General features: G+C 47.0%; 54 protein-coding genes (2 of these 54 running past the window's edge). 36 read left to right on the plus strand and 18 right to left on the minus strand.

Annotated features, from left to right (window positions below):
- A protein-coding gene (locus BK126_RS19695; RefSeq protein WP_076314262.1) for a rhodanese-like domain-containing protein crosses the window boundary here: on the plus strand, positions 1-252 show its 3' portion. 144 nt of this gene lie to the left of the window's left edge; only the last 252 of its 396 coding nucleotides appear in the window; the start codon falls outside the window, past its left edge; its stop codon occupies positions 250-252.
- Positions 253-351: 99 nt separating this feature from the next.
- Here the strand turns inward: BK126_RS19695 and BK126_RS19700 are convergent, their stop codons facing one another.
- Positions 352-732: a winged helix-turn-helix transcriptional regulator gene (locus BK126_RS19700; protein WP_076314263.1), complete on the minus strand. Its 381-nt coding sequence runs from the start codon at positions 730-732 to the stop codon at positions 352-354.
- A 133-nt stretch (positions 733-865) separates the two neighbouring features.
- On the opposite strand from BK126_RS19700, the gene BK126_RS19705 reads away from it, so the two are divergent.
- The 3 genes from BK126_RS19705 to rlmN all read left to right on the plus strand — a co-directional run bounded on the left by BK126_RS19705 (position 866) and on the right by rlmN (position 4,325).
- Positions 866-2,071 (plus strand): MFS transporter, encoded by a 1,206-nt coding sequence (locus BK126_RS19705; RefSeq protein ID WP_076314264.1) that lies wholly within the window; start codon positions 866-868, stop codon positions 2,069-2,071.
- A gap of 29 nt (positions 2,072-2,100) precedes the next feature.
- Positions 2,101-2,949 carry an aldo/keto reductase gene (locus BK126_RS19710; RefSeq protein WP_076314265.1) on the plus strand — a complete coding sequence of 283 codons (849 nt, stop codon included), beginning with the start codon at positions 2,101-2,103 and terminating at the stop codon, positions 2,947-2,949.
- Between the two features lie 287 nt (positions 2,950-3,236).
- Positions 3,237-4,325, plus strand: coding sequence for a dual-specificity RNA methyltransferase RlmN (gene rlmN, locus BK126_RS19715; RefSeq protein ID WP_076314266.1), 1,089 nt, complete (start codon positions 3,237-3,239; stop codon positions 4,323-4,325).
- Between the two features lie 113 nt (positions 4,326-4,438).
- On the opposite strand, the gene BK126_RS19720 is transcribed toward rlmN, so the two are convergent.
- Positions 4,439-4,645 carry a hypothetical protein gene (locus BK126_RS19720; protein ID WP_076314267.1) on the minus strand — a complete coding sequence of 69 codons (207 nt, stop codon included), beginning with the start codon at positions 4,643-4,645 and terminating at the stop codon, positions 4,439-4,441.
- Between the two features lie 248 nt (positions 4,646-4,893).
- Positions 4,894-6,384 carry a peptide MFS transporter gene (locus tag BK126_RS19725; protein WP_076314268.1) on the minus strand — a complete coding sequence of 497 codons (1,491 nt, stop codon included), beginning with the start codon at positions 6,382-6,384 and terminating at the stop codon, positions 4,894-4,896.
- Between the two features lie 479 nt (positions 6,385-6,863).
- Here BK126_RS19725 and BK126_RS19730 point away from each other — a divergent pair, with 479 nt between their 5' ends.
- Positions 6,864-7,772 carry a helix-turn-helix transcriptional regulator gene (locus BK126_RS19730; protein WP_076314269.1) on the plus strand — a complete coding sequence of 303 codons (909 nt, stop codon included), beginning with the start codon at positions 6,864-6,866 and terminating at the stop codon, positions 7,770-7,772.
- Positions 7,773-7,871: 99 nt separating this feature from the next.
- Here BK126_RS19730 and BK126_RS19735 read toward each other — a convergent pair whose 3' ends face one another.
- The 3 genes from BK126_RS19735 to BK126_RS19745 all read right to left on the minus strand — a co-directional run bounded on the left by BK126_RS19735 (position 7,872) and on the right by BK126_RS19745 (position 11,288).
- A complete protein-coding gene (locus tag BK126_RS19735; RefSeq protein WP_076314270.1) occupies positions 7,872-9,068 on the minus strand; it encodes a M20 family metallopeptidase in 1,197 nt (398 codons plus the stop codon).
- Between the two features lie 132 nt (positions 9,069-9,200).
- Positions 9,201-10,247, minus strand: a complete 1,047-nt coding sequence (locus BK126_RS19740) for a FecCD family ABC transporter permease (protein WP_076314271.1) — start codon at positions 10,245-10,247, stop codon at positions 9,201-9,203.
- Positions 10,248-11,288, minus strand: a complete 1,041-nt coding sequence (locus BK126_RS19745; RefSeq protein ID WP_076314272.1) for a FecCD family ABC transporter permease — start codon at positions 11,286-11,288, stop codon at positions 10,248-10,250.
- Between the two features lie 190 nt (positions 11,289-11,478).
- Between BK126_RS19745 and BK126_RS19750 the strand changes: the two genes are divergently transcribed.
- Positions 11,479-12,276 (plus strand): hypothetical protein, encoded by a 798-nt coding sequence (locus tag BK126_RS19750; protein WP_076314273.1) that lies wholly within the window; start codon positions 11,479-11,481, stop codon positions 12,274-12,276.
- 15 nt (positions 12,277-12,291) lie between these two features.
- Here the strand turns inward: BK126_RS19750 and BK126_RS19755 are convergent, their stop codons facing one another.
- Positions 12,292-13,152, minus strand: a complete 861-nt coding sequence (locus tag BK126_RS19755) for an AraC family transcriptional regulator (protein WP_076314274.1) — start codon at positions 13,150-13,152, stop codon at positions 12,292-12,294.
- A gap of 206 nt (positions 13,153-13,358) precedes the next feature.
- Here BK126_RS19755 and BK126_RS19760 point away from each other — a divergent pair, with 206 nt between their 5' ends.
- The 14 genes from BK126_RS19760 (at position 13,359) to BK126_RS19835 (ending at position 32,871) form a co-directional block, all read left to right on the plus strand.
- Positions 13,359-14,240, plus strand: a complete 882-nt coding sequence (locus BK126_RS19760; protein WP_076314275.1) for a sugar phosphate isomerase/epimerase family protein — start codon at positions 13,359-13,361, stop codon at positions 14,238-14,240.
- Between the two features lie 15 nt (positions 14,241-14,255).
- Positions 14,256-15,290 (plus strand): Gfo/Idh/MocA family protein, encoded by a 1,035-nt coding sequence (locus BK126_RS19765; RefSeq protein ID WP_076314276.1) that lies wholly within the window; start codon positions 14,256-14,258, stop codon positions 15,288-15,290.
- A gap of 462 nt (positions 15,291-15,752) precedes the next feature.
- Positions 15,753-16,673: a macrolide 2'-phosphotransferase gene (locus BK126_RS19770; protein WP_076314277.1), complete on the plus strand. Its 921-nt coding sequence runs from the start codon at positions 15,753-15,755 to the stop codon at positions 16,671-16,673.
- Positions 16,674-16,880: 207 nt separating this feature from the next.
- Positions 16,881-22,091, plus strand: a complete 5,211-nt coding sequence (locus tag BK126_RS30145; protein WP_076314278.1) for a rhamnogalacturonan lyase family protein — start codon at positions 16,881-16,883, stop codon at positions 22,089-22,091.
- Positions 22,092-22,540: 449 nt separating this feature from the next.
- Positions 22,541-23,176, plus strand: coding sequence for a response regulator (locus BK126_RS19780; RefSeq protein WP_256702979.1), 636 nt, complete (start codon positions 22,541-22,543; stop codon positions 23,174-23,176).
- A gap of 81 nt (positions 23,177-23,257) precedes the next feature.
- Positions 23,258-23,578 carry a hypothetical protein gene (locus BK126_RS19785; protein WP_076314280.1) on the plus strand — a complete coding sequence of 107 codons (321 nt, stop codon included), beginning with the start codon at positions 23,258-23,260 and terminating at the stop codon, positions 23,576-23,578.
- An 81-nt stretch (positions 23,579-23,659) separates the two neighbouring features.
- The gene (locus BK126_RS19790) at positions 23,660-24,346 is read left to right on the plus strand and encodes a DUF5819 family protein (protein WP_076314281.1); all 687 of its coding nucleotides are present in this window, start codon (positions 23,660-23,662) and stop codon (positions 24,344-24,346) included.
- Positions 24,347-24,741: 395 nt separating this feature from the next.
- Entirely contained in the window at positions 24,742-25,524 is a 783-nt protein-coding gene (locus BK126_RS30360; RefSeq protein ID WP_143757772.1) for a DCC1-like thiol-disulfide oxidoreductase family protein, read from the plus strand.
- A 35-nt stretch (positions 25,525-25,559) separates the two neighbouring features.
- Positions 25,560-26,699: a serine hydrolase gene (locus tag BK126_RS19805; protein ID WP_076314284.1), complete on the plus strand. Its 1,140-nt coding sequence runs from the start codon at positions 25,560-25,562 to the stop codon at positions 26,697-26,699.
- Between the two features lie 154 nt (positions 26,700-26,853).
- Complete coding sequence (locus BK126_RS19810) at positions 26,854-27,621, plus strand: M23 family metallopeptidase (protein ID WP_179085572.1); 768 nt, start codon at positions 26,854-26,856, stop codon at positions 27,619-27,621.
- A gap of 16 nt (positions 27,622-27,637) precedes the next feature.
- Complete coding sequence (gene sppA, locus BK126_RS19815) at positions 27,638-28,561, plus strand: signal peptide peptidase SppA (protein WP_179085573.1); 924 nt, start codon at positions 27,638-27,640, stop codon at positions 28,559-28,561.
- 19 nt (positions 28,562-28,580) lie between these two features.
- On the plus strand, positions 28,581-29,000 hold the full coding sequence (locus tag BK126_RS19820; RefSeq protein ID WP_076314286.1) for an RDD family protein: 420 nt from the start codon (positions 28,581-28,583) through the stop codon (positions 28,998-29,000).
- A gap of 446 nt (positions 29,001-29,446) precedes the next feature.
- Positions 29,447-31,540: a catalase gene (locus tag BK126_RS19830; RefSeq protein WP_076314288.1), complete on the plus strand. Its 2,094-nt coding sequence runs from the start codon at positions 29,447-29,449 to the stop codon at positions 31,538-31,540.
- Between the two features lie 218 nt (positions 31,541-31,758).
- On the plus strand, positions 31,759-32,871 hold the full coding sequence (locus tag BK126_RS19835; RefSeq protein WP_076314289.1) for a mechanosensitive ion channel family protein: 1,113 nt from the start codon (positions 31,759-31,761) through the stop codon (positions 32,869-32,871).
- A 95-nt stretch (positions 32,872-32,966) separates the two neighbouring features.
- Here BK126_RS19835 and pepT read toward each other — a convergent pair whose 3' ends face one another.
- Positions 32,967-34,202 carry a peptidase T gene (gene pepT, locus BK126_RS19840; RefSeq protein ID WP_076314290.1) on the minus strand — a complete coding sequence of 412 codons (1,236 nt, stop codon included), beginning with the start codon at positions 34,200-34,202 and terminating at the stop codon, positions 32,967-32,969.
- 214 nt (positions 34,203-34,416) lie between these two features.
- Between pepT and BK126_RS19845 the strand changes: the two genes are divergently transcribed.
- Both BK126_RS19845 and BK126_RS19850 read left to right on the plus strand, forming a co-directional pair.
- On the plus strand, positions 34,417-34,830 hold the full coding sequence (locus BK126_RS19845) for an SRPBCC family protein (protein ID WP_076314291.1): 414 nt from the start codon (positions 34,417-34,419) through the stop codon (positions 34,828-34,830).
- A gap of 5 nt (positions 34,831-34,835) precedes the next feature.
- Positions 34,836-35,171 carry an ArsR/SmtB family transcription factor gene (locus BK126_RS19850; protein ID WP_076314292.1) on the plus strand — a complete coding sequence of 112 codons (336 nt, stop codon included), beginning with the start codon at positions 34,836-34,838 and terminating at the stop codon, positions 35,169-35,171.
- Positions 35,172-35,201: 30 nt separating this feature from the next.
- Here BK126_RS19850 and BK126_RS19855 read toward each other — a convergent pair whose 3' ends face one another.
- Genes BK126_RS19855 through BK126_RS19865 form a run of 3 tightly spaced genes read right to left on the minus strand, consistent with a single transcriptional unit; the run spans position 35,202 to position 37,266 of the window.
- On the minus strand, positions 35,202-36,158 hold the full coding sequence (locus BK126_RS19855; protein ID WP_256702948.1) for a DNA-3-methyladenine glycosylase family protein: 957 nt from the start codon (positions 36,156-36,158) through the stop codon (positions 35,202-35,204).
- Complete coding sequence (locus BK126_RS19860; protein WP_076314293.1) at positions 36,118-36,666, minus strand: methylated-DNA--[protein]-cysteine S-methyltransferase; 549 nt, start codon at positions 36,664-36,666, stop codon at positions 36,118-36,120. The genes BK126_RS19855 and BK126_RS19860 overlap by 41 nt, the downstream gene beginning before the upstream one ends.
- A gap of 36 nt (positions 36,667-36,702) precedes the next feature.
- Positions 36,703-37,266: a bifunctional transcriptional activator/DNA repair enzyme AdaA gene (locus tag BK126_RS19865; RefSeq protein ID WP_076314294.1), complete on the minus strand. Its 564-nt coding sequence runs from the start codon at positions 37,264-37,266 to the stop codon at positions 36,703-36,705.
- 305 nt (positions 37,267-37,571) lie between these two features.
- On the opposite strand from BK126_RS19865, the gene BK126_RS19870 reads away from it, so the two are divergent.
- Positions 37,572-38,633: an LCP family protein gene (locus BK126_RS19870; RefSeq protein ID WP_083655996.1), complete on the plus strand. Its 1,062-nt coding sequence runs from the start codon at positions 37,572-37,574 to the stop codon at positions 38,631-38,633.
- 71 nt (positions 38,634-38,704) lie between these two features.
- Here BK126_RS19870 and BK126_RS19875 read toward each other — a convergent pair whose 3' ends face one another.
- Positions 38,705-39,535: an AraC family transcriptional regulator gene (locus BK126_RS19875; protein WP_076314295.1), complete on the minus strand. Its 831-nt coding sequence runs from the start codon at positions 39,533-39,535 to the stop codon at positions 38,705-38,707.
- A gap of 206 nt (positions 39,536-39,741) precedes the next feature.
- Between BK126_RS19875 and melA the strand changes: the two genes are divergently transcribed.
- Positions 39,742-41,040, plus strand: coding sequence for an alpha-glucosidase/alpha-galactosidase (gene melA, locus BK126_RS19880; protein WP_076314296.1), 1,299 nt, complete (start codon positions 39,742-39,744; stop codon positions 41,038-41,040).
- A 110-nt stretch (positions 41,041-41,150) separates the two neighbouring features.
- Here the strand turns inward: melA and BK126_RS19885 are convergent, their stop codons facing one another.
- Positions 41,151-42,611, minus strand: a complete 1,461-nt coding sequence (locus BK126_RS19885) for an alpha-amylase (RefSeq protein WP_076314297.1) — start codon at positions 42,609-42,611, stop codon at positions 41,151-41,153.
- Between the two features lie 272 nt (positions 42,612-42,883).
- Here BK126_RS19885 and BK126_RS19890 point away from each other — a divergent pair, with 272 nt between their 5' ends.
- Together BK126_RS19890 and BK126_RS19895 are read left to right on the plus strand one after the other, a co-directional pair.
- The gene (locus BK126_RS19890; protein WP_076314298.1) at positions 42,884-44,290 is read left to right on the plus strand and encodes an MATE family efflux transporter; all 1,407 of its coding nucleotides are present in this window, start codon (positions 42,884-42,886) and stop codon (positions 44,288-44,290) included.
- A gap of 304 nt (positions 44,291-44,594) precedes the next feature.
- Positions 44,595-45,779 (plus strand): acyltransferase, encoded by a 1,185-nt coding sequence (locus tag BK126_RS19895; protein WP_076314299.1) that lies wholly within the window; start codon positions 44,595-44,597, stop codon positions 45,777-45,779.
- 287 nt (positions 45,780-46,066) lie between these two features.
- Here BK126_RS19895 and BK126_RS19900 read toward each other — a convergent pair whose 3' ends face one another.
- From BK126_RS19900 to BK126_RS19910, 3 genes are read right to left on the minus strand one after another with little or no spacing between them, the layout of a single operon-like run.
- A complete protein-coding gene (locus BK126_RS19900; protein ID WP_076314300.1) occupies positions 46,067-46,741 on the minus strand; it encodes a hypothetical protein in 675 nt (224 codons plus the stop codon).
- Positions 46,741-47,634, minus strand: coding sequence for an ABC transporter ATP-binding protein (locus BK126_RS19905; RefSeq protein ID WP_083655997.1), 894 nt, complete (start codon positions 47,632-47,634; stop codon positions 46,741-46,743). Before BK126_RS19905 ends, BK126_RS19900 begins: the two co-directional genes overlap by 1 nt.
- A complete protein-coding gene (locus tag BK126_RS19910) occupies positions 47,634-48,002 on the minus strand; it encodes a GntR family transcriptional regulator (protein ID WP_047912709.1) in 369 nt (122 codons plus the stop codon). Before BK126_RS19910 ends, BK126_RS19905 begins: the two co-directional genes overlap by 1 nt.
- Before the next feature lie 333 nt (positions 48,003-48,335).
- Here BK126_RS19910 and BK126_RS19915 point away from each other — a divergent pair, with 333 nt between their 5' ends.
- From BK126_RS19915 to BK126_RS19930, 5 genes are all read left to right on the plus strand, one after another.
- Positions 48,336-49,793, plus strand: coding sequence for a circularly permuted type 2 ATP-grasp protein (locus BK126_RS19915; protein ID WP_076314302.1), 1,458 nt, complete (start codon positions 48,336-48,338; stop codon positions 49,791-49,793).
- Positions 49,794-50,795: an alpha-E domain-containing protein gene (locus BK126_RS19920; RefSeq protein ID WP_076314303.1), complete on the plus strand. Its 1,002-nt coding sequence runs from the start codon at positions 49,794-49,796 to the stop codon at positions 50,793-50,795.
- Positions 50,796-50,802: 7 nt separating this feature from the next.
- On the plus strand, positions 50,803-51,669 hold the full coding sequence (locus tag BK126_RS19925; RefSeq protein WP_076314304.1) for a transglutaminase family protein: 867 nt from the start codon (positions 50,803-50,805) through the stop codon (positions 51,667-51,669).
- Positions 51,670-51,766: 97 nt separating this feature from the next.
- On the plus strand, positions 51,767-51,919 hold the full coding sequence (locus BK126_RS29495; RefSeq protein WP_179085575.1) for a hypothetical protein: 153 nt from the start codon (positions 51,767-51,769) through the stop codon (positions 51,917-51,919).
- A gap of 107 nt (positions 51,920-52,026) precedes the next feature.
- The gene (locus BK126_RS19930) at positions 52,027-52,635 is read left to right on the plus strand and encodes a TVP38/TMEM64 family protein (RefSeq protein ID WP_076314305.1); all 609 of its coding nucleotides are present in this window, start codon (positions 52,027-52,029) and stop codon (positions 52,633-52,635) included.
- On the opposite strand, the gene BK126_RS19935 is transcribed toward BK126_RS19930, so the two are convergent.
- Together BK126_RS19935 and BK126_RS29500 are read right to left on the minus strand one after the other, a co-directional pair.
- Complete coding sequence (locus BK126_RS19935) at positions 52,611-53,132, minus strand: cupin domain-containing protein (RefSeq protein ID WP_076314306.1); 522 nt, start codon at positions 53,130-53,132, stop codon at positions 52,611-52,613. The two genes, BK126_RS19930 and BK126_RS19935, sit on opposite strands and share 25 nt — an antisense overlap.
- A 138-nt stretch (positions 53,133-53,270) precedes the next feature.
- The gene (locus tag BK126_RS29500) at positions 53,271-53,423 is read right to left on the minus strand and encodes a hypothetical protein (RefSeq protein ID WP_179085576.1); all 153 of its coding nucleotides are present in this window, start codon (positions 53,421-53,423) and stop codon (positions 53,271-53,273) included.
- 813 nt (positions 53,424-54,236) lie between these two features.
- On the opposite strand from BK126_RS29500, the gene BK126_RS19940 reads away from it, so the two are divergent.
- The 5 genes from BK126_RS19940 to BK126_RS19960 form a co-directional block, all read left to right on the plus strand.
- Entirely contained in the window at positions 54,237-54,671 is a 435-nt protein-coding gene (locus BK126_RS19940; RefSeq protein ID WP_076314307.1) for a DUF1641 domain-containing protein, read from the plus strand.
- 36 nt (positions 54,672-54,707) lie between these two features.
- Positions 54,708-55,889, plus strand: a complete 1,182-nt coding sequence (locus BK126_RS19945) for an NAD(P)/FAD-dependent oxidoreductase (protein ID WP_076314308.1) — start codon at positions 54,708-54,710, stop codon at positions 55,887-55,889.
- 252 nt (positions 55,890-56,141) lie between these two features.
- Positions 56,142-56,786, plus strand: coding sequence for an SDR family oxidoreductase (locus BK126_RS19950; protein ID WP_076314309.1), 645 nt, complete (start codon positions 56,142-56,144; stop codon positions 56,784-56,786).
- A gap of 50 nt (positions 56,787-56,836) precedes the next feature.
- Positions 56,837-57,553, plus strand: coding sequence for a response regulator transcription factor (locus BK126_RS19955; RefSeq protein ID WP_076314310.1), 717 nt, complete (start codon positions 56,837-56,839; stop codon positions 57,551-57,553).
- Positions 57,550-57,671 carry the beginning of a sensor histidine kinase gene (locus BK126_RS19960; protein WP_076314311.1) on the plus strand. 1,255 nt of this gene lie beyond the right edge of the window, so only the first 122 of its 1,377 coding nucleotides appear in the window; its start codon is at positions 57,550-57,552; its stop codon lies off the right edge, out of view. The genes BK126_RS19955 and BK126_RS19960 overlap by 4 nt, the downstream gene beginning before the upstream one ends.

Below are 57,671 nucleotides of genomic sequence, written 5' to 3' on the forward strand. Positions count from 1 at the left end.
GGACTCATTCCGAGCAGTGTCAACATCTCTCTTGGCATGCTGCCGATTCGTGCAGATCTTGAGCTGCCAGCTGAGCTTCGTGACGAGCGTCTAGCTGATCGCAGCCGTCCTGTTCTTGTTACGTGCGGTGCAGGCGGACAAGCTACTCTAGGTGCTTATATCTTGCATCAGATGGGCTTCACTGACGTTCATTTTATTGACGGCGGTACAGCAGCGTGGAAACAAGCAGGCTTTGACGTAGAAGCACTGTAAGAGACCACAATAATATATTAGATATGCATAAGAACGCCGGGCACCCACTGCATAGTGGTTCCGGCGTTCTTTGTGCGTTCTGTTCTAATTGAGAATATTCTAAGTGACCGAATGCTCTTCCTTCTTGTTCAGAATGCTGTCCTCCAGCATATCGGTCAAACTGCCATGTTCCTTAATAATATGTTGTTCTCCCCAATTGCACATGGAGTCCAGAATCGGTTTGAGGCTCCAGCCATACTCGGTCAGCTCATATTCGACCCGTGGCGGGACCTCATTATAGCTGATTCGGTTTACGATTCCGTCCTCCTCAAGCTCGCGAAGCTGCTGGGTCAGCATTTTTTGCGTAATATTGGGCATGAGCCTGCGAAGATCACTGGTGCGCTTCCTGCCGTGAGTCAGGTGGCACAGAATGACGCTCTTCCACTTTCCACCGATGACCTCAAGTGTTGCTTCCACAGAGATGTTATATTTCTTGTTCATCTGCATCATCCCTTTCCAAAAGGCACTAAAAAGTACCTATAGTACTTTAAAGTACGTACTGTTCATTATAACTCATATGGATCATAATAGCTTTTGCCGGCCGGCGATTCTATCATACAGGAGCGAAAAGTCCATGTCATTCGAAAAAAAACGAAGCACCTTGGCGCTGTTAGCCCTGGCGATCAGTGCCTTTGCCATTGGAACAACCGAGTTTATTAGTGTAGGGTTGCTGCCCATGATTGCTGATGACCTGAATATATCCGTTACCACCGCAGGGCTGACGGTGACACTGTATGCGCTTGGAGTCACCTTCGGGGCACCGATTCTGACGTCACTTACGGCCCGTGTGCCGCGCAAAGCCTTGCTATTATCCATTATGATTCTATTTATTATTGCGAACAGTGTAGCCGCCATGGCGGACGGCATCGCAGTTCTGCTGACTGCCCGTGTTCTGTCTGCATTTACACATGGGGTCTTCATGTCGGTAGGCTCAACGATCGCGGCAGATCTCGTCACGGAAGATAAGCGGGCAAGTGCTATATCCGCCATGTTCACAGGTCTTACGGTAGCGACCGTAACGGGTGTGCCGCTGGGTACATTTATCGGAGGCCAGATCGGCTGGAGAGCGGCTTTTGTCACGATCATCATTATCGGTATTCTCGCATTCATCGCGAATGCCATCCTCGTTCCATCTGAGCTGCAAAAAGGCAAGACCGTGCGCTTTCGGGATCAGGGCAGGCTGCTTACGAACGGAAGACTATTGTTAATTCTAGCTATAACGGCACTCGGATACGGAGGAACGTTTGTTGTTTACACTTATTTATCCCCGTTGCTGCATGATATAACCGGATTTTCAGAAAATACGGTAGCGGCCATCCTGCTGCTATACGGAATCGCCATTGCCGTTGGTAATATCATTGGCGGCAAAGCGGCCGATCGAAACCCGCTCAAGTCGCTGCTCGTTATGTTTATTCTACAAGCTGTAGTGCTGCTCATGCTTGCTTTTACAGCACCGTTTAAGATTGTAGGGCTCATCACCATTTTTATGATGGGATTGTTTGCCTTTATGAACGTTCCCGGATTGCAAGTCTATGTGGTTATTCTGGCAGAGCGGTATGTGCCGGAGGCCAAGGATGTAGCTTCCTCACTGAACATCGCAGCCTTTAATGCAGGAATTGCGATCGGAGCTTATCTCGGCGGCGTGGTCAACGATTCCATCGGATTGATTCATACCCCTTGGGTTGGATCGCTGATGGTTCTGGGGGCAGTATTGCTCACCATATGGAGCTTAATACTGGAAAGAAAACAGATACCGGTTCACACGAGTCCGGCAGCCTGATCGATTAACAATAATGGAGGAATGTACAAATGACTACAGCAATGCATTTACAAGACACGGTTAAGCTGAATAACGGAGTGAACATGCCATGGTTTGGTCTTGGCGTATTTAAAGTGGAGGAGGGCGAGGAGCTCGTTCAAGCTGTGAAAAATGCAATAGCTCACGGCTACCGCAGCATCGATACAGCGAGCGTATATCAGAATGAGGCCGGCGTTGGACAGGCCATTCGTGAAGCTCTGCAGGAGAACGGACTCTCAAGAGAGGAGCTGTTCATCACTTCGAAGGTGTGGAACGCTGATCTGGGATATGAGGAGACGCTGGCTGCCTATGAGGCAAGTCTCAACAAGCTGGGACTGGAGTATCTGGATCTGTATCTTGTGCATTGGCCGGTGCCAGGCAAGTATAAAGAAGCGTGGAGAGCGCTTGAAACGCTGTACAAGGATGGAAGAGTGAGAGCGATTGGAGTGAGCAACTTCCAAATCCATCACCTGGAGGATCTGCTGGCGGATGCAGAAATCACGCCGGTCGTTAACCAAATTGAGCTTCATCCTTATTTGAGCCAAACCGAGCTGCGCGATTATGCGGTCAAGCATCATATTCAGATTGAAGCCTGGTCCCCGCTCATGCAAGGGCAGCTGCTGGATCAGCCGGTGCTGCAAGACATCGCAGAGCGTCATGGCCGTTCAGTGGCCCAAGTCATCTTGCGCTGGGATCTCCAGCATGGAATTGTCACGATTCCCAAATCCACAAAGGAGCACCGGATTATAGAGAACGCCACAGTATTTGACTTCACCCTATCGGATGAAGAGATGGCTAGAATAGATCAATTGAATCAAAATGACCGGGTGGGTCCAGATCCGGATCATATTGATTTTTAAAAATTTCGAGTTAAGGCGGTTCCTCATCTTATAGGGGGCCGTCTTTTTCAAGTTCCATGGATTAAGCCTTGTTTAAACGTGAAAAGTTTGGGACAATAATAGACGGATTACCGCATGATTATAGAGGTCAAATCCCGGTTGTTCGTCACTATGCTGATCGTTGTCTATACGACATTTTCAAATTCATCGTTTTATTGATTGTTTAAATATATTGAAGTATGAGGATTCTGCTCGTTTCATACAGAATGACGCACAATCCTGGTATGTGAAAAGAGGGCAAAAGATTCATGATTAAACCATCCATCTATGGATTAACACTTGATCAAATGGGAGCCTGGCTCGAAGAGAAGGGCCACAAGAAATCCCGGGCCACCCATGTATGGGAATGGCTCTACAGAAGACGGGTTACAGAATTTGACCAAATGGAAGAAGTCAATAAGGACTGCCTTCAGCTGCTGTCGGAACACTTCTCTATTCAAACGCTGACTGAGCATACGCGTCAGGAGTCCATCGACGGGACGATAAAATTTCTGTTCCGCTTGTCCGATGGCAACTTGATTGAAACCGTGCTTATGCGCCACAAATTTGGCTTGTCCGTCTGCGTAACAACGCAGGTTGGCTGTAACATTGGCTGCAGCTTCTGTGCGAGCGGATTGCTCAAGAAGAGCAGGGATCTGAGCAGCGGAGAGATTGTCGAGCAGATCATGAAGGTGCAGCTGCATCTCGATTCGATAGGTACGGGTGAGAGAGTGAGTCACATCGTCGTTATGGGGATCGGAGAACCGTTTGATAATTATAAAAACATGTCTGATTTCATTCGTGTCGTGAAGGATCACAAAGGGCTTGCGATCGGAGGACGCCACATCACCGTCTCAACCAGCGGACTGGCCGGCAAGATCAAGGAGTTCGCGGATTCGGACCTGAACGTTAACCTTGCGGTATCGCTGCATGCACCGAACAATGATCTAAGAACACGTATTATGAAGATTAACAAGGCCATCCCGATCGAGAAGCTGATGGACGCGCTTGAGTATTACTGGGATAAGACCAATCGCCGGATTACGGTGGAGTATATTTTGCTGAAGGATGTAAATGACCAGCCGGAGCATGCATTAGAGCTCGCAGAGCTGCTGAAGCATAGACGGAGCCTCGCGATCGTCAACCTCATCCCATACAACCCTGTAGATGAGCATAGCCAGTATCAGCGTAGCGAGAAGGACTCCATTACTTCCTTCTATGATACGCTCAAGAAGCAAAATATCAGCGTAAGTGTGCGGCTGGAGCACGGAACGGATATTGATGCGGCCTGCGGACAGCTGCGAAGCAAGCAGATCAAGAAGGACGTGGACGGCAGCCGGGAGAAGGTACTATCTTAATATATCAATGGTAAGGATGAGCCAGCCTGGCTCATCCTTTTTTTGACACGGGACAAAAAAAGGAAAGGGATTCCTCCCTTTCCTTCGGCATTTCGTATCTAATTAGGCACGGCCTAGCTTGAACTATATTTTCTGCTCTTGTAGTATGAGGAGCCGTTACGGTTGTGTCTGTGCTTGTAATCGGACGAGGAGCCTCTGCGTGAATAACGATGAGAGCTTGAAGAACGTTTACGGTATTTCCGGTCTGAGCTGCTGTATCGTTTGCGTCCCTGACTGTGCGAAGTGGAGTGAAGAACCTTGTCGATCAGTTTTCTAAGCATATATAAACACCTCTTTATTTCTTAGCGTATTCGCATCCTTATGGGATATGATGATTAATATAACCCACCGTAGCCTTCCCTTAAACAGAGCGAAATTGCTAAATATCATATTATTATAGGGCAGCAAGCTTAATGCATCCTTAAAACAATGTAATCGCAATGTAAAATTTAGTCTGCATCGGTTTGTACAAAAAAAGAGCTGTTTACGGTCCATTATGGATTGTAAACAGCTCTTTCCTGAATCATCGTTATCTAATACCCTTCATGGCACGCTGGATGATCGGAGAAATAGCGAACAGAATAATCGCGAGTACGATGGAGATCGCCCCGATGATACCGAAGTATGCCATTTCAGATTCAGGTGAGTACAGCTTAACGACCTGAGCATTAATCGCCTGAGCAGCCGCATTCGTCAAGAACCACAGACTCATCGTTTGAGCCGAGAAGGCTGCAGGCGCAAGCTTCGTTGTCGCGGACAGACCGACCGGTGACAGACACAGCTCACCGAGCACGACGATGAAGTAGCTGAGTACGAGCCACAGCGGATTAACCAGTGTATCGCTTCCGCCGAAGTAGGCTGGCAGCAGGATGACAAGGAACGATAGCCCTGCGAACAGAAGCCCGAGCGAGAACTTTTGCGGAATGGACGGCTGACGGTCTCCAAGCTTAACCCACAGCCAGGCAAATACCGGTGCCAGGATAATGATAAACAGCGGATTCGCGGATTGGAACCAGGCTGGTGCAATCGTGATGCCTGCGAATTCCAGCTGAGTTCGGTTATCTGCATAAGAAGCGAGAATCGTTGAACCTTGCTCCTGAATAGCCCAGAACATAACAGAGGCGATAAAGAGCGGGATGTACGCGAGTATACGCGAGCGCTCCACCTTGCTTGTTTTCGGACTGTTGTACATGACAACAAAGTAAGCGGCCGGAATCAGAATACCGAGAATCCCGACGATGAAAATAAAGGAGTCGAACGTAAGTAAGCCGGTCTGGGCACCTGCCACAGCGATAACAGCAACGACAATGATTCCGATTACGATCGAAGTGTACAGCTTTTTCTTCTTCTCAGGTGGAATTGGGTTAGCTACCACTGTACCCGCAAGACCGAGGTTCTTCTTCTTGGTCAGCATAAATACAACAAGACCCAGGAACATACCTACAGCTGCGACACCAAAACCAAGGTGATAGTTGTACTCACCCAGCGTACCTACGATCAGCGGAGCAAGGAAGCCCCCCAGGTTAATCCCCATATAAAAGATACTGAAACCGGCATCGCGGCGGTCGTCTTCCGTCGCATAAATATCGCCGACGACACTCGACACGTTGGGCTTCAATAATCCGGTACCGAGTACGATCAGTACCATGGAGCCAAAGAATGTGGCCACACTGCCTGGAATCGCAAGCAAGATATGACCGAACATGATAAGTATACCACCATAGAAGACGGCCTTGGACGTACCAAATACCCGGTCGGCTAACCAGCCGCCGATGATTCCGGACATGTATACGAGTGAACCGTAGATCGACATGATGGACAATGCCGTAGATTCGGCAATGCCGAGTCCACCGTTTGTCACCGTATCGTACATATAGTAGAGAAGGATCGCTCTCATTCCATAATAGGAAAAGCGTTCCCAGAACTCTGTAAAGAATAAGGTGAACAACCCTTTAGGATGTCCAAAAAAACCTTTCTGCGGGACACTGTCGACAATGTCCTTTTTCGTGATGTCTGACATGAAATAACCTCCTGTGCTTCTGCTAATCATACCGTTAGATGTTTTTACCTGTCAAAAACTTTGCAGGAGGTAATATTAAGCATCTGCCTGCCAAATTATCATGAACGAAGTAAAAAGGGCTGTGCACTTCCTGCAATGCCAAGTGTAAATTCAGCTAACGACGGTTTGTCTCCTATGTAAACGGGTAAGGTTTCCCTTCCGTTTATTGATACCCATGTGTAGTAAAAGTTGACAAAGCAATCCATCCCATTTCATATGGCAGTAAATATAGATTGCCTCCGTCAGGACAAAACAATACGGATGTATGAATTACTTGACTACTTTGTAACTGTAATACACAAAAGCTAAAATAGGATAAAAAAAGTCCATGTCATCCACAATCCGTTTATTATCATCAATAATACGGTTTGAGAGCATGAAACTGGGTCTCCTTCAAGGCCTGTTCTCTTCTGAAAATCAACAAAGGTGGAGGTATGCTGATGAATCGCAGAAGACTTGCCATCATGAGACTATTGAATTCTCGCAAGAAATATACGGCCCGTGAGCTTGCACAGCGGTTTGAGGTGTCCATTCGTACAATACAGCGGGATCTGACTGCCTTGCAGGAGTTAGGAATGCCTGTATATACCGAGGTTGGAGCCCATGGCGGGTATCAGGTCTTGCAAAATGGTATTTTACCACCTCTTCAGCTTCGTTTACAGGAAGCATATGGAATCTACTTGATGATGGAATGGCTGGAAAAGATTCAGGATATGCCTTACGGCGGTATCAGGGAGGCATTGTCAGAATATTATGCGAATGACCTTCCCCTTGAGGTTCAGGATCGAATCGACCGTACAAAAGAGCATATTATGTTTATCTCGTCCGTCAAGGCAAGACCAGCTCCATACACGACGGTGGTGCTGAACGCAGCGATAGATCGAAGAAAGCTGCAGTTTACTTACGCAGGAAAATCAGGCATGAAGGTTCATGACGCGTTCCCGCTGGGCCTGTACTACGAGCATGGCTTCTGGTATATGCCGGCACAGAAGGACGACGGGAGAACGCTGCTGTACAGGGTAGATCGGATGGATGCTGCCAAGATGCTGGAAGAGAGTAATGAAACGCTCCCTTCTTTGAAGGAGTGGCTTCATAGAGTGGAGCAGCCTCAAGGACATGCTGCGGTGGTCGTCTTTACGAATATTGGAGAGCGGCTGGCTGAGAATGATCCTATCTTTGCGGACTTGCACGAAGGGATCTGGAGAGGGAGGATTCCGGAATCGGAGCTCGCCTATACTGCGCGGCGATTGTTGTCCTATGGTCCCGAAGTGAAGGTGCTTGAGCCGGATGTACTCAAAGAACATGTTCGATTATTACTGATGCAAAGCTTGAAGCAATATGAAGAATAGCCGCTGATCGAAGCGGCTATTCTTCATTTCATAAATATATGGATAGAGCTTAAGGTGCTTCAATTCGATGGTTCCATGCAGAGAGGTTATCTGATCATATCAAGTCCATTTCAGCAGCTTCTCTGCTGTTCTGACAAAGACTTGAACTCCATAGGCCAGTGCTTCATCGTCTATATTAAAGCGTGCATGGTGGTGAGGATAGACGATGCCCTGCTCTTCATTACGAGAGCCTACTCTGAAGAATACACCAGGGGCTTCCTGCTGATATGCCGAGAAATCTTCTCCACCCATCGCAGGTCGAATCATAGCGATACGATCTTTACCGAACAGCTCTTCAGCTGCTGTGTGCACGACTTGAGTGACCTCCGTCTCATTCACGACAGGATGGTAGCCGTATTCATAGTCGAGTTCATACTCGGCATTATGAGCTTCAGTAATTCCGCGCAGTATGCGATGCATCAGCTCGGGAACCTCACGGCGCACTTCGGGAGTGAAGCTGCGAACTGTGCCAGCCAGTTCAGCAGAGCCGGGAATGACATTATAGGCGGTACCGCTAATAAACTTGGTGACGGAGACGACTAAATGATCGATCGGGTCTATGTTGCGGGATGCGATATGCTGTAGATTGGTCACAACCTGTGCTCCGACGGCAATCGGATCGACCGTCATATGAGGATAGGCAGCATGCCCGCCCTTGCCAGTGATCGTAAGACGGAAACTATCCGGCGAAGCCATGGCCGGGCCATAAATGATGCCAATCTGACCGGTAGGGAGACCTGCATCCAGATGGCTGCCAACGACGTAGTCTACACCTTCCATCACGCCGGCCTTGACCATCTCCTGGGCTCCCCCAGGCAGCAGCTCCTCCGCATGCTGAAACAGAAACCGGATCTCGCCATGCAGGGAATCCTTGCGCTCCGCGAGGATCTTGGCGACCCCGAGCAGCATGGCGGTATGTCCGTCATGTCCGCATGCGTGCATTACACCTTCATGAATCGAAGCAAAGGGGATATCATTCTCCTCCGTAATCGGCAGGGCATCCATATCAGCGCGCAGTGCCAGCACTTTGCCCGGATAAGGCCCCATTAATCTGGCCATGACGCTGGTAGGCGTGGGTCTGCTCAGTTCAAGACCCGGAAATTGGCTGAGTGTATCAAATATGAACTGTGAGGTGGCGAATTCTTCGAAAGACAGCTCCGGGTGCTGGTGCAAATGTCTTCTCCATGTAATAATCTGCTCCTCCAGCTCCCCCGAGAGAGTACTGGACGTACTGTGTGATACCGCATCAGTGGACATCTAAGCTCCTCCTCCATTTATCAAACGATATCTAAATACATTCGCGCTCTCTTCCCGCACACCTTCTTCACTTTAAATGTCAGGGATTTATCCAATCGCAATGTCATGTTTGGAGCTGCCTATAGAGCGAGCTTACATTCTCGAACGTGACAGTAAATATAAGAAATAAGGAGCTCCAATTATGGCTACCATGATCCCTGCATGGATCTCGGAAGGCTGGAGGATGGAGCGCCCAAGTGTATCGGCCACCAGCAGGAGAAGTGCCCCGCCAAGTGCCGAAGCTGGCAGGAGCATGTTATGGCTCGGACCAACAAGCCTGCGGGCGAGATGCGGTGCAATCAGCCCGACAAAGCCGATACCCCCGGTAAAGGCTACACAGGATGCGGCAAGTCCTACAGCGATCAGGATAAGAAACAGTCTTTCCTTGTTCAGTCCAACACCAAGAGACATCGCCACATGCTCATCCATCGTCAGGGCATCCATCATTCTGGAGCGCGCGAAGGCAATGATGATGAGCAAGAGGACCCAAGGCACAAGGACAATGACTTGATTCCAGGTCGAGCCCCAGATGCTCCCCGCAAGCCAGCTCGCGATCATATCATACTTCTCCGGATTCAGCCGGAGCATCAGCACAATCATGAGCCCGTTTACTGCTGCGGTAATGGCAATACCGTTAAGGACCATACGATTAGGATTGAGGCCGTCTTTTTTGCTGTAAGAGAGAGCATAGATGATCGCTGCTATTGAGAGTCCTCCGATGAGTGCAAGGATGGGAAGCAGAAAGGCAGGGGCATCGGAGTTGCTGGAATAGAAGGATATATAGATTACAACAATGAAGCCTGCACCAGTAGTAATGCCGAGAATGCCCGGATCCGCGAGCGCATTGCGGGATACACCCTGCAATATACATCCGGATACGGCAAGACCGGCGCCGACCAGCATCGAAATAATGATCCGCGGCATACGGAACTCAAATAGAATGAGATTCTGCCTAGCCGTCCCGTTCCCCAGCAGTGTATTTAGAACCTCAGCCGGGGTCAATTTTGAAAATCCGGTATTTATGCTGATCAGCGTAAATATGATGATGAGCAGCGAGAAGCTGCTGAGTACGATCCACTGCTTCGTTCTTTTCTTATGCTTACTTGACTGGATTTGCTGTCTAAGTGATTCTTGGGTCATTTATAGTCCCCTCCCTGTTTTGCGAGCGATGTATAAGAAGAAGGGAACGCCGACGAGGGCGAACAGAGCACTGATAGGTGTTTCATAAGGAGGATTGATGGTCCTTGCACCCATATCCGCCAGGAGCATGAGCAGTCCGCCAAGGACAGCCGAGCAAGGAATGATATAGCGGTAATCCACGCCTACAATATAACGTACCATATGAGGCACAACCAGACCGACGAAGCCGATCGGCCCGGCAACAGATACGGCAGCTCCGGCCAGAATGAGCACAATTATTCCACCGAACAGCTTGACGATGCCTGTTTTTTGACCAAGCCCGGAGGCGATGTCGTCCCCTAGACTAATTAGGGTGATGGATCTGGAGATCAGCATCGCACAGATGAGCGCCCCGACAATCCAAGGAAGCACACCGATGAGCTGCGACATCTTGATGCCTGCGACCCCTCCTGCGACCCAGTAAGCAAGGTCCTGACTTAATCTAAAGTGGATCGCAATTCCTTGACTGAGTGCCGTTAATAGCGAGGTAATCGCAGCACCTGCCAGCACGAGACGTACAGGAGTGATTTTGGCCTTGCCGAGATAGCTTGTCCCATAGATCAGCCCGGTCGCCATAGCCGCTCCAACAAAGGAGAAGAGGATCGTTCCTCCATACGACATGCCGGGAAAGAAAGCGAGCGACAGAGCAATCATAAACGTAGCTCCGGCATTGATGCCAAGAATACCGGAGTCCGCGAGTGGATTGCGTGTCATTCCTTGCATGACGGCTCCCGATACAGCGAAGGCAGCGCCGATAAGCACATCTGCCAAGGATCTGGGAATGCGCAGCTCATGAATAATGTTGTGCTGAGTAGAATCGGGATCATATCTGAAGATCGCATCAATGACAGTTTGCAAATGAATATCAGCTGCTCCGACAGCAATAGATACCCCAATGAATAGAATGATGGCAGCCAGGCCGATGACAATCGTCAGCAATGCTCTGACAGGGCGTGCCTGAATTTTGGGTTTTTTCGGAGGTTCAGAGGGTTTTGTGTACACGTTATATACTCCTATGTCATCATCAATAATGAGTATCATTATCAATTAAAGATATTTAGTTCATTCTATATAGTTCTATAGGAAAAAAACAATCGAATTCCATGGACTAATGTAACTATAGCACACCCCACACTTTTTATGGAAACCTACATATAGTATATAGAATACGTGGCAATAAGGAGGGCTTGTAATGCCTGTGGTATCAACAATGAACGTATTAAATCAAGTAGTACAAGGTGTCCGGCCTTATAGCCAAGCACTCATCAAGATCATTAACAATGCCGATTCAGCGGGAACCTGCTACTTGACGGGGGCAGTGAACAGTACGGGAATTCAGGGACTATTTGCAGAAGATCTCTTCCTCATCAACCCAGGCGAGATTGTAAACAGAACGTACCTAGTGACCTACGATTTCTTTCAATTTGATGTTAGATGCTCACTGCAGGGTATGGAAGTTGCCATATACGGAATAAGTCCGGACGGCCTCTATAATCCCCTCTCTCTGCGGGAGCTTAATATAAGCCGAATCACATCGGAGATTCACTCTGATTTCTCGGTAACAGATGCGTACTTCCCGGCCATCAGCTTTCAGCGGATTCCTTCCTTTGCCTTGCCGGCAGGTGTTGCCGCAGCGGTCTATCCGCAGAGCTTCGACATTCTGTCCAAGCAGCCAGTCCGCTACATGCTGGTCGAGGGGGGGACGATTGACGGGACTTTTGTCAATTTCCCTACATCAACAACGAGCATACCGACGAACGATACCGTACTTCAAGTGAACACAACCGCCACGACCATCACTGGCGGAAGAGTGCTGACACAGGGAACCTCGGCAGGCTTGTCGGGCGCGTATGCGAATACGACGGTTTATTTTGCAGCACAGGATCTCACGTATGCACTGAATTCGGGTACAATCCTTACCTTAGTTGTCAGCTCATTGACGGGCAGCGATGACTTGGTCGTCACTTTTCGAATGGAGGAGGAATGGTAGTACGGGCTATCCATGTCATTGAGGTATGGATCTCATTTTGCGGACATCCGATGGAGGGATGTTCTTTATTTTTTTGAAGACCCTCCCAAAGTAAGTTAAATTCGAGAAGCCGACAGCCTCGGCGATCTCACTAATACTATAGCTTGTTGTAAGCAGCAATTGCTCTGCTTCCTGGGTACGAAGCGTATGGATGTACTCCTTCAGTGTCTTTCCCGTCACTTTTTTGAACACACTGCAAAAATAATTGGGGCTTAAGCTCACAAGCCGGGCCGCTTCCATAACAGAAATATCCTCCTGATAACGCTCTCGCAGCATTTCGAGGAGACGGGAGAGATTGTGCGTGTCAGGCTGACGGTAGGTTCGAACCTCGGCTACCTGCTGTGCATGGCGGAAATACTGTCCAAAGATATGGAGCAGCTCACTCTTAACCATAAGCTCATATCCCGGCTGCTTCTTCTCGAACTCCTCTACCAGTCTCAAGAAGGACAAGCTGATCGTCTGCATGCAGGCTTCCCGGCTTCTTACAATTCTGGGCCACTGCTGCTTGAGATGGAGGTAGGGGAGAAAGTAGTGATGCTCTGTAATATCGAGCCCATTGCCTCGGACGAGAGCTTCATTGAAGACGATGCATACAAGCTGTGTATCCGATGCCAGCTGTTCAGCTCGATGGAGCTGCTTCGAGTTAACAAAAGCAAGATCTCCTTGCTCCAGAACATCAAAATCACCATCGATCTGGAGCTTCACTTTTCCTGTCTTTACATACACCCATTCCATATGATCATGCCAGTGCAAATAGATGCCGTTTACGAAAAATACGTTAATCGGAAAAGTTCGATCGGGAATCCATGTATTTTCCTTGTGTGGATGCATCGTCATTGAATAACCCCCTTGTCAGAGTCATGTGTACTCAACCATTTCTATCAATATATTGGAGCAAAAAGCGGAATGTCAACGCTATCATCGATACAAACTGCGTAAGATTGTGCGAATATATCGCTAATTCGGATATAGCAGAGGCAAGGCTCCTTTAAGTACCATAGTACTCAGTTAAAGATCCTACTTTAAATGGAGGTTACCACCAAATGCATCCTATTCGAATTGGAACATTGGTTAATGGAGGCGATGCCGTACGTGTACTGCCTCAGATTATCCCTCATGGGTTCGAGTCCTTTTCGCTCACTTTCTGGCAGACAACTGCCGGGATTGATTTGAAGGAGCTTGCCAAAGGGGTGCGTGAACTACTGGACCCGCATCATATCCCAGTTACGAGCTTATCCATATTTGGCAATCCGCTGACTGGGGAGGGGAAGAATGCGGATACGCTGGGAAGCTGGAAGCGTCTGATTGAGCATGCTTCAGATTTTGGAACAGATCTTGTTACGGGGTTTACGGGTCGTATGCCCGGCTCCATTGATGAATCTATTCCGCGGTATGTAGAGGTGTTCGGTGAACTGGCTCGTTTTGCTGAGAGTAAAGGGGTGCGTCTAGCTTTTGAGAACTGCAGCATGGATGGAGATTGGAAGCGTGGAGACTGGAACATTGCCCATCATCCCGCAGCATGGGAGCTTATGTTTAATGCCCTGCCGATGGAGAACATCGGACTGCAATGGGAGCCCTGCCACCAGATGGTCGGCCTGATTGACCCGATTCCACAGCTTAGAAAATGGGTGAGCAAAGTGTTTAATGTACACGGCAAGGATGCCACCATTGCCTGGGATGTCATCAAGGAGCATGGGATTCATGGTCCGGAGCCTTATGTATGGCATCGCACGCCTGGATTCGGGGATACCAACTGGACCGATGTCATTACGATCTTAAGACAGGCGGGCTATACAGGCAGTATAGATATTGAAGGATGGCATGATCCGGTATACCGGGGAGAGCTGGAAATGACAGGTCAGGTTCATGCACTCCGTTACTTGAAGCAATGCCGCGGCGGTGACTTTGTGCCGAATCCGGTATAGAGGGAGGGGAGTCTTATGTCTAAGCACAAAATCATCGTTGCGGGGTGCGGCGGGATGTCCAATACCTGGCTTGATTATGCTGCAGCCAAAGAGGATGCGGAGATTGTTGGGCTGGTTGACCTATATGAAGAGAGTGCGAAGAAAATGGCGGAGCGCCGGAATTTGCAGGTGCCTACATTTACGGAGCTGTCCGCCGCTCTTCAAGCGACGGATGCCAATCTAGTGTTCGACTGCACCATACCCGCCAGTCATAAGGACATCGTCACTTGTGCGATGAAGGCCGGCTGCAATGTGTTTGGCGAGAAGCCAATGGCAGAGAGCTTTGAAGATGCGAAGGAGATTGTAAGAGTCAGCAGCGAGACGGGAAAACGGTATGTAGTCATGCAAAACCGCCGATATTTAAAACAAATCAGGGCACTCCGTGATTTCTTGCACCGTGGCAGGATAGGCAAAATAGGCGCCGTGCATGCCGATTTTTTTCTGGGACCGAGGTTTGGCGGCTTTCGCGATGTCATGAGCAGTCCACTCATTGTTGATATGGCGATTCATACCTTCGATCAAGCACGGTACATTTCAGGGGCAAACCCAGTATCTGTCTACTGTCATGAATACAATCCAGAAGGCTCATGGTATCAGGGTAATGCATCTGCCATCTGTATATTTGAAATGAGCGACGGCTCCGTATTCAGCTACCGCGGCTCTTGGTCAGCTGTCGGCTTGAATACATCCTGGGAAGCGGATTGGCGTATCATCGGAAGCACTGGAACTGCACGCTGGGACGGGCACCGGATGCCGATTGCGGAATTTATCAAAGATCAGGGAGGTACAGGATTTTTTCATGAGGTAGAGCAGGTGGAGCTTGGAGAGAGCTGGACAGGACGCGAGGGACATTACGGCTGTCTCGACGAGATGTTTCAGGCGCTGGACGAGGGAAGGCTGGCTGAAACCGACTGCAGTGATAACATCTATAGTATGGCCATGGTGTTTGGTGCAATAGAGAGTGCAAGATTGGGCAAGAAAATGGATCTGCAGCCGCTCCTGATGATTTAAATCGTTTATTACCTATTAAAGACGTATCTTCTCATTGTTAAGCCGGTCTAGGGTATGCTAAGCTGATACTAACTCAAATGGGAACGGAGGGTTACGTGTGCTGATTGCTTATATCCGCTTGAGAAATGCTTAGTGCTAAGTTATTCCATTAGCAGCTGAAGAGAAACTCTTGTCATCTGTCTTGTGTATAGATGAAGCGGGATAAGTATGTCCACATGTAGATAACTTCTCAAGAATATGCTTGCCTGAGCTATGAGCAGCTCGGATGCCTGGCATACCTGAGTTGGCATTCTATTTGTCATAAAGCAATGAATGAGAAGAGCTGAGCACGCGGACGCTGGCAAGCTGTGTTCCAGCTCACGCTCTAGGCGCTCATTATGCTTTTTTGCGATCCCGTAAATCGAACACAGGCAGACGATTGCCTGTGTTTTTTTTATTTTGATCAATTAGGAGGAAACAGTAATGACAAATGGATATGAAGAGCAGAAGAATACGAGTGCGGCTAAGGAGCTGCTGGATCTTGCCCGTAAATATGGATTACATTTTGCGTCGAATGAAGCGAAGGTAACCGAGTCGGGGATGGATTTCCAAGTCGCGATGGCGAAGGATGCGTCGGATGTAGACTGGGTCATTCGTAAGCCAAGAAGGTCAGATGTACTCGAGCGTGCTGCGAATGAGAAGAAGGTGCTTGATTATATCCATGGCAGACTGCCCGTGAATGTTCCGGATTGGAAAGTATTCTCGGATGAGCTCATCGCCTATCCTAGACTGGATGGTATTCCTATGGCGGATGTATCGACATCGGGCTATGCCTGGAATACGAACCATGAGGAGCTGAAGGACGAATTTGTGCGATCTTTGGCAGCGGCGCTTGCAGCCCTGCATGCGATTAACGGGACCCAGGCAGCTGGAGCAGGACTGCGGGTGAAGACACCGCAGGAGGTAAGAAGCCATTATGCGTCCCAAGCACAGGAAGTCAGGGAGAAGATCGGGGTAAAGGCGGAGCTGTGGGATAGGTGGCAGGCCTGGCTGTCCGATGAGACATACTGGCCTGATGTATGCGGATTGATCCACGGAGATCTTCATCCGCCTCATATTTTGCTGGATCGTGAGCAGCGAGTGACCGGGCTGATTGATTGGACGGAATCCGAGGTGGCTGATCCGGCTGCCGACTTTACGATCTACTACGCCATCTTTGGGGAGGATGAGCTTCAGCGGTTGCTGACTCATTATGAAGCAGCTGGAGGTAAGGTATGGCCGAGAATGAAGGAGCATATTGTGGAGCGATATGCGGCCTACCCGGTTCTTGTGGGACAATTTGCTCTACTGTCAGGTGATGAAGGAGTTATGGCAATGGCGCGAGGTGCACTCGGTTTAGAATAAAGGCTTTATCGTAGATAATTCTTGATAAAGTGCTTGAGACACTTGAACACCGCAGGTTCTTTCCGGAAGGGGGATCGCGGTGTTTTTTTGCGTAGGTGAAAACACTGATTTTTGTGTAAAAAACACTGTTTTTTAAATGTTAAATGACGAGACGGAACGCTATCATGAAAGGGATTACATTCCATTTTCAAAGGAGGACGCGTTGAAGTGAACAGGAAGAGCAGGCACCAAATCGGTGGACGGCGTTTCTTAATTATTTTTCTAGTCATGATGATGGTGCTCTCCACCATAATTACACCGGGTGAATGGGGGGTTCAAGCCGTGCAGGCGCAGGAGGGGACAGGACCTCTGGAAGGAAATGAAGCTGTAGAAGACAATACTCCGCAGGGAACGGTACCGGATGAAGAAATTCCAGATGAGCAAATACCTGACGTAGATGTACCTAGTGTAGAAGCACCAGGTGAAGAGACAGGAGGAGAAGAAGGCTCTAGCGAAGCGGGCCAGGGAGAAATTGAGACAGAGGAGGGCACATCGCAAGGGGAGGCTGCTAATGAGGAAGGGGCTCCAGCAGCGGAGCAGAATGAAGCAGATCCATCTAATATGCAAACGCTTACTGAAGGACTGTATCGCTTTGACTTTGGGAATGGAGCAGGAGCAGCAGGCTATACCCAAGTTGCAGAGCCGAATGTATATACAACAGAAGCAGGTTACGGATTTACTGATCCTTCACAAGTCACAATGACTGACCGCGGCGGAGACGATGCTGTTCGATCCGATTATGCCCGCATTCAGGACGGCGGCCTATTCCAGATCGATTTACCAAATGGAGATTATACGGTATCGCTCGTAGCGGGTGATGCTGCAGAGGCGTCTGAGATTGCTGTATCTGTAGAGAGCATGCAAAAAGTACAGCTGACCTCAAAAGGGGCTGGAGCGTTTCTCGAGATGAACTTTGACATTGCTCTGGTGGACGGTCAGCTGAATTTTGGATTCAGCGGATCAAGCGCAAAGCTAAATGCCTTGGTGATAACGAGGCTCCCAGACCGCACAGCAAGCGAGCATCCATCGGTTTATATCGCTGGTGATTCTACAGTGCAGACCTACGATCCTTACTGGAAGCCGGAGGCGGGATGGGGACAAATGCTGCCGCGCTATCTCAGTGAAGAGATTACAGTTAAGAATCACGCAATTGGCGGGCGGAGCACGAAGAACTTTATAGCGCAGGGACGGCTTGATGAGATTCTGCGGGTTATTCGCCCGTCAGACGTGCTGCTGATTCAGTTCGGTCATAACGATGCGACAATTTCGATCCCGGATCGTTATGCTTCGCCTGAAGATTATAAAGTGTATCTCAAGACCTATATCGACGGAGCAAGGCAGCGCGGAGCTGAACCGGTTCTGGTGACACCGGTGGGACGCAGGGACTTTAATCCAGACACGGGCAAGTTTAATGTCAGCTTCCCGGAATACGTACAAGCCATGAAGGAAGTATCTGAGGAGCAGAACACCATGCTCATTGATCTAAGTACACTGAGTGTCGCCTATTATGACTCTATTGGGCCTGAAGAGGCCAAGTCCGTGTTCTTGCATGTCGAGCCGGGCGTATATGGAGCCTTTCCAAATGGTGCGGAGGACAATACGCATTTTCAAGAGTACGGGGCTATTCAACTGGCAAGAATGGTCGCCGGCGCGATTCAGGAATTGAATATTCCGTTATCTCAGTATATACAGGAAAAAGCTCCCCCTGATTCAGTGCCAGGGCAGCCGACAGGTCTTGTTGCCGGGAATATCAGCAACAGCGGAGCATTGCTGAAATGGAACGAGGTTGTTGGTGCAGATATTTACCGGATCTATGTGAAGGGAGCAGAGGAAGCAGACACAGCTTACAAGCTGGCCGGCACAGCTACCATACCTAGCTATAATATAGCAGGCCTCAAGGAAGGAGCTGCCTATACGGTAAGAGTTACTGCAGTGAACAGCAGAGGAGCTTCTGAGCCGTCTGAGGAGCTTACAATCGGGACCAAGTCAGCAGCACTGCGATATGACTTCGGACCCGCTGGCTCGCCTGTTGCCGAAGGCTATACGGAAGTCAATCAAACGGTATTGTATACTGCTGATAGAGGATATGGACTCAAGCTGCACGAAGGGGCATTTGCCGATCGGGATCGCGGCGGAGCGACGGATGCGCTGCGCAGGGACTTCATCATCAATTTCGGCGGTCGTTACGAATTTAAGGTGGATCTGCCGAACGGAACATATGCAGTCAAGACGTATACGGGCGACTGGATCGGTTCAGCAAGAACCAACATAAATATTGAAGGCAAAGATTATGGTACAGCCAGCTCAGGTAAGGAGACGATTGCGGAGAAGGTGCACAGCCCGATCACCGTGTCGGACGGCCAGCTGAATGTGATGATCTCGGGTCAGACGGCTCATTTGAATGGCATTGAGATAACCCCACTACTGCTTGCTCCGACCGGTCTTGAGCTGGAGGGGATTGATCTTGAGAGTGATCCTCCATCAGCAGATGTGATATGGCAGAGTGTTGAAGAAGCTGTGTTATATCGCTTATACCGCCAAGCTGATGGGGAGGATAAGGCCTCTTTTATAGCTGAGACGAGTGAGACATCCTATATTGATCAAACAATAGATATCGGAATGAATTATGTATATACCGTAACCGCAGTTGATGCGGCAGGTCTTGAATCCGTGGCATCAGCAGAGCTTGGGGTATCCATGATTGATCCTTCTGTAGAGAAGGCTGGAGTACCGCAAGGGCTTAGCGTAGATTCCATTCATAAGAATGAGGTCACTCTTTCGTGGAACGAGGAGGCCGCGGCGAAATACTACAATGTATATCGCTCTAAGTCGGAGAGTGGGGATTATGTCCTTATCGGCAAAACCAATGAGCCGGTGTACACGGATCAAACCATTCTTAGCACGATACCTTACTATTACAAGGCTGCCTCGGTGAATGCAGGAGGAATTTCAGATCCGTCTGACGTCCTCTCGACTCCGGCCGTAACCACCTTATATCGTCAGATGGAGAATCTCGACCGTGCACCGGTAGCGGTGCAGACGGAGGAAGGTGTGTTTGTCAGCTGGAGAATGCTAGGGCTAGATCCTGACTCCATTGCTTTCAACGTCTACAGGGACGATGTGCTCATTACGAGTAAGCCGCTGACCGATCGCACGAATCTGCTCGATCCTAAGGGTAAGGCGGATTCCGTGTATAGAATCGAACCTGTACTGAATGGAGTGAAGCAGGAGAGCATTGAGACAGCTGAGGTATGGCAGAATGGATACAAGAGCATTCCGCTGGATAAGCCGCAGGATGCTTATACAAAAGACGGACAACCCTATTCCTACTATGCGGGAGATGCAAGTGTAGGTGATCTGGATGGAGACGGCCAGTACGAGATTGTCATGCTGTGGTCACCAACAAACGGTAAGGATAATTCTCAGGCAGGCTATACCGGTGAAGTGCTTATGGATGCTTACAAGCTGGATGGGACCAAGCTGTGGAGAATTCATTTGGGGCATAACATTCGGGCAGGTGCGCATTACACTCAATTTCTGGTCTACGATCTGGACGGTGACGGCAAAGCAGAGATTACCATGAAGACCGCAGACGGAACGACAGACGGTACGGGACAAGTGATTGGAGACGGCTCGCTGGATCACAGAAACAGCTCAGGTTATGTGCTGCTCGGCAATGAATTTTTGACCGTCTTTGAAGGAGCAACGGGAAAAGCGTTGAACACGGTTCCTTACGATCCGCCAAGAGGAGATGTGAACGCTTGGGGTGACGGCTATGGTAACCGGGTAGACCGCTTCCTGGCTACGGTTGCTTACCTGGACGGAGAACATCCAAGTGTTGTCTTCTCGCGAGGGTATTATACGAGAACCGTGCTGGCAGCCTATGATTTTGCCGGTGGAGAGCTGGTAAAGCGCTGGCGCTTCGACACGAACGATGAGGGCCTCAGCAGTTATGCGGGGCAAGGCAACCATAACTTGTCAGTCGGTGATGTGGATCACGATGGCAAGGACGAGATCCTGTTCGGCGCAATAGCGATTGACGATGACGGAACACCGCTGCACAATACCGGACTCGGGCACGGCGATGCTATGCACTTCGGTGACTTGAACCCGAACCGTGACGGCCTTGAGGTCTTTAGCGTTCACGAGAGTGCGGGTGCAGCCTACGGCATGGAGGTTCGGGACGCGCAATCAGGTGAGATTCTGTGGGGCATTCCAATGGGAAGAGATGTTGGCCGAGGGATGTCCGCAGATATCGATCCCAATTACCCAGGTGAAGAGGTATGGGCGGCCACAATTACAAACGAACAGCATATCCCGCTCAGTCCGCTCTACAGTATTACGGGCGAGCAGATATCCAGTGCGATTCCTTCCTCCACGAATTTCGGTATCTGGTGGGATGGTGATTTGCTGAGAGAGCTTCAGGATGATATTCGTATCGACAAATGGGATTACGAGAACCAGACGACGGTGAATCTACTGACGGCAGAAGGAGCAGCGTCGAACAATTCAACCAAGGCAAACCCGAGCCTTCAGGCTGACTTATATGGAGATTGGCGGGAAGAGGTCATCTGGCGCTCCAGCGACAGCTCGGAGCTTCGCATCTATACGACAACAGATGGAAGTGAGCACCGAATTCGTACACTCATGCATGATCCAATCTATCGTCTAGGCGTTGCCTGGCAAAATGTTGCTTATAATCAGCCCCCTCACACCGGCTTCTATCTGGGGACAGGGATGGAGAAGCCTGCTGCTCCAAACATCCGTTATGCAGGAGCGGAGGAAGAAGGGCTTGCCAAGAGCAAACCGGGAGTTCCCGTATTGTCAGATAACAATGGACACGACCATGGACTCCTGGACGGAGAGTACACAGTTACGATGAATATGTGGTGGGGGGATAACGGCACTCGTTATAAGCTGTATGAAAATGGCGAGCTCATCTATACCGAGCTTCTGTCCGACCGTACACCTGGCGCTCAGAGCGTTCAAGTACCGTTATCCGGAAGAGGAAACGGAACCTACACCTATACCGCGGAGCTGGCTAACCAGCACGGGGTAACGAAGTCGGCGCCGCACACCGTGACGGTCCGAGATGCTGCGCCCGGTAAGCCAAGCATTTCAAGTGATAATTGGGACGGCGATGGCAGCTATGCTGTTACGATGAATATGTGGTGGGGCGTGAACGGAACGACTTACCGTCTCTATGAAAATGGAGAATTGATCGATACTCAGGAGCTGGCTGCCCATACACCAAATGCACAGACAGCCTCCACCGAGATATCAGATCAGGCGGCGGGAACCTATGAATATTACATTGAGCTCGTCAACGCGCATGGCAGCACAAGAAGTGAGATCATCCGTGTAGAAGTAGAAGAGTAGAAAGGACAGTATTTAGTTCATCATTGATGATTAACTGGTTAATGGGAGGTATTGCTCCGCTAAAGCGCATGTTCATAATTTAGGCTAGACTTTTGAGTGACATAGGGAAGCACGGTCCATTGGACCGTGCTTATTTAAATTATTGTACCAAATAATCGCTAGGCATAATACATAAATTTTTAAAGTATGGAAATTATATACTTTTGCTTGTTATAATTACTTACTAATAACCAAAAGGTTAGTTTATTTCTAGTTTTAACCCCTTGGATGAAGGTTTTGTTCCTTTTACCTGAGGGGTGTTTCAACATAGTTATTACAGCCTGGAAAAAATATTAGCTTAAGAAGGGTGAGTGAATTAGGATTTATGTTGAAGATTAACCTGCTTATATGTCATAACGATTCACGATATAACGATTTGTTACGTACTTTCCAAACCACAAACTATTGATATCGTAGGCTACGTCACGGATAGTAGCGATCTGCTTTACTACATACGTCATTTAAAAGTTGATATTTTATTGTTAGATCTTCATATAACAGGGAGTTGTCACGAAGGTTTAGAGCTAATGGTTGAAGCAAGAAGGATAGCAAAAGGTATTAAAACAATTGTGTTCTCAAACCTGGAAAGTGAGGAAATGATAATTGACGCAATTGTTTACGGGGGGGCTATAAATTATATCACTAAGGACTTTTATAAGGATTTGCCGGAAGCCATAACAAATGCAGCTGCTAACATTTCGAGCATTCACCATTCCGTAGCTGGAAAGATTTTAACAAAAGTACATCAGTTCAGACAAAATGATCTCTATGAAAAAATAAGTCCCAATCAAATAGAGATATTAAAATTGTTGTCACAAGGGTGTAAAAGGGCGGATATCGCTACACAACTTCATTATAGCGAGCAGACTATCAATAATGAAATATACAAGATAACAAACTTACTTAAAAACAATTTCCCATATGTAGATTGGGGACAGTTAAAAAAACGTCATACAAAAATTATCATATCACTTGCGAAAAAATTAGGTATTATATCATTTTTCCCCCTAAATGTCATTACTAATTATCTTATTATTTCAGTTTAAAATATTTGCTCTATAATTAAAAATGGATAAACTATCCAAAAGGGTGGCCACCTAATACTGTAATTATGGAGGTTGTTTATAGTGAAAAGGAAAGTTATTGCAATTGCTTTATCATTGGGTATTTTTTCATTAGGAGCATTTACGATTAACGCGTCTTATTCAGCAGGTGGGTCTAAGACAGAGGCGGTTGGTTCGAATGTAAATGAATCCGGATTAAATGCAGTAGCGGCCGTGCCTGAGGTAGCACTTGCTTCGGCTGTCTCAAAAGCCACCTTTTATGTGACTGAAGCTTATAAGGCAAATAAGGACGCTCTCAACCAGGTTTTGTTTCTCGGTTCATTATTCGGGACAGAAGTAGTGGATACCAATTTGCAAGAAACGGATGAAATATTCGACAATTAAAACAAAGTAATCTGCAAGGTTCCTTACAGGTTTATGTAAGGACCTTGCTTGATTTGTTTGCTTAAAATGGAGGAGTGGAAGATGAAATCTCATAATTGGCGAATTTGTACATTGAATATTTTGTTGGTTATTTTCTCACTTTACTTCATTGTCCATTTCATTATCATTTCTCTTCATGCGGGACCGGTAAATCCTATATCTGTTGCTTTGAAGCCGTTAACTGACCGTTATGTAAGTCCGGTATTTTATCAGAACTGGCATTTATTTGCTCCTAATCCGCTAACTATAAATCAGAAGCTGTATGTAAAGATTAAATATAGAGAACAGCATAGTTCCAAAGAAGTAGAGAGTGAATGGTTGGATGTAACAAGTCCAATGATTGAAGTGAATAACGAAACACTATTCTCCCCTTATAATCGAATTATTCGAATCAGTATGGGCTATATGAATGGCTTGCAAATTGGCAGCGCAGATGATCTTACTTATAAGATTATTGAAAAAAAGCAAGAAAAGAATGAAGATATGACAATTATTGATGAAGCACTTTCTAAGGAGCAAGAGGAGGCGGAAACTGCATTATATCGATATGCTACAGCTGCAGCAAAAAAGTATTATCCAGATAGTGAACTCATTTCTGTACAAATAACGACAAGCAAAACTAAGGCGGTTCCTTACTCACAAAGAAAAGAAGATAATTATGACATGGAGGAAGTGTTAACAGCGTATGAATGGAAGGAGGTAACAAAAGATGTTGTTAAACTTCCGTAATTGGATGACTCAGAGTCACTTTCTGATTGGAGCAGGATTACTGAGAGTCTGTTTTGGTATAATCATAATTTATAATTATTTAATCCACTATAGACAACGGGAATTCTTATGGGGAGACGATGGGGAGGTAAATGAAAGCAAACAAAATTCCCAAATGATATATTAGGTCAAAAAAGAGCGGCGAACTGCTTAAATTATATAAAGAGAGAACGGAGGACTTAAATTCGTCAGTGTAAAGGTATTTTTCAGTCGATGCAGAAAAGTTACGGAGAAGAAAGAAGGCCAAGAAAAACGATTTTATAACTCAACTAGAAATGATGGTTCATAATTTTGTCGTTTTAGCTTGTATAGTGCAATTATGTATCGTTTATTTTTTTTCGGGTTGTTATCAATTAATGGGAGAATTATGGCAAAGCGGGACTGCAATTTACTATATCTCCCAAGTAGATGAATTCAGCAGGCCTATACTCCAACACCTCACTGAAAATTACTTGATCGTGACTATCATATTTTCTTATCTCAGTATTATAACTAAGTTGGCATTTCCATTCACTATATTAAACAAAAAAGTTAAGCCATTTATGGTTGCCAGTATGGTTTTTTTCCATGGGGGAATTGGAATCGGAATGGGGTTGCTGACATTTTCAATTGTAATGATTTGCATGGAATGCCTTGTGTTTACCGACAGTGAGTATCAAAAAATGTATCAGAATACCTTGAGGTGGATTAGATATCGACAACTTGTAATGAAGCGGGCAACCAGAAAATTTGGCTTTAAATATCTACGAGCGCAGCAAATCATAGTCTTTTATGACGGCTGGTGTCCAATGTGCAGGGGGATCGTGAAACGAATTGATGCAATGGATTATTTTAGATTAATACGCTGCGTTAGCTTTCGCATGCCTAACATAATAGACACATATCAACTTGATCCTCAAGAAGTCGAATTGCGTATGCACAGTATAGGTGTAAATGGCGGTATGCCTCGCAAAGGAATTAGCTCCGTCGTTCATATATCACAGAAGCTCATCCCGCTGTGGGTTGTACTTCCGTTTATTGCAGTTTCAAAATGGTTGGGTATTGGCGGATATGTTTACGATTATATCGCTAAGAACCGCAAACTTATTCCTGTAAATCATTGTAATGATAGTTGTGAAATTACACCAACAGTGAAATGAAATTCCTTCAAAAAGAAAGCAAAGGAGTTATGCGGATGGCAATGATTGCTGCTATCATTTTGTGCACTATTGCTTTTATGTACGTTGGCATAAGGGTATTGGCCGTTTATGAGAAGAAAAAAGATGACAAAAAAACGGAGTTCGATGTACTTCGGTTTATGTCGGAAAATCCTAACCAGGCATCGTTGCACTTTATTCAAAATGGAGACACGATTCTTGGCTATCAATCAAATCGGAAAATGCCGTTAGCCAGTGTTCTAAAAATCATTATAGTAGTTGAATTTGCCAGACAAGTATCAGAGAATGAGCTGGATCCTGATACAAGGATACCATTAGCTGAACTGGACCGTTATTACATTCCACGTTCTGATGGGAATGCCCATCCAGAGTGGTTGCAAGACGCAGGGAATCGGAATGCAATTGTTAATAACGGTGTTAGTCTTAAAGAAGTTGCCAACGGAATGATGAAGTTCAGCTCAAATGCGAATACGGAATATTTAATGAAAACGATAGGTTTAAAGAAAATCAATCTGCTTTTGAACAAATGGAACTTAAATCAACATGGACGCATATTTCCAATATCTTCTGCCGGATTAATCGCTGCAAGCGTTATGGAGGAAACGGGATGTCCTAGTTCAAAGATTGCATCGAAGTTGATGGAGATGCCTACAAATGAATATGAAGCCAAAGCCATACAGTTGTTTGAAGATATAAGTATGGATAAAGGAAAATCTCTTATTAAGCGATTAAATCGATCGGAGAGTTACCGTATAGACGTTATGCGTGTCGAATCGATGAAACAACCTCAGTCTACAACGCAAGAGTATGCCAATATAATGAGATATATTCAACTTGGAAAGTGTCTAGCCCCTGTTGCTACTGAATTGATAAAAGAGCTGATAGAATTCACTCCCCCTCAAGACTCAAGGTTTTGCAAGGTTGGACAAAAGGGGGGATCCACGGCCACTATATTAAATAAGGTATTGTATTTGGAGGATAGAAAAGGTGGTAATTACCAGTTGGCTGTTTTTATAAATGATCCTAAAAGAATAAATCATATATGGTTATCGCGAAAGCTAGATTTGTTTATATCCAAATTTATGGCTGATGATGAGTTTCAGTCCAAAGCCATCGAGCTTCTGCGAGGAATTGAGGAACAAAATGTTGTTAGTTAAAGCTTTAGTTGTGCCCTTTGTCCTATGTGGCTTTCTGATATTTTACAGATTTCGGAGCAAGTGGTCGTCTGTAGGATGTACACTATTTGTTTTCAATGTAACAAGTCTATTTATAATAACAGGTAATTGGACGCATATAAGTCACTATTTACGTATGATGTTGATTGTTTTATTTTTGGTTTCATTATTAATAGTGATTAAGAGATTAAAAAAACTACCATGGAAAATAAAAGGTAATTTATTAAGAAGCATAGGAAAGTCGATCCTTTTCGCATTTGTCACAGTACAGTCTGTGCTTACGAGTTATCTGTTCATAAGTTTACTTTCGTATGAATTTAAGAATCAAGAATCAATTGATTTAAAATTTCCACTAAAAGGTGGGATCTACGCAGTTGTTCATGGAGGTAGTTCTCCAATTTTAAACTATCATGCTGAATATTCTTCACAGCGTCATGCTTTAGATTTTGTTAAACTTAACTCATATGGTAAATCGCATAACCTGTTTGCAGAATTAAGTGATCTGCAGTCATATCCGATCTTTGATGAAACAGTGTATAGCCCTGTTAACGGAACTGTTGTTCATGTCACAAATGGAGTAGAAGACCAGATAAAGAAAACCTTTTCATCAAATGAAACAAATATGGTAGTTATTGAACAAGGTAGATATCAAGTATTACTCCTCCATTTGAAAAAAGATAGTATTCGCGTGAGTGAAGGAGAAACGGTTTTACAGGGGGATATGTTGGCCAAAGTTGGAAATTCGGGGTATAGTAGTGAACCACATTTACATATGCATGTTATTGAGAGAGTAGACGGTGTAGAGACCAGTTACTTTAATGGTCGTTCGGTTCCCTTTACAGTTGGTGGCGAAATCCTGAAACGAAATGATTTAATCGCTGATGAACGAGTTATTTTCAGATAAGCTGATGGAGGCAGATATGAGAAGAGTAGTTGCATCGGTTGTACTAATTTTTATACTTGTGGGTTTAATCAGCACGTGGCTAATTAAAGGGTATAATCAATCTGGGGGGGAAGTATGGAAAGAAAACGTAATCGAAGGGAACGCTGAAGGGAAAATTGTGCAAATGTTTCTTGAAGGAGAGTTATCCTCTAATGTAGGTGGAGAACATCCAATTATTTCCATGTTAGATCAAGCGAAAAAAGATCCTGAAGTCAAAGGAATTGTAATATATGTGAATTCTCCAGGAGGAGACGTTGTCACTTCAGATGTTATTTACAACAAAATATTGGAAGTGAAAGCTACAGGCCGGAGGGTTTTAGTTAGTATGGGCTCGATTGCTGCTTCAGGGGGATATTACATATCTGCAGCGGCTGATGAAATATATGCTAATCCAGCTACCATCACGGGTAGTCTCGGTGTTATTGTGAATATTTACAATTACCAAGGTATAGCCGATAAATTGGGCTTAAAGGAAGAAAATATTAAAAGTGGAGAATATAAAGATTTTGCGAATTCAATGCGGGAATTGAAAGATGGGGAAAGAGTCATATATCAAAGTATTATTGATGAAAGTTATAATCGATTCATAGAAGTAATAGCAGAAGGACGGCAAATGGATCTTCAATCGGTTAAACAGTTGGCAGACGGCAGAATATATTCAGGTAGACAAGCGAAGGAGCTTGGATTAATAGACAAATTTGGTTCAATTCATAATGCGACTGGGGACTTGGTAAAGACACTAGAGTTACGCGAACCAAAAATAGTCCGGTATACTAAGAAAGAACCATTACTAAGCTTAGGGTACTCAGGAGGGACATCCTTGTCTGTTGAAACAATATTGGAGAGTTTCTTCTCGATGATAAATGAACCAGACCCAAGAGTGCTGTATCGTCTTCATTAAATGAATAAGGAGTTAGAAAATGCAGACAACGATAAAGTATGCTGGATTTTGGGTACGCCTTATGGCCTTTACACTGGATTTAGTTGCCCTAGTCGCATTACACTATATTCTATTTGTTGGATTTTTGGAGAAACATATCTCAGGGTTGTCAAGTGCTTCAATTAGTATGCTGCTTATTATTTCATATTTTATTTTTCCAACCCTTCGTTATGGTCAGACATTGGGAAAAATGGTTATTGGTATTAAAGTTGTACAAACCGAAACAGGCCTCCAATTATCATGGGAGAATATTGTTATAAGGGAAATAGTTGGAAAATTTTCTTCTGCTATGCTATTATTTATTGGATATCTTATCGTCTGTGTCGATGCTCAAAAACAAGGACTTCATGACAAGTTCGGCCAATCTTGTGTTATATGGGTAGATAATGACGATATATGAAGCTAAATTATGCATAAAGCAGGTGGTGGATTGAATCCGGTTTTTTTGTGGGCTATTCGGATCCTTGTACTAGTATTGGGGTTGTTTTTACCTTTTGTAACCCTAATCTATAAGGTTTCGATGATTGGATTGGTCGTGGCTCTTGAAATTTGGTTTATCCAAAAAAATAAGAGTAATGGTCGGTTGGATTTAGTTGGGTTTTATATTATAGGAGCTATTATAGGTTATTTGTATATCATGATATTCTAATGCACAAGAAGTGAGACGATCCGTGTAGAAGTGAAGTAATAGTGAAAATTAAATGAAGAAACCATGAGGTGAAGGTGATCTTTATCCTCATGGTTTTTTTGTTGGTGCTGAAGCCGTTTAACCGTCATCCACGCAGGGTACTTATTTAAAAGTTTGGACTTATTTGGACTTAGATGATCAAGAGGAGGAAGGCCAGAATGAGTAACGAAGAAAAGCGCATGAATGAGAACGCTAAGCAGGAGCAGCTGGAATCGTTTCGCGTAAATAATGACGGTAAGAAACTGACCACCAATCAGGGACTGAAGGTATCTGAAGATGAACACTCCTTGAAAGCGGGAGTCCTCGGTCCGACCTTAATGGAGGACTTTCATTTTCGGGAGAAGATGACGCATTTTGACCATGAGCGTATTCCGGAGCGAATTGTACATGCCCGCGGATTTGGCGCGCATGGTTATTTTCAGGTGTACGAGCCGTTAACCTCTCTTACCCGAGCAAAATTCCTGCAGGATCCTTCTGTGAAGACACCTGTCTTTGTCCGCTTCTCTACGGTCGCAGGCTCGCGCGGTTCGGCGGATACAGTGCGCGATGTAAGGGGCTTCTCCACGAAATTTTATACGGAGGAAGGAAACTATGATCTCGTAGGAAATAACATACCGGTGTTCTTTATTCAGGATGCGATGAAATTCCCTGACTTTGTGCATGCCGTTAAGCCTGAGCCGCATAATGAAGTACCGCAGGCTTCTTCTGCACATGATACCTTCTGGGACTTCATTGCGAATAATCATGAATCAGCGCATATGATGATGTGGGCGATGTCGGACCGGGCACTGCCGCGGAGCTATCGCATGATGGAAGGGTTCGGTGTACATACTTTCCGTCTGGTCAATGAGGAAGGCGTAGGCCATTTCGTCAAATTCCATTGGAAGCCAGTACTTGGCGTCCATTCTTTAGTATGGGATGAGAACCAGAAGGTAGCGGGTAAAGACCCGGATTTTCATCGCAGAGATTTGTGGGATGCGATTGAGACCGGCAATTATCCGGAATACGAGCTGGGGCTTCAGATTATTAAGGAAGAGGACGAGTTTTCATTTGACTTTGATATTTTGGATCCGACAAAAATTTGGCCGGAGGAGATCGTTCCTGTGCGCAGAGTCGGCAAAATGACGCTGAATCGCAACACAGACAATTTCTTCGCGGAGACGGAGCAAATTGCTTTCCATCCAGGCCATGTTGTGCCCGGAATTGATTTCAGTAATGATCCGCTCCTCCAAGGGCGTCTATTCTCTTATACGGATACTCAAATCTCCAGACTTGGCGGGCCGAACTTTGCGGAGATTCCGATCAACCGTCCAGTCGCGCCGGTGCATAACAACCAGCGTGATGGCATGCACCGGATGACGATCAATCAAGGTCCGGTGAGTTATCATAAGAACAGTATTGCGGGTAACACGCCTTCGCCTGCATCGCCGCAGGAAGGCGGATATCAGCATTATGCGGAGAAAGTGGAAGGGCACAAGATCAAGGCAAGAAGCGGAAGCTTCGAAGATTTTTACAGCCAGGCTCTGCTGTTCTGGAACAGTATGTCAGCGCCGGAGAAAAAACATCTCATCAGCGCATTCCAATTTGAGCTTGGGAAGGTTCAGCGGATGGAAATACGTCAGCAGGTCATTCATCTGCTGATGAACATTGCTCCTGAGCTGGCTGCTGCGGTGGCTCCTAAGATCGGTGTCCAGCTGCCCGAGTCTGCCGAGCATCCAGCGAAGTCACCGGTGATTGAGTCTTCTCCTGCACTTAGCATGGCGAACACAATTCATTCCGCAAAGACGCGTAAAGTGGCCATACTGGCGGGAGATGGTTTTGATCAGCATGCCATCACCTTGATGAACGCCTTGACTGAAGCAGGTGCCATGGCCGAAGTGGTCAGTGATCATCTGGGACCTGTTGCAGGACAAGGAGGGGTAAGTATGGAGGCGATGCATACTTTCCTCACGAGCGATTCATTACTGTTTGATGCGATCTACGTGGCCGGCGGTGAACATAGTGTGCAGGCGCTTGCAGCCGACCCTAACGCGGCGGAGTTTATTAAGGAAGCTTACAGACACTATAAGCCGATTGGTGCAGTTAATGAAGGAGTATCCTTCCTTGTAAAAGGCCTGGGTATGGCGTCTGATTCTGCAGCTGCCTCAGCACCGGGAATTATAACGGCTGCGAGTGGAGAAGAGCTGGGAAGCTTCGCTGAGAAATTCTTGAATGCCGTAGCAGCACATCGATTCTGGGATCGCGTTATTTAAGGGGAATAGAAGCAGAGTAAAAGTGACTAAAAAAATCAATATTAAAGACAAGCAATCAAGTGACGGCTGTTCACTTTCTGATTTGCTTGTCTTTTTTTGTTTACCGTTCACCCCAGTGGAATAAAGTCGGTTTTGGATTTGCAATACCTCTTCATGTTACAATGGTCCACAGTATTGAAGGTGATTCGTTTTAAATCGTAGTAAAGGTGTGTCTATTATTGAATTTGAATAGTGTTGTTGAATTTTTTGGTGAAATTAATTGGTTTCGACTAGCCGTTGCGGTGCTTCTTCTGCTGGTCTTTACGGTTTTTAACAAATGGACCTCAACCCGTCTTTTTCGTTTAATGAAACGATTCTTCGGTATGAAGTGGGATAATCTCTACCTGACTGTTCGTAATCCGATCCGCGCTTTAATGATTCTGCTCGGCGTTTCGGGTGCAGTTCGGTTTTATTTCGATGGAGGCGGAGAATGGGTTCTATTCTCTCATCTCATTCGAACCGCCTTTATCGCGTGTATCGGATGGGGATTGTATAACTTATCAGGAAGGTCATCCCGATTCTTTGCCGGTTTTACCACCAAATGGGGCGTTGAAGAGTCGGATATGATCATTCCCTTTTTATCCAAGGTGCTCCGATTCTTAGTTATTGCATTGACACTGACAATTATCGCAGCAGAGTGGGGTTACAGCATTAATGGTTTAGTCGCAGGACTAGGGCTCGGAAGCCTTGCCGTTGCGCTGGCCGCTCAGGATACGCTCAGTAACCTGATCGCAGGCGTTATTATCGTGACAGAGAAGCCTTTCTCGAAGGGTGATTGGATTAAGACCGATACCGTAGAAGGTATGGTAGAGGATATTTCATTTAGAAGCTCGAAGATCCGTACTTTTGCGGATTCTATCGTTATTATTCCGAACAATATTCTTGCGAAGTCGGCCATTACCAACTGGAGTCGGATGGGCAAGAGACGTATCACCTTCGATCTCGGCGTTGCGATTGATTCGGATCGGAAGAAGCTGGTCACAGCCGTTGAGCGGCTTCGTGAATATATTGAGAGTCATCCGGAAGTGGACAAAGAGCTGCTGATGGTTCGTGTTAAAGGAATGACCAATGAACAGATTACGATCTTCTTCTACTTCTTTACGTATACGACGGTTTGGGTCGAGCATATGCGAGTGCTGGAGTCGATCAACTTTGAGATTCTGAACATATTGGAAAAAGAGGGGATCAAGCTGGCTGTGCCGGCACAGCGTTTGTTCGTTGAGAAGAATATGATCTTTGCACCAGAAGAGGAAGTGGATGTGGAGAAGGAACGCGTCTACGCAAACAACTAGTCTCCACATAGAGATTACTCTGCCGTATAGTATAAGCACAAGCAAGCGGCACATCTGTCCCCGCAGGTCAGATGTGCCGCTCTTTTTTATATGCCTTACGCTTCCCGCTGCTCAAACCGCTCTATGATTCCAATGATCACCTGTGTGGCTAAGACCATATGATCTACAGATACATATTCGTAGCGCCCATGGTAGTTCTCTCCGCCGGTGAAAATATTCGGTGTCGGCAGTCCCATGTAGGACAGCTGGGAACCGTCTGTGCCTCCGCGGATCGGGACAATGTGAGGCTCAATATCGAGACTCTTCATCGCTTCGCCCGCAATATCAACGATAAATTTGACGGGTTCAATCTTCTCCCGCATGTTGTAATATTGGTCGCGGAGCGTAAGCTGGACACGTTCTTCACCATATTTAGCCTGAAGATCCTTAGCGATCCGCTCCATGTTTGCTTTCCTTGCCTCAAAGCGGGCACGGTCAAAGTCACGGATGATATAGCTGAGCGTGGTCTCTTCTACGTCTCCTTGTATGGAGTTCAGATGATAAAAACCATCATAGCCATCCGTATGCTCCGGCGCCTCCTCTACGGGAAGCAGACCGTTGAACTCCATAGCGATTTTGGCGGAATTGACCATTTTATTCTTCGCAGTACCGGGGTGAACGTTCTTGCCCTTGAAGACGATCTTGGCCGCCGCTGCATTAAAGCTCTCATATTCCAGCTCTCCAAGGGGTCCGCCGTCAACCGTATAGGCATATTTCGCGCCAAAGGCTTCAACATCAAACCGGTGTGGTCCGCGCCCAATCTCTTCGTCTGGTGTGAAGGCGACTCGAATCTTGCCATGCTTGATTTCAGGATGATTCAGCAGGTAGTCCATGGCGGTCATAATTTCGGCAATACCGGCTTTGTTATCTGCACCGAGCAGGGTTGTCCCGTCTGTTGTAATCAAGGTGTGTCCTTTATAGTTCACAAGCTCAGGAAAATCATGGGGTGACAGAATGATATTCTGCTCTTTGTTCAGCACAATATCGTTACCGTCGTAGGAATCGATGAGCTGAGGATTTACGTTCTTACCTGTAAAATCAGTAGCTGTGTCCAGATGCGCTAGAAAGCCGATCACCGGAACTTCCTTGTCTGTATTCGCAGGCAGTGTTGCCATCACATAGCCGTTATCATCCATTGTGACTTCCTGCATCCCGATCTCCTGAAGTTCTTCTACAAGCTTGCGGCCCAGTTCCAGCTGCCCCGGTGTAGACGGACAGGTCTCGCTGTTCTCATCCGACTGTGTATCCATACGTACATAACCGGTAATACGCCGAATCAGATCTTGCTTCATGTACTCCTCATCTCCTTATCATGGCGGGAATGATGTTCCCGTGTTCAATATTTCCATTTTATCATGAACAAACGAAGATTCATAAATTGTAAAATGAAACCTAAAGGTTTCCCTTTACACGAAACCAAAAGGTGTCATATAATCATGAGAGAAATTGAACACACTTATAATCTTAGACAATTTAACTGGAAAATAGCGAAGGAGTAGAGAATAAATGACGCAAACATTGCCGGATATTCAGAAGACAATCGTTATCGATGCGCCCATCGAGAAAGTATGGAGCAAGGTGGCTACGGCCGAAGGTATCGCTGCCTGGTTTATGCCAAATGACTTTGAGCCTGTGCTTGGGCATGAATTTCAACTGCAGGCAGGACCGTTTGGAAATTCACAGTGCAAAGTGACCGAGCTCGAACCGCCGCATCGGCTCAGCTTCAAATGGGACAAGGATTGGATCATTACCTTCGAGCTGGCAGAGAAGGATGGGCAGACGGAGTTCACACTTACCCATGGCGGCTGGAGTGTAGAAGAGAAGACCTCCTTCGGCGAAGATCACAGCGTAGTGCGTGACCGGATGTCGGGCGGATGGACTGGAATTCTTAGCAAGCTGGCAGCGCAGTTTGGAGCGTAGCATTGATGTCAGCTGCACCCAAGCATGATGTCTTTCAAGCGATTGCAGATCCTACCCGCCGGGATTTGCTTCATTTACTGAGCCATGGGGAAATGCCGGTTGGTGCCATCAGTGAGCGGTTTCCCATCAGCCGAACCGCCGTATCCAAGCACCTGCGTGTGCTGGCTGATGCCGGACTTGTACAGGACCGTAAGGTTGGACGCGAGACCAGGTATCGACTGGATACCGAGCCTCTGACCGAACTGAAGCGCTGGTTGTCTTACTATGAGCGGTTCTGGGATAACAAGCTCACGATGCTGAAGCTTTATGCAGAACAGGATGAGCCTTTGCAAGAGGATTAAAAGTAGGATCAAAATCGCCAGGAGTGTGACCTACAACGTAAGGGTTCTCCATAGATAGAAGACGGCGTAGGCCTCATAGCCTGCCCAAGGCTTAAACAGCTCCCGGATCTGATCAGGAGCCGGCTTCACGCTGAGACCAAGCTCCCGCTTCAGCGCAGCATGAAGTCCGGCATCACCGATAGGAAAGGCAGCGGGATCACGGAGGCAGCGCATCAGCACATAATGCGCCGTCCAGGGGCCGATCCCGCGAATGGAGATGAGCGTCTGCTCGGCTTCCTGGAAGCCCGAGGCAAGAAGGTCCCCCTTCTGGAGCTCACCGCTGTCGATCCTTCTGGCCAGATCCAATATATACTCGCATTTTTTGGTCGTAATTTGCAGCTCCTTCAGTTCCTGTACGGTTGCCGTCAGCACAGACTGAGGCGTCGGGAAGAGATAGTACGTCCGCTCTCCAAATGGATGCTGCTCCCCATAAGTCTCGGTGAGGCGGCGTTTTAACGTATAAGCAAACGTCAGATTGATCTGCTGTCCGAGCACTGCCCAGCATAAAGCCTCGAACAGATCAGGAACACCAATGATACGGAGTCCTCGTAATGATTCAGAGAATTTCGAGAGAATGGGGTCAGACGCGACACGTGTCTCCACAGGAGTGAGATCTCTGTCCAGATCCAGCCATTCGGTTATATAGGCTGCTGCTGCCTGGCATTCTTCAGCACGGAGCGGTGCTTCCAGCAAGGAATGAACAACCAGCGCATGAGTCTCTTGATCGTACTCCAATTGAAGCGGAAGCACGGTTTCCTTCACTTTAATCAGCTTATATATCCTTCCCTGATCCACTTGATGCAGACATTCCAGCTTGGAACGGTTCAAATAATACAGAACCTCTTCATAGTGAAACAGCTTCGGCAGAGACAGCTTAAAGGTGTTATCTCCAGGATGGTACTCCACTCTAGAACTGGAACCGGGCATGTCCGGCTGCGGTATATCCATGATATCCCTCCAAGTTAAGAAGTGCTTCCTTTACTTTCAATCCGCCTGCAAACCCCGTCAGTGTGTTGTTCTTACCAATGACACGGTGGCAGGGAACGATGATGGGCACAGGATTCGCCCCGTTTGCAGTACCAACGGCACGGACTGCTTGAGGGCGGTCAATCCCGTGAGCAATGTCGGAATAGCTGCGCGCTTCGCCATAGGGAATTTGCTGTAACGCCTGCCATACCTTCTTCTGAAATTCCGTACCTCTCAGATCGAGCGGCAGACGGAAGCTCTGTCTTGCTCCATTCATATATTCGTTCAGCTGAGTGACATAGGGTGCGAGCTTCTCGGGACTCTCTATCATATCTGCTCTTGGAAAACGGCGCTGAATCCAGCTCATCAGCACCTCCATCGAATCTGTGGGCCAGGTCACTTTGCACAGCCCCTTCTCTGTTGCGGCTATATACATCGTCTGATGTTGAAATAAAGAATGTCTGAGCTCAGCCCAGTACACGGTCTCCATACGGTATACCTCCTCCTCTGTTCAAATGAATAACCTCTATGTGATATCCCCTTTGCGGTACTGCTGGGGTGTGACACCTGTTCTCTTTTGAAAAACATGGATAAAGTGCGAGACGCTCTTAAAACCGACGTTTAATGCCACATCCTGAATTTCCGAATCCGAGCTCTTCAGCTGTTCCTTCGCATGCTCAATACGGACATGCTGCAGCTGCTGAGCCGGGGACGCTTCCGTAACTCTCTTGTACACCCGCTGCATGTGATAGGGACTGATACTGAGCGCTTCAGCGATCTGCGGGAGAGTAAGCGGCTCTCTGTAGTGTGCATAGATATAGCGGGTAACCCGTTCTGCAATATCAGCATCCGGGTTAATGAGCTCGTGCTTATTTGGCTGGCACCTCTTACAGGCCCGGTATCCGCTGCGTTCCGCCTCATAAATACTGGCATAGACCGTGACATTTTCCGGCTTCGGTGTTCTGGAGCGGCAGGAGGGTCTGCAGTAGATGCCTGTCGTTTTGATCGCGGAATAATAAATGCCGTCATACCGGTCGCTTCGCGCAAGTATCGCAGCATACACTTTGTCAAACAGCTCCTGATCCCTCACACCTATCATCCTCCATATCCAAATCTTTATTGTCCGAATCAATTTCATGATATTTTTTTGTCGCTTTAATAAAGGATGAAATTGATCCTACTAAATCACATTATAGGCAACATTCATCCGAAAAGGCACGTTATAGAAATAGGAGAGCAAGATTTCGACGTTCTGCGAAATGAACATTCCTTAATATGGAAAACTGTAGTATATTAGATGAGTTATCGAATCAAAATCTGACCCAAAACATCAAATTTTATTAAAAATGATATATATTGCGTCGACAAAAAAGATAGTGAAGAAAGGAGAAGCTGATGAGCGATCTTGAATACCCGTTGACACGGAGCAACCGTAAGAAAGCCGGCAAGAACAAAAAAGCGAAGAAGAAGACGAAAAAGCCATTAATCATCTCTTTTATTATCCTGCTGCTAGTCGGCTCATTCGCTTATATTTTTCATAAGGAGCTGGGGTGGGCAGCGCTGCAGCTGTTCGTAGAGAAGCCGGTCAAGACGGCACTCGATGATTCTTATGAACCGCTTGATGAAGTTACCGGACCCGCTGTGACAGAAGAAGAGAAGGAGCTGGAGCCGTTCAGCATGCTTCTCCTTGGTGTAGACGAGCGCGAAGGGGATGTCGGCAGATCTGACACGATGATCTATGCCGTATTTCGTCCAGAGGATCACCGGATGCTGCTCTTGTCGATCCCGCGTGACTCCTATGTGCAGATTGCCGGGAGAGATCGAAGAGATAAAGTTAATGCGGCTTATGCCTATGGCGGCGCCAAGATGAGTGTGGAGACCATTGAGCAGCTCTTGGAAACGGACGTAGATTATTATGCAAAAGTGAATTTTAACGCGCTTGTTGAAGTGGTCGATGCGCTCGGCGGTGTCGAGCTTCCTATCACAGAACCGATTCAGAACAAATACAAGTACCATATTCCACTGTATATTGAGGCAAACAAGCCCATCTATACAGGGGAGGATGCACTCAATTATGTAAGGTACCGTGAGGATTCCGATTTCAAGCGGACGGAGCGCCAGCGTATCTTTCTCAAAGCCGCAGCAGAACGGATGCTGCAGATCGGAAATATTACCAAGATTCCAGAAATCCTGTCTATCGCGAGCAGTAATATGAAGACAGATATGACCTCAGACTTTATCCTGGATCTTGGCAAGCTGCTCTATGATAAGGAAGCTGTTCCGCAGATGACCAGTTATATGCTGGAGGGAAGCGGCAAGAGCGATGGGGCCTGGTACTACATGCTGGATGACGATAAGCTGGACTACGCGCAGCAATTAGTCGACAATTGGACAGATGCGTCCATTACCAGCGATCAGCTGATGGATCCGGAAAAGGATGAAGAGCAAACACCATAATATGAAGGGCCTGTCCTATGCAGACAGGCCCTTTTTGTGTGATCCGCCAGCAGGGGCGTCATTTACGATCATTATTTAAGCTGCTGCCGATAATGGCGGGGAGAATGGCCCTGCTTCTTCTTGAACATCTTGGAGAATAAAAATGCATCGTTATAGCCTACGGAGTGGGCGACATCACTGATTGACAGCTCCGGATTCCGGAGCAGCTCTGCGGCCCGTCTCATCCGGTATTCCAGCAGATAGGACTGAAGCGACACGCCAAAATGCTCCTTGAAGATGCCTGACAGATAGGTGCGGTCAAGACCGACCGCTTCTGCAATATCCTGAATCGTCATCCTCTGACTGTATCCGTTCTCAATGAAGCGGATCGATTTCCGAATATAGCTGTCCCGTGATGGGGACTTATGGTATGCAGCCGGAGCGGGAGCGCTGCGTATGAGATCGCCCAGCACTTTATACAGAATACCCAGACTATGAACATCCCCACCGGCATGATGACGAACATGAATGAGATCGTCATAGAAAGAAGTGAAACAAGTTCCGGATGCAGCTGAATAGATGGGATGCTCAGGCGTACAGTTTCCGCGCTGCAGCAGGGATTTGGCATATATTCCTCTGAAACCGATCCAGGAATAAGTCCAGGGGTCCTCTTCATCGGCGGTATAGTGAATACGTTCATCTGGGAAAATGACAAATCCCTGTCCTGGACCGAGCTGAGCCGTCTGATCTTCATAGCGAAAGCTCCCATGTCCCTTATGGATGTAATGGAGGATGTAGGCATCTCGTAGACCTGGACCCCAGCTGTGCCCGGGTTCACACTCCTGCAGGCCGAAGAAATCCATGCGGAGCTCCATCTTCTCCTGCGAATCCTGGAGGGTTAGATAGACTTCATTGATTGGCATTGTATGATAACCCCTTTTGCACGTATGTAGCTGTATTATACCAAACAAAAGGGGCGAAACGGTTGTAAATGTATTACCATTCCTAATCAATCAAGTGGGATTATGACATGTTTATCTTGGACTATTCTATGTCCTCCTGCCCTTGCCCAGGCGTATAGTTAGGCTGTATTCAATACAGCGGTTGCTGACTATGGGAGGCAGATAAAATGTCCAAAATTACATTCATTGGTGCGGGGAGCACCGTTTTTGTCAAAAATGTACTCGGCGATGTGATGACAACTCCAGCTTTGCAGGACTTCGAGCTTGCTCTGTTTGATATTGATGAAGAGCGGCTGCGGGACTCCGAGCGGCTGCTTAACAGCATAAAGGAAACGCTCGGCAGCACCTGCCGAATCATCGCCTATCATGACCGCAAAGAAGCACTTCGCGGTGCGAAATACGTCATTAATGCGATTCAGGTCGGCGGCTATGATCCGTGTACGATCACTGATTTTGAGATTCCGAAGAAATATGGTCTGCGCCAGACGATAGCGGATACGCTGGGGATCGGGGGAATCTTCCGTAATCTTCGGACGATTCCGGTGATGCTGGATTTTGCCCGCGATATGCAGGAGGTCTGCCCGGACGCTTGGTTCCTGAACTACACCAATCCGATGGCTGTGCTTACGAATGTTATGAATACGGTTGGCGGCATCAAGACGGTTGGACTCTGCCACAGCGTACAGCACTGCGTCTCCGATCTGTTCCGCTCGCTTGAGATGGATACGGCGGGAGTAGAATCGAAGATTGCCGGCATCAACCATATGGCCTGGCTGCTTGAAGTGAAGAAGGATGGCAAGGATCTGTATCCGGAGATTAAACGCCGGGCGGCTGAGAAGCAGAAGGAGAAGCATCATGATATGGTACGGTTTGAGCTGATGCTTCGGTTTGGCTATTATGTCACCGAATCTTCGGAGCATAATGCAGAATATCATCCCTACTTTATTAAGAAGAGCTATCCTGAGCTCATCGACAGATACAATATACCGCTGGATGAGTACCCGCGCCGCTGTGTTAACCAGATTAATGGCTGGAAGGAAATGCGGGACAAAATATTTGCCAGCGAAAGTATTGAGCACACACGATCTGCAGAGTATGCCTCATACATCATGGAAGCGATGGAGACAGGTAATCCGTTCAAGATTGGCGGTAATGTCATGAATACCGGACTCATTACGAACCTTCCGAAGGAAGCTTGTGTTGAAGTGCCGTGTCTAGTAGACCGCTCTGGCATTACGCCGACCTATGTCGGGGATCTGCCGCCTCAGCTTGCTGCACTGAACCGTACGAACATCAACACCCAGCTGCTGACGATTGAAGCAGCGGTAACTCAGAAGAAGGAGCATATCTATCATGCAGCGATGCTTGATCCACATACAGCTGCTGAGCTGTCCCTGGACGATATTACTTCCCTGTGTGATGACTTGATTGAAGCTCACGGTGACTGGCTGCCGGCATTCAAATAATAGGCCAAGAAGCTATTCCAAAATTAAATAACATAAATCCCCTGCCTCTCCATAACGTTAGAGGGCAGGGGATTTGTAATTTGGTAAGCATGTTCTATCCAATTAGCGGATTAATTGTTCGATGCTTCAACCCATACCGATACGCTTCCACCGTTCACAGGGAAGTCGGCAAAGCCGTCTTTGCCAATCTTGATCTGATCAGTCCGGTTGCCCGTAATATCGATAAAGGTCTGCCCAGCCCGTTCTGAGCCTACCTTCATGTGCTTCTTGCCCTCTTCACCATTGCCGATAACGACGGCACATCCGGAATGAGGGAACTCGGCGACCCCGCGCCGTACCCAGCCAATCGTATTCGGATGGTCGAAGTAATCCTCCTGTGGACCATAGGCGTAATGATATCTGGCGTGAAGCAAAGGATCGATCGCATCCTTTTTCGGAGGAATTGGATGCTCACCGGATATTCCATAATAGTCACCGTAGAATACACAAGGGTATCCACCTTGACGCAGCAGAATCAGCGCATAGGCACTCTGCTTGAACCAATCATCAATCCATGATTCGAGTGCCTCTTCCGGCTGAGAGTCATGATTATCAACGAACGTTACCGCATGAGTCGGATGGGTATTAACGAGTGTATCCTGGAAGATCGTGCTGAGATTGAAGTTCTTTCCAGCCTGGGAGGCCTCATGCAGCTTATAGTGGAGAGATACATCAAATAAGTCAATCTGGTAATCGACCGTGTCCAGGAAGTTCTGACAGGCCGCGAGATCGGGCTTCCAGAACTCTCCGACAATGTAGAAATCCTGTCCGCGTTTGTTGATCATCTCTTTAGCGAATTCCTTGATGAATTCATGGTTGATGTGCTTGATGGCATCCAGACGAAAACCGTTGCACTGTAAAGTGTCGATGAGCCATTTACCCCAGCGGATCATTTCCTCTCTGACCTCAGGGATGCTGTAGTCGATGTTAGCGAACATGAGATAATCATAGTTGCCGAATTCATCGTCTACATTCTCGTTCCAGGCCTTGTCTTCTTCTGCCATGCGGAAGATGCCGGTCCGATTGGTCTTGGCATCATAATCTGTGCCGTTGAAATGAGTATGATTCCATTTGAAGCTGGAGTATTTGTCTCCCCGTCCAGGGTAATCAAATTTGGTCCAGCCCTCGATTTCAAACGGCTTGGAGATATCCTTGGTACGATTGTTAGGATCGACTTCAATGACTTTGAAGCGCTCCGTTGCATCGGCTCCAGCCTTGTGATTCATGACCAGATCGACGTATACGGCAATGCCGTTCTGCATACAGGCGGCTAGTGCTTCGAGCAGCTCCGCTTTGGTTCCGTACTTGGTTCGAACGCTCCCTTTTTGATTGAATTCGCCGAGATCGTATAAGTCATACACTCCATATCCCGTGTCTTCAGGCGAGGAGCCTTTCGTAACCGGGGGAATCCAGACGGAGTCAATGCCTTGTGCCTTCAGCTCGGGAGCTTTCTCGGCCAGTCGTTTCCAATGGGAACCGTCCGGTTCAACATGCCACTCAAAAAACTGCATCATCGTATGATTACGTTTCATGGTATGTTCCCCTCTCCATATCAAAAAATCTCGTGCATCCTATATGTATTTCTTAAGATCGCCGGAAGGGCGGAACTCCAGAACACATAAATGCTTTTATTGTAGAAATAACCCCGAAAAACCTGCAGCTAAACGATGTCCCGCAAAAATATTCTTTTTTTAGGTGATCAAATGAAAATATTATGATAAACTACCTATGTTTTTCATCAATTCCAGAAAATTTTCGAAAGCCGTTTTCTTATATTAATTAATGAGTCAGCAAGGGAGAAATTATGACGACGACAGTAACGGGCGGGGGCGCCGCCGAAACGAATAATCTTAAGCTTTTTGCGTTAACCTGGCCCATATTTTTAGAGCTGCTTCTGTTCATGCTAATGGGTACAGTCGATACATTTATGCTCAGCGCGGTATCCGATGAGGCCGTATCGGCCGTTGGTACAGCGAATCAGATCGTAACCATCGCCATTCTGATACTAGAGGTCATCGGTAATGGAGCAGCCATTGTCGTTGCCCAGTACATCGGTTCAAGGAAGCTGGCAGAAGCCTCAAGAGTATCTGCTATCGCGATTACCCTGAACCTGTGTGTCGGACTTGCGATCAGTATATTGTTTGTATTTGGAGGGCGCTCCATACTACAAGCCATGAATCTTTCGGGAGAGCTTCTTGCACTCGGTCAGGCTTATTTAACCATTGTAGGGGGAGGGATATTCCTCCAAGCCTTGATTAACATCCTTGCCGCGATCATTCGGACTTATGGATATACGAAGCAGACGATGCTGGTCTCTCTGGTGATGAATGTTATCCATCTGGTCGGTAACTATGCGCTTATATTTGGGCATTTTGGCTTTAGTCCACTGGGTGTTCAAGGTGCAGCCATCTCAACGGTGCTCAGTCGTTTAATCTGCGTCGTGATCTTCTTCTGGCTTCTGTACAGGGTGCTGTCTGTTCGTATCGAGTGGAAGCATTACTTCACCATTTCCAGGAATTATGTAGGGAAAATTCTGAAGATCGGCATTCCGTCGGCCTTTGAACAGATCATCTATCAGGTCTGTCAGCTCGTCTTCTTATATTATGTCACTTATCTCGGTACGGAATCCCTGGCGACAAGGCAGTATGCTGCTCAAATTTCACACTATATCTATCTGTTCAGCATGGCGGTTTCGATCGGTACCTCCATTCTTGTCGGACGCTTCGTTGGTGCAGGGAATCCGGAAGAAGCATATGCCCGTTTGCGAAAAAGCGTCAAGATCGGGTTGACCTCCACGATTATTATGGATTTGATTATTATTGCGCTGCGGGAGCCGCTTCTTGGGATCTTCACAGACAGCGCCGAAATTATTCGTCTTGGATCGCAGGTGATCCTGTTCAGTATCGTGCTGGAGACAGCCAGAACCTGCAATATGATCATGATTAATTCGCTGCGCGCCGCAGGAGATGCGCGATTCCCGGTATATATGGGTCTCATCTCCATGGTCGGTGTAAGTCTTCCGCTTGGCTATGTACTCGTATTCTCTCTCGATATGGGCCTCCTTGGTGTATGGATGGCGAATGCAGCGGATGAGTGGATTCGAGCGTTCATTATGCATTTCCGCTGGAAGAGCGGTGCTTGGCGCAAGCATGCCTTGGTGGAGCATCTGCCCGTACATGAACAAGCACAGCCTGCTGCAGCACAATCCTGACGGATACCGGCATTGATTGCGATTTCACGCAGTTAGCACCTATCCAAAAATAGCTAATATTAAAAAAAGCCGCCAATAGGTGGTTTTTTTACTAGTAAAAATACAAATAAATCATGTTATCATATACAATAGATTGGTCAGAGTGATTGGATGTTTATCCGTATTTAAAAATAGATTAAGAGATTCTTAAGGTACACAGAGCATGAATGATCTATGATAGATGAAGCACTGTGAGCTCAGAAGATCCTGTTATATAAGGACAAATTGCTGAACTCTATTATATAGAAACAAGGAGTTTTAAATGATGAGTCAAACACAATTAGAAAAAAGGGAACGTATTCCCGAGCTGAACCTGGTGCGATGTATGGCGATTCTCGGGGTATTGACCGTGCATTCGTCTTCATTTGCGACATTAAACATGATCGATTCCGGTATGTACGGCGTATACAACTTCTTTAATATTTTCATGAAGTTCGGTACACCGACATTTATTTTTCTCAGCAGCTTTGTCTTGTTCTACAATTACTACACAAGACCGCTGGACAAACAGCTGGTAACAGGCTTCTATAAGAAACGGCTGCTCTACATCCTGATTCCGTATTTTATGTTCTCACTCTTTTACTTCGGGATCCTGCATGTGACGCATTATCCGGACCGTTCCTTTGTGGATACCATAACCAGCTTCACGGAGAAGCTGCTCACAGGTAAGGCGTATACGCACTTATACTTTGTATTTATTAATATGCAGTTCTATATTTTATTCCCGCTTGTGCTGTGGCTGTTCAAGAAGGCGCCGTCGCTTGTCAAATGGGCAGTCCCGATCGGACTTGCGATTCAATGGGGATTCATTGTCTTGAACAAGTACGGTGTGATCTCTGTTGCGAATAAGGGAAGCTGGTCACCGTCTTATTTTGCCTATTTTATGCTGGGTGCATTCCTGGGCGTATACTTCCCTAAGATCAAACAGTGGATTGTGATGAAAAAGGAGTATGCTACGCCGGCTAAGATTACCACCTGGATTGCGCTGTGGGTCGTATGGCTTGGTGCAGGGATCGCCCATGCGCAGATTTGGTACCTGAACCGCAAAGGCATTGCCGTATATGATTCGCTCTGGTATGAATTCTTGTGGAACCTGCACACATTTGCAGCGGCGCTGGTGCTCTTCCAGATCGCCTTCCTGCTATATAAACGTGAACGTGGGCAGAACATGTTTGTACGCGGTATGTCTCGCATTGGTGGACTGTCCTTCGGGATTTACCTGATTCACCCCTTCTTCCTGCTGATCTACCGCGAGTTCCCGCCGCAAACCGGGATCTCTATGCTGCACCATCTATGGTACGTAGGCGGCTTCTTGGTGGCACTGATCGGTTCGTATATCGTCGTGACGCTGGCATCTCGAATTCCACAGTCGTGGATCCTGTTCGGGAACCTGCCGAAGCCGAAGAAGAAGGAGCGCACTATTGGGGAGAAGAGAGACCTCCCTGCATAATCAATCTTTTCTCATACAAAAAGCATGCCGCGTAATTTACGGCATGCTTTTTTGTGCGCTAACCATGGTCGAGCCGTTTAGCAAAGACCATGCGTACTACCTCATATCCCAAGCGGAATTTTTGGATGGCGAACGACTTTTGCTTTAGCAACCGGAGAGAGCCAGCCAAAAATGGAGCGCCTGACTTTTGCGTTAGCAACCGGAGAGAGAGAATCAAAAAATGAAACGACTGAATCTGCTAAATCAAAAATAGAGTGTCAAGTAAGCCGCTCAAAACATGGAGCGGCTTACTTGACAGTCGACCTGCGCAGCAAGAAATAGGCAATGACGACAAACAACAGAGTGAAGGGAGTCAGGTACCAGATGGAATCGGTCTGATAAGTTACAAAGAATCGGCCGACTTCATCCCATAGTTCATAGAACGTAACGAGCACGCTCGCAATGCCCATTACAACGAACATAAGTACAAGCAGCCCAGCCAGCACAAGAGCACCGAATCTTCGGGCAATGCTGGGGAGTAAGAAGCCGAAGAAGCAGAAGAAGGTGAATACGACAAAGTTGAGCCCGAGGAACTCCAGGAAACCGAGCTCGTTAGTAAACGGAAAGTTAAAGAACCCAAGCCCAGTCCCCCAGGAGGTGGCCTTCTCTATTGCTCGCAGCACAGCGAGAACGATTGAGGCGACGAGCATATGGACGGTCAGCCAGATAACAGTACCTGAGTAGTAATCCTTTCTTCTGACACCGAAGCCAAGCAAGAACGAGAAATTCATAGGCACGATAATGATGCCAAGGGTCATCATGAATACATAAATGCTCAGCACGCCTCCAGAAGTATAGGGCCCAGTAAAGGTGCTGACGATCAAATTGGTCAAAAAGTTAAATATCATAATCGTGTAGGGCATGTAAACCCACAGCCACCGATCGATATGGTGAGTTCTGATGACATTACGTATACCTGGCATTATAGAATCACCTCTTCCTTATTACGGTTGTTGGTCAAATGGACAATTAATTGCTGAAGCGATACAGGGGCTACGTCCAGATGTTTGCTCTCAGCTTGTTTACGGAAGTCCGAAATTCCTTCGCTTCGTACCGTGACTTGAAGTATAGAGCCCAGCGTCTCGCTGCGAAGGACTTTTTTATTATGAATAAATGCTTCCACATCCTGCTTCTTTCCACTGATCGTATAGGCAGCTCCTCTTAGCTTCTCTGCCTCTTCACTCAGCAGAATCCGGCCGCTGTCAATGACGATAACATGCTCAAGCATGGCGCTGATCTCATCAATGAGATGCGTCGATAAAATAATGGTGCGAGGATGCTCCATATAGTCCTGAATCAGCCGGTCATAGAACATTTGTCTTGCGGTGGCATCCAATCCGAGGTAAGGCTCATCGAAGATGGTGAGCGGAGCACGGCTGGCCAGACCGACTACGATACCGACGGCAGAAAGCATCCCCCGAGACAGCTTCTTCACATGACGTTTCAAAGGAAGATTGAACTCCGTCAGCAGGGTGTCTGCAAGCTTCGCGTCCCAACTCGGAAATTGGTAGGAGGCAATGGCGATGACATCTCTGATCCGGAAGGAATCCGGATATTTTTGACTCTCTTTAATAAAGCACATTTGATTGAGCACCTTGGCATTCTCATAGGGTTCCTCACCAAACACCCGAATTTCGCCGGACGTGGGGAAGATCTGGGCAGTTAAGATGTGCATCAAGGTTGTTTTACCTGCTCCGTTTCGTCCGAGAAGTCCATATATTTTGTTTTCTTCTATGTTCAGACTGATGTTATTAATCGCGGTGACATCATTTCCGAAGCTTTTGGTCAGATTCCGGATTTCCACTACATCACGCATTATCGTTTCTCCTCCCGTTGAATCATAATAGACAGCTCTTCTTTGCTGATGCCGAGCTTCTGTGCCTCTTGGATCATCTTGGTGACATATTGCTCATAGAATTGCTCTCTGCGTTTCTCCATAACCATCCCCCTCGCGCCTTTGGCTACAAACATGCCAATTCCTCGTTTCTTGTACAGCACGCCTTGATCGACCAGCAGATTTACACCTTTGGCGGCTGTGGCAGGATTAATTTGATAAAAAGAAGCAAATTGATTCGTTGAAGGGACTTGAGCTTCTTCTTCCAAACCACCCTCAATAATGTCGTCTTCGATTCGTTCCGCGATCTGTATAAAAATGGGGCGGTCATCATCCATTTGCAGTCCCATGTGCCACCTCTCCTCATTGGTTAGTTACTTATGTAATTAACCATACAAGCAACAAGGTAAGAAGTCAACACTTTTACAAAAAATAGGCGGAACGTTATCGCAGCTGCTCTTCATTCCATCCTTGCTTTCGCTTCGGTTTACAAAAATGAAGTGTAATATAATCTAACGTGTTGTATAATGATTAACACAAATCAGCTGTTTTTCAGTAATTAATCACATTTCAGTAGCAGGAAATATTACATTATTCATCATGAGGCCTTAGTGTATTCGACATTGTTCTGCTTCAATAGGCAGCTTCCCTGACACAAGAAAAAGATAAAAGGGGATGACGTTATGCTGATTCCGTATCCAACGGAGCCGTTCTTTGATGAGATGTTCATGCAGGCGGGTGAGCCGAGGCTTCATTATGCCGAGTTCTATCGCAGACTCAGACGCTTTACAGCAGAAGAGCTGAAGGAGAAGCATGAAACTGCACAGCTGTCTTTTTTAAGACAAGGAATTACTTTTACGGTATACAACAATGAGATAGGAACAGAGCGTGCAATGCCCTTTGATTTTATTCCCATTATCATTCCCCCTAGAGACTGGGAGCTGATTGAGAAGGGGATGATTCAGCGCTCAGAAGCCCTCAACCTCTTTTTGGAGGATATCTACGGTGAACAGCACATTATTCGTGACCGGGTCATTCCTAAAGAGCTGATTATGAACAACCCCTACTACTATCATAAGCAAGTGAAGGGAATAGACATTCCACTGAACAACCATATCTTCCTCGCAGGTATTGATCTGATTCGGGATGACCAGGGTAAATATCATATTCTCGAAGATAATCTGCGCAATCCGTCCGGTATGTCCTATGTGTATCAGAATCGCTACGTTATGCGTCAGGTTTACCCTGAATTGTTCGCCAGACACTCGATTCACCCGCTTGAACATCAGCTTGTTCATCTCTACCAAGCCTTGCTTGACCATACACCGCAGTCCTTCAGCTTCTCCTCCTCCCCCTGTGCGGTGCTATTGACTCCAGGTATGTACAATTCGGCTTATTATGATCATGTGTTTTTGGCTCAGCAGATGGGTATTCCTTTAGTAGAAGGAAGAGACCTTACAGTGGTAGATGATGTTGTATATATGAAGACGATCCGCGGACTTCGAAGGGTCGATATTATTTATCGCCGGATTGATGATGATTTTCTTGATCCGCTGCATTTTCGCAAAGACTCTGTCCTTGGCGTCTCTGGCCTCCTCTCCGCTTATCGCAAAGGCAATGTTGCTATACTGAATGGCATCGGAAACGGGGTTGCTGATGATAAAGCCATCTACGCTTACGTCCCCGATATGATCCGTTATTATCTGAACGAAGATCCAATTCTGTCGAATGTCGAAACGTATCGTTTAACCGAACGCTTGGAACGGGAGTGGGTGCTGGACCATCTGGAGGAGCTGGTCGTCAAGAACGTCGGAGCCTCCGGCGGCTATGATATGCTGATTGGCCCGCATGCGACAGGCGAAGAGATCGATAGGTTCAGGCTAAAAATCATGCAGCAGCCTCATCAGTATATCGCCCAGCCCACCATACGCTTATCTAGAGCACCGTCCTTTCAGAACGAACGCTTTTACCCGTGCCATGTCGATCTGCGCGTATTCGTTATCCGGGGCCGGAACACGCATGTGCTCCCTGGCGGACTCTCACGAGTTGCCCTTAAGGAGGGGTCGCTTGTTGTTAATTCCTCGCAAGGCGGGGGTGGAAAGGATACATGGATTCTGCGGAGAGAGGGAGGAGAGGTATAGATGCTGAGCAGAGTGGCAGATTGCTTATACTGGATGTCCCGTAACATTGAACGGGCAGAGAGCAACGCGCGTATACTGAATGTACAATTCATTCAGATGCTGGAAGCTTCAGAGGAAGAGATTCTTGCCAAGCATGACTGGGAGATGATCTTTGAAATATGTGCCCGGACCGATCTGTTTCATGAAGCAATGAAGGAACGAATGGGGGCGGAGCAAGCGCTTATTCACCAGCTTGTCTTCGCAAGGGCCAATCCCAATTCCGTGGTGAACTGTGTCCAATATGCCAGGGAGAATGCAAGAATGACGAGAACCCAGCTCCCGGATGACCTCTGGGAGATCTGGAACGATGTTTACCTGGATATGAACCGGATGAACAGAGGAGAAGATATCGACAGCAGAGAGGTAAGGCGCTGTCTTGAGCGGACGAAGATTGCTTCCCTTACTGCGAGAGGCATCATCGAAACCTCGATGTCACGCGGACCTGCCTATCATATGATCAACGTTGGCAAATGGCTCGAGCAAGCAGAGAAGACAGCTCGGATTCTGGATGTCGTAAGCAGCTATATCTATGCAGATCCGGCCTGCAGAGGCCAAGGAGAATCGTATTACTGGCGTCTGGCTCTGCAACTGGCAAATGGGTATGAGGCATTTCTGAAGCGTCATCCGCCGGCTATGGAGCCCGGTCCGATCCTCAGCTTTCTCGTTGCGGATGAAGCCTATCCCAAATCGATCCGCTACTGCATAAGCCAGGTACGGGAGTCGGTTCAAATTCTGGAGTATGGCAGGGTATCTCATTATTCCTGGGAGATGTATGCTTCCCTTGATGATCTGCTGGGTATGCTGGATGAGGTCCATATTACGGAGCTGAGGGGACCGGAGCTGGACTTCTTTCTCAGCCAATTTCAAGAAAAGTGCAGAGAGATCGGCCATGTGTTCTCGAGAACTTATTATTTAATGGATACAGGAGAGCGGCAGTTTCAATTTCACTACGCAGGAGAATAGAGAAGCGATGAAATACAAAATTGTGCATACCAACACGTTTAAATATGACGCTCCGGTGGATCAGAGCATGAATACAATACGGCTGCGTCCACTAGAGGATGAGTGTCAGCAGCTAATATCATACCGTACCGATATCCATCCTTCGGCTCTGACGAAGGGGCATGAGGATGTGTGGGGGAATTATGTGGAAGAATTCTTTATCGCGGAGCCCCATACCTCTCTGGAGGTCATTGCTACCTCCATTGTGACGGTGCAGCGGAGTCCTTTTTTGCAGGATATTCCGTACTCCTCTGAGATGAAGACGTTGTTTGAGTCTCATTTATATAAAGAGCATTATGGAGCTTATCTAGTGGAGACCGCGTATACCAAGCTTAATATGGAGCAGATTCGAGCTGTACAGAAGGAAGCGGGGAGCATGAAGGATCCGCTCAGTTATGCATTACAAGTGATGGATTATCTGTACAGCAGCTTCACCTATGATAAAGACTCGACCAACGTAGAGACAACGGCAGAGGCGGCTTTTGAGCACAAAAGAGGGGTCTGTCAGGATTTTTCTCATGTCATGCTGGGGATTCTGCGAGCGAGCGGCATTCCGTCACGTTATGTGAGCGGTTATTTGTACGTAGGTGAAGATTCGGCACTGAAGGGAGATGCTGCTTCACACGCGTGGGTTGAGGTAATGGTGCCTGGCATTGGCTGGGCAGGGCTTGATCCGACGAATAATGTAGAGGCTTTATCCAATCATATCAGAGTGGGTACGGGCCGTGATTATGCGGATGTAAGTCCTCTGCAAGGAAAGTATCGGGGCGGAGAGTCCACTCTGGATGTCGGTGTTTCGGTACAGCTGCTGGATGCAAACGAACGACATAATTAGCCGCATGACTGAAGCGAGAGAGAATCGTTTCGTATGGATGCTTCACGGTTAATAAGAGGAGGATATATCAAAGGTACAATAGAGAATAGGTGATAACATGATGAAATGTCATATTTGTGGTAAATCATTAAACGATGTCTTGGAGCATGTTGAACATATATTGCACGAGTGCAGTCAGATTCAGGCAGATCAAATGCTGCAAGCAGAGCATGAGCAGGAGCGGAATATGATCCAGCTTAGAAATAAATAAATGTAAACCTGCCGAGGGCAGGTTTTTTTATGGGCAGCGATGTTTTAATCGCGGGGAATAAGCTATACTATCTCTAAATTTACCAGAGTACCTGGGAGGCTTCTTTAATGTACAGTTGGTCCTTCACGGATATCATGTCCTATTTCACGGAAGAAAATATCATCATGCTGCTTGAACAGTTTCGTTCCTATGGACCACTGCCCGGCATTCTCATCACCTTTATGAAATCCTTTATCCCGCCGCTGCCAACCCTGCTGATCGTAGGAGCGAACGGGGCTGTATATGGCTGGGCTGGATTTATATATTCGTGGATTGGTCTGGTGGGGGGCAGCTTCCTGACGTTTCTTATCATCCGGAGAATCGCAACAACTTCCTATATCCAGCGTTGGACGAAGAAGCCCAAGGTTCAGAAGAGCTTGCGATGGATTCGCCGCAATGCGTTCAGCTATGTGTTCATACTGGGGATGTTCCCGATGGGGCCATTTGTACTGGTGAACATGGCGGCAGGCGCAGCTCAGATGCGCCCCGGTCTCTTCCTGCTCGCGGCAGGGCTCGGCAAAGGGATCATGATATTTTATGTGACTTATATTGGCACCAACCTGGAGGAGATTATCCAGCATCCGCTCATTCTGGTTGGCATCGTCATATTCATCATTTTGACCATTGTGGCGAGCAAAAGAATAGAAGCTTATTACACAGAATCTTCTAATCGGTAATAGGTGTGGAGCGGTCCGATCTTTCCAAATACCGGGTCTTGATCGGGCAAGGGAACTTGCTTGATGTCCTGAAGTACCTTGGGCCGCTCTCCAGCTTCGCCTGTATAGGTATCATACTGGATGCCGTCGGGATAACCGCCCACCACTTGAAAATCACGGCTTGCTTCAATCCTCTTATGGCCGGTGCCGGCAGGAAGAACGATCACATCCCCGGCCGCTGCTGTGACCACGATCCCTTGCTCTCCGCCAAGCTGCAGCTTGACCGATCCGCTGATCACACCGAGGACCTCATGTGTGTTGCTGTGATAATGATGATAGGGGAATACGCCGCCTGTCCAGGTGTTCTGCCAATTGTGGCTGTTGAATAGGGCTTCCGTTTCCTGTTCCCTGCCTCTTAGAACACCCGGATATAAGAGAACCGGTAAGTTTGGGTGGTTTGGGATGATGCCATCATCCTCGAAACGATAAGCCCGTGTCTTAAATTCGGTATGTGCCATGTGAGTTCTCCTCCTTCTGTTTGCTGTTAAAGTTCATATATGAAACAAGCCATGAACAAGGGATAACCTCTGGTCATGGCTTGTATGTGCAGTATGCGATAACGTTACTGCAGCTTTATTCTAACCCTTTTAGCAGGATTAAGACTGCTTCAGATTGTCCTCAGAGCGGGGATTCCAGTTCTCGGCTTGAGGCTCCACGTCCTCATGGTTTTTCATTTTGTCTACCTGCTCCTTGGAGTCCTTCTCCTTGTCCAATTGATTGCGTACCTCTTCGCTTGAATGTTGTTTCATCGCGAACGCCTCCTTGTTCTTAATGGATATAGTTATTACATACCCGGTCTGTAGAAAGGCAAACATGAAGCGGAGACGGGCCTATTTGATATCGGTAATAAACAATAAATAGCGAGCCGGGGACTCCATTCATTACAATTTATCCCCAGTACAATGTACATATCACATGTGAATGTTAATGTTATGACCAAATGCTGATTTTTCAGGTAATGGCGAGGGCGGGCCAGGGGACAATACCGAGATGATAAGACGGTTCGTGTGAGAACGCATGAGCAGTCTTATTTATTTTGTGAAATTTGGTGGAGTTAAAAATTAACAAGAGTGAGAATAAAACTTTATGGAAATTTTAAGCGGTATACGTTGATACATATAGTGATCAGCATGCTCTTTGACACCGCATATAGTAGCAAATATGAGAAAAAGCAAATTCATGGCTGGAGAACAGGCTTTTGCACGTCGTATTGACAAAAAAGGTGTATTTGTTACAATGTTCACAAGGTATTCACAATTGCCAAAATATTTATTTCATGTTCACGTGTAAGAAGTGTAATATTAGGGTATAGGATCCGTTTTTATGACCTGTTCGGTAAGTTTGTTATTGCGATGAATGATCATATTCGTGTCTGCAATAGATCCATGGAATACATCACACTTCTGCTGTAGAGCTGCCTGAGCCGCCCTTAGTGGCATCGGCTCTTTCTTTGTGTGAAAATTGTTACATTACAATCATGTAGTTCCTTGATCGACTAGATTGCTTAGCAGAAATGTCAGGCGAGCGGGCTTATAACCCAAAGTAAAGGAGGACGTTCTCTTATGTCACAACCGACGCAACAAGAAGTACCTGCTACAGGTGCTCCTCAAGCACAAAAAGATGTGCTCGATCAATTGATGAAGCCGGAGGTTCAGGAGTCTCTTACTGTTCTGGTTGAGAACTTGCCTAAACTGGCTGAAATGGTAACTGCAATGACTACAGCTTATGACTTTGCTCAAGGGCTGGCGAAGGACCAAGTATTCGTAAACGACATGAAAGTTGCCTTTGGCGAATTTACTACTCCAGTAGTAGAAAAAGCAAAAGGTGTTGCTTCTGCAGCCATCGAAGCTGGCGATCGCGCTCAAGCGGAACAGTCTTCTGTTGGCCTGTTCGGCATGCTCAAAATGCTGAAAGACCCTAACGTACAACATACGCTTCGTTTTGCTCAAGCTTTCTTGAACATTCTGAACGAGCGTCAGCAAAACAAACAAGACTAAGATTTTTTCATACGAAAGTAAGAACGGAGGATGGATATGTCGAAGCAAATTTTGATCCTGGGCGGCGGCTACGGCGGATTGCTTAGCGCACTTGCAGCGCGTCAATACCTGACTGCCGAAGAAGCGACCATTACGGTTGTGAACCGCTTCCCGACTCACCAAATCATTACAGAATTGCATCGTCTGGCTGCAGGTACAATCAAAGAGAAGGCTGTTGCTCTTCCACTTGAGAAACTGCTCCGCGGTAAAGACGTGAATCTTAAAATTGATACGGTTGCCGAAATCAAACCTGACGAGAACAAAGTCACAATGAAGAGCGGAACCATCTATAGCTATGACTACCTGGTTATTGCTCTGGGTAGTGAAACAGCATTCTTCGGTATTCCAGGACTTCAAGAGTACAGCTTTACGCTGAAATCTGTTGAAGAAGCGAACAATATTCGTGCTCACGTGGAAGCTCGTCTGGATGCATACAAGAAAACAGGCGAGAAAAAAGACGCTACCATCGTTATCGGCGGCGGCGGCTTGACAGGTATCGAGCTTGTTGGTGAGTATGCAGATGTGCTTACAGAAGTTTGCAAACAAAAAGGTATCAACCGCAGCGAAGTTGAGCTCTATAGTGTAGAAGCAGGTCCTTCGATCCTGGCAGGATTCCCGCCAGAGCTGGTTGAGCGTGCACAAACAAGCCTTGAGAAACGCGGCGTGAAATTCATCGTTGGCGTAGCGATCACAGAAATGCAAGAGCATACGGTATTCCTGAAAGACGGCAGCTCCATCGAGACAAGCACTCTGATCTGGACTGGCGGCGTTCAAGGTAATGCTGTAGTAGCGAACTGTGGTATTGAAGTGAACCGCGGACGTGCAACGGTAAAAGAAACACTGCATTCCACATCCCATGAGAATGTGTTTATCGCTGGTGACAGCGCAGTTGTTATTCCAAGTGAAGGCGCTCGTCCTTACCCTCCAACAGCACAGCTTGCTTGGCAAATGGGTGAGACGATCGGACATAACCTGGCAGCAACCATCAAGGGCGGCGAGCTTGAAGTCTTCACTCCAGTCTTCTCCGGTACACTGGGAAGCCTTGGACGTAAAGATGCAATCGCAATGCTTGGAGGAAGCCAGACTCGTCTGAAGGGTCTTCCTGCAACACTCATGAAAGAAGCAAGTAACATTCGTTACCTGAAACATATTGAGGGTCTGTTCGCTCTGGCGTACTAAGCTCCTCATCTAGAAGGCGTCCCTTAGGGGGCGTCTTTTTTTGTGTGTAGGCAGGTGCGTGCAATACCTGCAAACATATATTAAGATGAAAATTGTAATACAAAAGAGACAAACGGAGACAATAGACAATTACTGAACTTGTATCTCGAAATAAGGAATGCCATACACTGTTCAGTTTGGGTAATGAGATAGAAATGCCTTTATTTAACTTGAGGGTATGAATTTTTAATTAGGGAAGGGAGTTATTACATCATGAATGTACTCGTTATCGGAGCCAACGGCCAAATTGGAAGACATCTAGTATCTCAGCTAAAGGAAAACCCGGAGCATACTGTTCGCGCTATGGTTCGTAAACAAGAACAGTTAGAGGCACTTGATAAATCAGGGATAGAGGCGGTGCTTGCCGATCTGGAAGGCACGGTAGAGGAGCTGGCGGAAGCCATGAAGGGGAATGATGCCATTGTGTTCACGGCGGGATCAGGCGGAAGTACAGGGGCAGACAAGACCTTACTCATCGACCTGGATGGTGCGGTGAAGACGATGGAAGCAGCCGAGAAGGCAGGCATCTCTCGTTATCTTATGGTAAGCGCCCTCTATGCAGAAGACAGAACCAAATGGCCTGAGTCAATTAAGCCATACTATGTGGCCAAGCACTATGCAGATAAGTGGCTGGAGAATTCGTCCCTGAATTATACGATTATTCGCCCAGGAGGGCTGAAGAATGAGCCAGGGAACGGCAAAGTATCTCTGAATCCAGAGGCCGGAGAGAGCAGTATACCTCGCGAAGATGTAGCTGCTGTCATTGTCGCTGCGCTCGATGCGGACAACACGTATAGAAAGGCCTTCCCAATCGTATCCGGAACAGAATCTATTAACGAGGTGATTGAACAAATTTAGTCCTGTGATCTATGATGATATTCATATTTAAATGAAGCGGGGGAGTCGTCATGAATGCATCCATTCTCATTGTGGAGGATGAAGAGAAGATCGCTCGATTGCTTGAAATCGAGCTGGAGTATGAGAATTATAAAGTGCATAAAACGACAAGCGGCACGGAGGGGCTTGCGGCTTATCAACAAGGGGAGTATGATCTCGTTCTGCTCGATGTGATGCTGCCGGGACTGAGCGGAATTGAGGTGCTGCGTCGTATTCGCAGTCAAGACGAGCACACGCCGGTCATCTTGCTGACAGCGAAGGGTTCTGTGGAGGATAAGGTGTCGGGACTTGATCTGGGGGCAACGGATTATATAACCAAGCCGTTCCAGATTGAAGAATTGCTGGCTCGAGTACGGGCTGCGCTGCGTTTGAGCAGTAAGATGCAGCCGCAATCGGCAGCAGCTTCTAACGCCGGAGAGTTCGAGACGTGGCTCACAGCAGGTAATCTGCGTGTGAATGAGGCCACTAGAGAGGTCAAACGCGGGGAGGGCTCGATAGAGCTCACTCCCCGTGAATTTGATCTGCTTGTCTATTTGCTGCGCAATCAGCGCCAAGTCTTGAATCGAGAGCAAATTCTTGAATCGGTGTGGGGTTACGACTACATGGGAGATACGAATGTGGTTGATGTTTACATTCGTTATGTCCGCAAAAAAGTGGATCATGGCCATGAAACCGGACTTATACATACAGTGCGCGGTGTCGGATACGTGCTTAAGGCGGACGCATGAAGCTGAGAACGACGATTTACGTTTATACGTCCGTATTTTTTATGGTACTGCTTCTGTTGATTAACGCATTTATCTATATTCTGTTTGATCGCATGTCGATTAATACCCAGACAGCGCG

This window comes from Paenibacillus sp. FSL H7-0326 (assembly GCF_001955535.1).
GTDB classification, from domain to species: Bacteria; Bacillota; Bacilli; order Paenibacillales; family Paenibacillaceae; genus Paenibacillus; species Paenibacillus shunpengii.

Excerpts from the sequence above, each read along its gene's own strand:
- BK126_RS19890 (WP_076314298.1), top strand. The coding sequence starts at position 42,884 with ATGACGACGACAGTAACGGGCGGGGGCGCCGCCGAAACGAATAATCTT.
- rlmN (WP_076314266.1), top strand. The coding sequence starts at position 3,237 with ATGATTAAACCATCCATCTATGGATTAACACTTGATCAAATGGGAGCC.
- BK126_RS19830 (WP_076314288.1), top strand. The coding sequence starts at position 29,447 with ATGAGTAACGAAGAAAAGCGCATGAATGAGAACGCTAAGCAGGAGCAG.
- BK126_RS19765 (WP_076314276.1), top strand. The coding sequence starts at position 14,256 with ATGTCTAAGCACAAAATCATCGTTGCGGGGTGCGGCGGGATGTCCAAT.
- BK126_RS19885 (WP_076314297.1), bottom strand. The coding sequence starts at position 42,611 with ATGAAACGTAATCATACGATGATGCAGTTTTTTGAGTGGCATGTTGAA.
- BK126_RS19725 (WP_076314268.1), bottom strand. The coding sequence starts at position 6,384 with ATGTCAGACATCACGAAAAAGGACATTGTCGACAGTGTCCCGCAGAAA.
- BK126_RS19930 (WP_076314305.1), top strand. The coding sequence starts at position 52,027 with ATGTACAGTTGGTCCTTCACGGATATCATGTCCTATTTCACGGAAGAA.
- BK126_RS19940 (WP_076314307.1), top strand. The coding sequence starts at position 54,237 with ATGTCACAACCGACGCAACAAGAAGTACCTGCTACAGGTGCTCCTCAA.
- BK126_RS19845 (WP_076314291.1), top strand. The coding sequence starts at position 34,417 with ATGACGCAAACATTGCCGGATATTCAGAAGACAATCGTTATCGATGCG.
- BK126_RS19875 (WP_076314295.1), bottom strand. The coding sequence starts at position 39,535 with ATGCCAATCAATGAAGTCTATCTAACCCTCCAGGATTCGCAGGAGAAG.
- BK126_RS19850 (WP_076314292.1), top strand. The coding sequence starts at position 34,836 with ATGTCAGCTGCACCCAAGCATGATGTCTTTCAAGCGATTGCAGATCCT.
- BK126_RS19770 (WP_076314277.1), top strand. The coding sequence starts at position 15,753 with ATGACAAATGGATATGAAGAGCAGAAGAATACGAGTGCGGCTAAGGAG.
- sppA (WP_179085573.1), top strand. The coding sequence starts at position 27,638 with ATGAGAAGAGTAGTTGCATCGGTTGTACTAATTTTTATACTTGTGGGT.
- BK126_RS19700 (WP_076314263.1), bottom strand. The coding sequence starts at position 732 with ATGAACAAGAAATATAACATCTCTGTGGAAGCAACACTTGAGGTCATC.
- BK126_RS19915 (WP_076314302.1), top strand. The coding sequence starts at position 48,336 with ATGCTGATTCCGTATCCAACGGAGCCGTTCTTTGATGAGATGTTCATG.
- BK126_RS19870 (WP_083655996.1), top strand. The coding sequence starts at position 37,572 with ATGAGCGATCTTGAATACCCGTTGACACGGAGCAACCGTAAGAAAGCC.
- BK126_RS19810 (WP_179085572.1), top strand. The coding sequence starts at position 26,854 with ATGATGTTGATTGTTTTATTTTTGGTTTCATTATTAATAGTGATTAAG.
- BK126_RS19820 (WP_076314286.1), top strand. The coding sequence starts at position 28,581 with ATGCAGACAACGATAAAGTATGCTGGATTTTGGGTACGCCTTATGGCC.
- BK126_RS19735 (WP_076314270.1), bottom strand. The coding sequence starts at position 9,068 with ATGTCCACTGATGCGGTATCACACAGTACGTCCAGTACTCTCTCGGGG.
- BK126_RS19910 (WP_047912709.1), bottom strand. The coding sequence starts at position 48,002 with ATGGGACTGCAAATGGATGATGACCGCCCCATTTTTATACAGATCGCG.
- BK126_RS19740 (WP_076314271.1), bottom strand. The coding sequence starts at position 10,247 with ATGACCCAAGAATCACTTAGACAGCAAATCCAGTCAAGTAAGCATAAG.
- BK126_RS19905 (WP_083655997.1), bottom strand. The coding sequence starts at position 47,634 with ATGCGTGATGTAGTGGAAATCCGGAATCTGACCAAAAGCTTCGGAAAT.
- BK126_RS19710 (WP_076314265.1), top strand. The coding sequence starts at position 2,101 with ATGACTACAGCAATGCATTTACAAGACACGGTTAAGCTGAATAACGGA.
- BK126_RS19855 (WP_256702948.1), bottom strand. The coding sequence starts at position 36,158 with ATGGATATACCGCAGCCGGACATGCCCGGTTCCAGTTCTAGAGTGGAG.
- BK126_RS19720 (WP_076314267.1), bottom strand. The coding sequence starts at position 4,645 with ATGCTTAGAAAACTGATCGACAAGGTTCTTCACTCCACTTCGCACAGT.
- BK126_RS19730 (WP_076314269.1), top strand. The coding sequence starts at position 6,864 with ATGAATCGCAGAAGACTTGCCATCATGAGACTATTGAATTCTCGCAAG.
- BK126_RS29495 (WP_179085575.1), top strand. The coding sequence starts at position 51,767 with ATGATGAAATGTCATATTTGTGGTAAATCATTAAACGATGTCTTGGAG.
- BK126_RS19945 (WP_076314308.1), top strand. The coding sequence starts at position 54,708 with ATGTCGAAGCAAATTTTGATCCTGGGCGGCGGCTACGGCGGATTGCTT.
- BK126_RS19900 (WP_076314300.1), bottom strand. The coding sequence starts at position 46,741 with ATGCCAGGTATACGTAATGTCATCAGAACTCACCATATCGATCGGTGG.
- BK126_RS19750 (WP_076314273.1), top strand. The coding sequence starts at position 11,479 with ATGCCTGTGGTATCAACAATGAACGTATTAAATCAAGTAGTACAAGGT.
- BK126_RS19895 (WP_076314299.1), top strand. The coding sequence starts at position 44,595 with ATGAGTCAAACACAATTAGAAAAAAGGGAACGTATTCCCGAGCTGAAC.
- BK126_RS19935 (WP_076314306.1), bottom strand. The coding sequence starts at position 53,132 with ATGGCACATACCGAATTTAAGACACGGGCTTATCGTTTCGAGGATGAT.
- BK126_RS29500 (WP_179085576.1), bottom strand. The coding sequence starts at position 53,423 with ATGAAACAACATTCAAGCGAAGAGGTACGCAATCAATTGGACAAGGAG.
- BK126_RS19920 (WP_076314303.1), top strand. The coding sequence starts at position 49,794 with ATGCTGAGCAGAGTGGCAGATTGCTTATACTGGATGTCCCGTAACATT.
- BK126_RS19760 (WP_076314275.1), top strand. The coding sequence starts at position 13,359 with ATGCATCCTATTCGAATTGGAACATTGGTTAATGGAGGCGATGCCGTA.
- melA (WP_076314296.1), top strand. The coding sequence starts at position 39,742 with ATGTCCAAAATTACATTCATTGGTGCGGGGAGCACCGTTTTTGTCAAA.
- BK126_RS19805 (WP_076314284.1), top strand. The coding sequence starts at position 25,560 with ATGGCAATGATTGCTGCTATCATTTTGTGCACTATTGCTTTTATGTAC.
- BK126_RS19705 (WP_076314264.1), top strand. The coding sequence starts at position 866 with ATGTCATTCGAAAAAAAACGAAGCACCTTGGCGCTGTTAGCCCTGGCG.
- pepT (WP_076314290.1), bottom strand. The coding sequence starts at position 34,202 with ATGAAGCAAGATCTGATTCGGCGTATTACCGGTTATGTACGTATGGAT.
- BK126_RS19860 (WP_076314293.1), bottom strand. The coding sequence starts at position 36,666 with ATGGAGACCGTGTACTGGGCTGAGCTCAGACATTCTTTATTTCAACAT.
- BK126_RS19790 (WP_076314281.1), top strand. The coding sequence starts at position 23,660 with ATGAAATCTCATAATTGGCGAATTTGTACATTGAATATTTTGTTGGTT.
- BK126_RS19925 (WP_076314304.1), top strand. The coding sequence starts at position 50,803 with ATGAAATACAAAATTGTGCATACCAACACGTTTAAATATGACGCTCCG.
- BK126_RS30360 (WP_143757772.1), top strand. The coding sequence starts at position 24,742 with ATGGGAGAATTATGGCAAAGCGGGACTGCAATTTACTATATCTCCCAA.
- BK126_RS19955 (WP_076314310.1), top strand. The coding sequence starts at position 56,837 with ATGAATGCATCCATTCTCATTGTGGAGGATGAAGAGAAGATCGCTCGA.
- BK126_RS19950 (WP_076314309.1), top strand. The coding sequence starts at position 56,142 with ATGAATGTACTCGTTATCGGAGCCAACGGCCAAATTGGAAGACATCTA.
- BK126_RS19755 (WP_076314274.1), bottom strand. The coding sequence starts at position 13,152 with ATGACGATGCATCCACACAAGGAAAATACATGGATTCCCGATCGAACT.